50 protein-coding genes (2 of these 50 running past the window's edge) are annotated in these 57,085 nt (G+C 60.7%); 26 read left to right on the top strand and 24 right to left on the bottom strand.

Annotated elements, in window-relative coordinates:
• The 3 genes from QWI18_RS21415 to QWI18_RS21405 form a co-directional block, all read left to right on the top strand.
• Positions 1–265, top strand: the 3' end of a protein-coding gene (locus tag QWI18_RS21415; protein WP_369319786.1) for an OmpA family protein. The gene continues 437 nt to the left of window position 1, outside the view; 265 of the gene's 702 nt are visible here — the last part of the coding sequence; its start codon lies off the left edge, out of view; the stop codon is at positions 263–265.
• A gap of 601 nt (positions 266–866) precedes the next feature.
• On the top strand, positions 867–1,142 hold the full coding sequence (locus QWI18_RS21410) for a DUF1145 domain-containing protein (protein WP_369319785.1): 276 nt from the start codon (positions 867–869) through the stop codon (positions 1,140–1,142).
• Positions 1,135–1,908 carry a collagen-like protein gene (locus tag QWI18_RS21405; protein ID WP_369319784.1) on the top strand — a complete coding sequence of 258 codons (774 nt, stop codon included), beginning with the start codon at positions 1,135–1,137 and terminating at the stop codon, positions 1,906–1,908. Before QWI18_RS21410 ends, QWI18_RS21405 begins: the two co-directional genes overlap by 8 nt.
• A gap of 97 nt (positions 1,909–2,005) precedes the next feature.
• Here the strand turns inward: QWI18_RS21405 and QWI18_RS21400 are convergent, their stop codons facing one another.
• Positions 2,006–2,470 carry a CopD family protein gene (locus QWI18_RS21400; protein WP_369319783.1) on the bottom strand — a complete coding sequence of 155 codons (465 nt, stop codon included), beginning with the start codon at positions 2,468–2,470 and terminating at the stop codon, positions 2,006–2,008.
• 129 nt (positions 2,471–2,599) lie between these two features.
• Here QWI18_RS21400 and dinG point away from each other — a divergent pair, with 129 nt between their 5' ends.
• The 6 genes from dinG to QWI18_RS21370 all read left to right on the top strand — a co-directional run bounded on the left by dinG (position 2,600) and on the right by QWI18_RS21370 (position 11,075).
• Positions 2,600–4,744, top strand: a complete 2,145-nt coding sequence (dinG, locus tag QWI18_RS21395; RefSeq protein ID WP_065992603.1) for an ATP-dependent DNA helicase DinG — start codon at positions 2,600–2,602, stop codon at positions 4,742–4,744.
• A gap of 109 nt (positions 4,745–4,853) precedes the next feature.
• On the top strand, positions 4,854–7,232 hold the full coding sequence (locus tag QWI18_RS21390; RefSeq protein WP_369319782.1) for a beta-agarase: 2,379 nt from the start codon (positions 4,854–4,856) through the stop codon (positions 7,230–7,232).
• A 76-nt stretch (positions 7,233–7,308) separates the two neighbouring features.
• Entirely contained in the window at positions 7,309–8,457 is a 1,149-nt protein-coding gene (locus tag QWI18_RS21385) for a serine hydrolase domain-containing protein (protein ID WP_369319781.1), read from the top strand.
• Positions 8,458–8,607: 150 nt separating this feature from the next.
• Complete coding sequence (locus tag QWI18_RS21380) at positions 8,608–9,714, top strand: OmpA family protein (RefSeq protein ID WP_192135091.1); 1,107 nt, start codon at positions 8,608–8,610, stop codon at positions 9,712–9,714.
• A 48-nt stretch (positions 9,715–9,762) separates the two neighbouring features.
• Positions 9,763–10,410, top strand: coding sequence for a pyridoxamine 5'-phosphate oxidase (gene pdxH, locus QWI18_RS21375; protein ID WP_369319780.1), 648 nt, complete (start codon positions 9,763–9,765; stop codon positions 10,408–10,410).
• 200 nt (positions 10,411–10,610) lie between these two features.
• Positions 10,611–11,075: a glycine zipper 2TM domain-containing protein gene (locus QWI18_RS21370; protein WP_037012225.1), complete on the top strand. Its 465-nt coding sequence runs from the start codon at positions 10,611–10,613 to the stop codon at positions 11,073–11,075.
• 127 nt (positions 11,076–11,202) lie between these two features.
• Here QWI18_RS21370 and QWI18_RS21365 read toward each other — a convergent pair whose 3' ends face one another.
• From QWI18_RS21365 to QWI18_RS21355, 3 genes are all read right to left on the bottom strand, one after another.
• Positions 11,203–12,816, bottom strand: coding sequence for an NAD(P)/FAD-dependent oxidoreductase (locus QWI18_RS21365; RefSeq protein ID WP_369319779.1), 1,614 nt, complete (start codon positions 12,814–12,816; stop codon positions 11,203–11,205).
• Between the two features lie 113 nt (positions 12,817–12,929).
• Positions 12,930–13,610, bottom strand: a complete 681-nt coding sequence (locus tag QWI18_RS21360; RefSeq protein WP_065992615.1) for a hypothetical protein — start codon at positions 13,608–13,610, stop codon at positions 12,930–12,932.
• Positions 13,611–13,672: 62 nt separating this feature from the next.
• Positions 13,673–14,272, bottom strand: a complete 600-nt coding sequence (locus tag QWI18_RS21355) for a short chain dehydrogenase (protein ID WP_369319778.1) — start codon at positions 14,270–14,272, stop codon at positions 13,673–13,675.
• A 104-nt stretch (positions 14,273–14,376) separates the two neighbouring features.
• Between QWI18_RS21355 and QWI18_RS21350 the strand changes: the two genes are divergently transcribed.
• Positions 14,377–15,285 (top strand): LysR family transcriptional regulator, encoded by a 909-nt coding sequence (locus QWI18_RS21350; protein WP_369319777.1) that lies wholly within the window; start codon positions 14,377–14,379, stop codon positions 15,283–15,285.
• A 542-nt stretch (positions 15,286–15,827) separates the two neighbouring features.
• Here the strand turns inward: QWI18_RS21350 and QWI18_RS21345 are convergent.
• The 5 genes from QWI18_RS21345 to QWI18_RS21325 all read right to left on the bottom strand — a co-directional run bounded on the left by QWI18_RS21345 (position 15,828) and on the right by QWI18_RS21325 (position 20,825).
• Complete coding sequence (locus QWI18_RS21345; protein ID WP_065992624.1) at positions 15,828–16,529, bottom strand: ABC transporter ATP-binding protein; 702 nt, start codon at positions 16,527–16,529, stop codon at positions 15,828–15,830.
• On the bottom strand, positions 16,530–17,297 hold the full coding sequence (livG, locus tag QWI18_RS21340; RefSeq protein ID WP_065992627.1) for a high-affinity branched-chain amino acid ABC transporter ATP-binding protein LivG: 768 nt from the start codon (positions 17,295–17,297) through the stop codon (positions 16,530–16,532).
• A complete protein-coding gene (locus QWI18_RS21335; protein ID WP_065992632.1) occupies positions 17,297–18,559 on the bottom strand; it encodes a high-affinity branched-chain amino acid ABC transporter permease LivM in 1,263 nt (420 codons plus the stop codon). The genes livG and QWI18_RS21335 overlap by 1 nt, the downstream gene beginning before the upstream one ends.
• Entirely contained in the window at positions 18,556–19,482 is a 927-nt protein-coding gene (gene livH, locus QWI18_RS21330) for a high-affinity branched-chain amino acid ABC transporter permease LivH (protein WP_065992637.1), read from the bottom strand. Before livH ends, QWI18_RS21335 begins: the two co-directional genes overlap by 4 nt.
• A 215-nt stretch (positions 19,483–19,697) precedes the next feature.
• Positions 19,698–20,825, bottom strand: a complete 1,128-nt coding sequence (locus QWI18_RS21325; RefSeq protein WP_065992639.1) for a branched-chain amino acid ABC transporter substrate-binding protein — start codon at positions 20,823–20,825, stop codon at positions 19,698–19,700.
• Between the two features lie 327 nt (positions 20,826–21,152).
• On the opposite strand from QWI18_RS21325, the gene QWI18_RS21320 reads away from it, so the two are divergent.
• Entirely contained in the window at positions 21,153–21,452 is a 300-nt protein-coding gene (locus tag QWI18_RS21320) for a DUF2288 domain-containing protein (RefSeq protein ID WP_369319776.1), read from the top strand.
• 283 nt (positions 21,453–21,735) lie between these two features.
• The gene (locus tag QWI18_RS21315) at positions 21,736–23,091 is read left to right on the top strand and encodes a spinster family MFS transporter (RefSeq protein WP_369319775.1); all 1,356 of its coding nucleotides are present in this window, start codon (positions 21,736–21,738) and stop codon (positions 23,089–23,091) included.
• Positions 23,092–23,182: 91 nt separating this feature from the next.
• On the opposite strand, the gene rapA is transcribed toward QWI18_RS21315, so the two are convergent.
• Positions 23,183–26,029: an RNA polymerase-associated protein RapA gene (rapA, locus tag QWI18_RS21310; RefSeq protein ID WP_369319774.1), complete on the bottom strand. Its 2,847-nt coding sequence runs from the start codon at positions 26,027–26,029 to the stop codon at positions 23,183–23,185.
• A 205-nt stretch (positions 26,030–26,234) separates the two neighbouring features.
• On the opposite strand from rapA, the gene QWI18_RS21305 reads away from it, so the two are divergent.
• The 3 genes from QWI18_RS21305 (at position 26,235) to ccoM (ending at position 27,059) form a co-directional block, all read left to right on the top strand.
• The gene (locus tag QWI18_RS21305; protein ID WP_065992645.1) at positions 26,235–26,582 is read left to right on the top strand and encodes an aspartate-semialdehyde dehydrogenase; all 348 of its coding nucleotides are present in this window, start codon (positions 26,235–26,237) and stop codon (positions 26,580–26,582) included.
• 66 nt (positions 26,583–26,648) lie between these two features.
• A complete protein-coding gene (locus tag QWI18_RS21300; RefSeq protein WP_167355831.1) occupies positions 26,649–26,810 on the top strand; it encodes a hypothetical protein in 162 nt (53 codons plus the stop codon).
• A gap of 132 nt (positions 26,811–26,942) precedes the next feature.
• The gene (gene ccoM, locus QWI18_RS21295; protein WP_296310393.1) at positions 26,943–27,059 is read left to right on the top strand and encodes a cytochrome c oxidase subunit CcoM; all 117 of its coding nucleotides are present in this window, start codon (positions 26,943–26,945) and stop codon (positions 27,057–27,059) included.
• Between the two features lie 111 nt (positions 27,060–27,170).
• Here the strand turns inward: ccoM and QWI18_RS21290 are convergent, their stop codons facing one another.
• Complete coding sequence (locus tag QWI18_RS21290) at positions 27,171–27,641, bottom strand: MaoC family dehydratase (protein WP_065992646.1); 471 nt, start codon at positions 27,639–27,641, stop codon at positions 27,171–27,173.
• Positions 27,642–27,680: 39 nt separating this feature from the next.
• A complete protein-coding gene (locus QWI18_RS21285) occupies positions 27,681–28,625 on the bottom strand; it encodes a lysophospholipase (RefSeq protein ID WP_369319773.1) in 945 nt (314 codons plus the stop codon).
• A gap of 226 nt (positions 28,626–28,851) precedes the next feature.
• Between QWI18_RS21285 and fadD2 the strand changes: the two genes are divergently transcribed.
• The 4 genes from fadD2 to QWI18_RS21265 all read left to right on the top strand — a co-directional run bounded on the left by fadD2 (position 28,852) and on the right by QWI18_RS21265 (position 38,604).
• Complete coding sequence (gene fadD2 / locus QWI18_RS21280) at positions 28,852–30,540, top strand: long-chain-fatty-acid--CoA ligase FadD2 (RefSeq protein ID WP_369319772.1); 1,689 nt, start codon at positions 28,852–28,854, stop codon at positions 30,538–30,540.
• A gap of 356 nt (positions 30,541–30,896) precedes the next feature.
• Positions 30,897–32,594: a long-chain-fatty-acid--CoA ligase FadD1 gene (gene fadD1 / locus QWI18_RS21275; RefSeq protein WP_369319771.1), complete on the top strand. Its 1,698-nt coding sequence runs from the start codon at positions 30,897–30,899 to the stop codon at positions 32,592–32,594.
• Between the two features lie 739 nt (positions 32,595–33,333).
• Entirely contained in the window at positions 33,334–37,245 is a 3,912-nt protein-coding gene (hrpA, locus tag QWI18_RS21270) for an ATP-dependent RNA helicase HrpA (protein ID WP_369319770.1), read from the top strand.
• A gap of 228 nt (positions 37,246–37,473) precedes the next feature.
• Positions 37,474–38,604 (top strand): beta-ketoacyl-ACP synthase III, encoded by a 1,131-nt coding sequence (locus tag QWI18_RS21265; protein WP_369319769.1) that lies wholly within the window; start codon positions 37,474–37,476, stop codon positions 38,602–38,604.
• 345 nt (positions 38,605–38,949) lie between these two features.
• On the opposite strand, the gene QWI18_RS21260 is transcribed toward QWI18_RS21265, so the two are convergent.
• A complete protein-coding gene (locus QWI18_RS21260) occupies positions 38,950–40,269 on the bottom strand; it encodes a putative porin (protein WP_065992663.1) in 1,320 nt (439 codons plus the stop codon).
• A 279-nt stretch (positions 40,270–40,548) separates the two neighbouring features.
• Here QWI18_RS21260 and QWI18_RS21255 point away from each other — a divergent pair, with 279 nt between their 5' ends.
• Positions 40,549–41,673: a GNAT family N-acetyltransferase gene (locus QWI18_RS21255; protein WP_369319768.1), complete on the top strand. Its 1,125-nt coding sequence runs from the start codon at positions 40,549–40,551 to the stop codon at positions 41,671–41,673.
• A 73-nt stretch (positions 41,674–41,746) separates the two neighbouring features.
• Here the strand turns inward: QWI18_RS21255 and QWI18_RS21250 are convergent, their stop codons facing one another.
• From QWI18_RS21250 to QWI18_RS21240, 3 genes are all read right to left on the bottom strand, one after another.
• Complete coding sequence (locus QWI18_RS21250) at positions 41,747–43,579, bottom strand: ABC transporter ATP-binding protein (protein WP_369319767.1); 1,833 nt, start codon at positions 43,577–43,579, stop codon at positions 41,747–41,749.
• A gap of 189 nt (positions 43,580–43,768) precedes the next feature.
• Positions 43,769–44,326 (bottom strand): peptidylprolyl isomerase, encoded by a 558-nt coding sequence (locus QWI18_RS21245; protein ID WP_065992670.1) that lies wholly within the window; start codon positions 44,324–44,326, stop codon positions 43,769–43,771.
• 260 nt (positions 44,327–44,586) lie between these two features.
• Entirely contained in the window at positions 44,587–45,513 is a 927-nt protein-coding gene (locus tag QWI18_RS21240) for a LysR family transcriptional regulator (RefSeq protein WP_192134020.1), read from the bottom strand.
• A 50-nt stretch (positions 45,514–45,563) separates the two neighbouring features.
• On the opposite strand from QWI18_RS21240, the gene QWI18_RS21235 reads away from it, so the two are divergent.
• The 3 genes from QWI18_RS21235 to QWI18_RS21225 all read left to right on the top strand — a co-directional run bounded on the left by QWI18_RS21235 (position 45,564) and on the right by QWI18_RS21225 (position 47,522).
• Positions 45,564–45,878, top strand: coding sequence for a 3-phosphoglycerate kinase (locus QWI18_RS21235; protein ID WP_192134018.1), 315 nt, complete (start codon positions 45,564–45,566; stop codon positions 45,876–45,878).
• Between the two features lie 388 nt (positions 45,879–46,266).
• Complete coding sequence (locus QWI18_RS21230; RefSeq protein ID WP_369319766.1) at positions 46,267–47,133, top strand: carboxylate/amino acid/amine transporter; 867 nt, start codon at positions 46,267–46,269, stop codon at positions 47,131–47,133.
• Between the two features lie 152 nt (positions 47,134–47,285).
• On the top strand, positions 47,286–47,522 hold the full coding sequence (locus QWI18_RS21225) for a hypothetical protein (RefSeq protein ID WP_192134014.1): 237 nt from the start codon (positions 47,286–47,288) through the stop codon (positions 47,520–47,522).
• Positions 47,523–47,617: 95 nt separating this feature from the next.
• On the opposite strand, the gene QWI18_RS21220 is transcribed toward QWI18_RS21225, so the two are convergent.
• From QWI18_RS21220 to QWI18_RS21210, 3 genes are all read right to left on the bottom strand, one after another.
• Positions 47,618–48,895 carry a PrpF domain-containing protein gene (locus QWI18_RS21220; protein WP_369319765.1) on the bottom strand — a complete coding sequence of 426 codons (1,278 nt, stop codon included), beginning with the start codon at positions 48,893–48,895 and terminating at the stop codon, positions 47,618–47,620.
• Positions 48,896–48,969: 74 nt separating this feature from the next.
• A complete protein-coding gene (locus QWI18_RS21215) occupies positions 48,970–49,701 on the bottom strand; it encodes a hypothetical protein (RefSeq protein WP_296307593.1) in 732 nt (243 codons plus the stop codon).
• Positions 49,702–49,742: 41 nt separating this feature from the next.
• The gene (locus tag QWI18_RS21210) at positions 49,743–51,086 is read right to left on the bottom strand and encodes a mechanosensitive ion channel family protein (RefSeq protein ID WP_369319764.1); all 1,344 of its coding nucleotides are present in this window, start codon (positions 51,084–51,086) and stop codon (positions 49,743–49,745) included.
• A 180-nt stretch (positions 51,087–51,266) separates the two neighbouring features.
• Here QWI18_RS21210 and QWI18_RS21205 point away from each other — a divergent pair, with 180 nt between their 5' ends.
• Positions 51,267–52,619 carry a DEAD/DEAH box helicase gene (locus QWI18_RS21205; protein WP_369319763.1) on the top strand — a complete coding sequence of 451 codons (1,353 nt, stop codon included), beginning with the start codon at positions 51,267–51,269 and terminating at the stop codon, positions 52,617–52,619.
• A 125-nt stretch (positions 52,620–52,744) separates the two neighbouring features.
• Complete coding sequence (locus QWI18_RS21200) at positions 52,745–53,068, top strand: hypothetical protein (RefSeq protein WP_065992690.1); 324 nt, start codon at positions 52,745–52,747, stop codon at positions 53,066–53,068.
• A gap of 17 nt (positions 53,069–53,085) precedes the next feature.
• Here QWI18_RS21200 and QWI18_RS21195 read toward each other — a convergent pair whose 3' ends face one another.
• The 4 genes from QWI18_RS21195 to QWI18_RS21180 all read right to left on the bottom strand — a co-directional run bounded on the left by QWI18_RS21195 (position 53,086) and on the right by QWI18_RS21180 (position 55,787).
• Positions 53,086–53,958 carry a DUF6279 family lipoprotein gene (locus tag QWI18_RS21195; protein WP_369319762.1) on the bottom strand — a complete coding sequence of 291 codons (873 nt, stop codon included), beginning with the start codon at positions 53,956–53,958 and terminating at the stop codon, positions 53,086–53,088.
• 63 nt (positions 53,959–54,021) lie between these two features.
• On the bottom strand, positions 54,022–54,765 hold the full coding sequence (locus QWI18_RS21190; RefSeq protein WP_083233260.1) for a TorF family putative porin: 744 nt from the start codon (positions 54,763–54,765) through the stop codon (positions 54,022–54,024).
• A gap of 161 nt (positions 54,766–54,926) precedes the next feature.
• The gene (locus tag QWI18_RS21185) at positions 54,927–55,412 is read right to left on the bottom strand and encodes a hypothetical protein (RefSeq protein ID WP_065992694.1); all 486 of its coding nucleotides are present in this window, start codon (positions 55,410–55,412) and stop codon (positions 54,927–54,929) included.
• Between the two features lie 195 nt (positions 55,413–55,607).
• The gene (locus QWI18_RS21180; RefSeq protein WP_037012170.1) at positions 55,608–55,787 is read right to left on the bottom strand and encodes a hypothetical protein; all 180 of its coding nucleotides are present in this window, start codon (positions 55,785–55,787) and stop codon (positions 55,608–55,610) included.
• Between the two features lie 370 nt (positions 55,788–56,157).
• On the opposite strand from QWI18_RS21180, the gene QWI18_RS21175 reads away from it, so the two are divergent.
• Positions 56,158–56,994: a S1 RNA-binding domain-containing protein gene (locus QWI18_RS21175; RefSeq protein ID WP_192134002.1), complete on the top strand. Its 837-nt coding sequence runs from the start codon at positions 56,158–56,160 to the stop codon at positions 56,992–56,994.
• A 62-nt stretch (positions 56,995–57,056) separates the two neighbouring features.
• Here QWI18_RS21175 and QWI18_RS21170 read toward each other — a convergent pair whose 3' ends face one another.
• Positions 57,057–57,085, bottom strand: partial view of a hypothetical protein gene (locus QWI18_RS21170; protein ID WP_065992698.1) — the final stretch only. Its footprint extends 352 nt past the window's final position; only the last 29 of its 381 coding nucleotides appear in the window; the start codon falls outside the window, past its right edge — the gene reads right to left on this strand; it ends in the stop codon at positions 57,057–57,059.

Raw genomic sequence — 57,085 nt, 5'->3', positions numbered from 1 at the left:
GGTTGCGACCAAACTCAAAACCGAAGCGCCGAACGTGCAACTCCACGTCAGCGGCCACACCGACAGCGTGGGCAGCGACGCCTACAACCAGAAACTGTCGCAAAAACGTGCGCAATCGGTGACCGACTACCTCGTCAGCGCCGGCATCCCGCGTGCCTCGTTCGTGTCCGTCGAAGGTGCCGGCGAAGCCCGCCCAGTGGCCGACAACAAAACCGCCGACGGCCGAGCGCTCAACCGCCGCGTCGAGATCAAAATCAACCGTTGAGACAAGGTTGACGCCATAAAGAAAGCCCCGGTCTGCAAGCCGGGGCTTTTCTATTGGCGGGATTTGAATTCATGTTCAAAAAAATCAGCGCTCAAACCGGCCCCTTCCCGGCTAAAGCCGGTCCTACATGGGACGACATCGGTCCCACGGACTGCACGCGCTGCTTTTCGTAGGACCGGCTTCAGCCGGGAAGCCTTTGCCTTTGCCGTTGCCGTTGCCGTTGCCGTTGCTTTGATCTTCATACACAAAAAGCCCAAACACCGCCAAACGCGACTTGGGTGCAGGCTGAACGCAGACGACGCGGAGTGGGCCGAGCGGCATGGATGCCGCGAGAGCGCCGTCAGGACATGGATGTCCGTTCGGCGCGGGCCCACGGAGCGTCGTCGGAGTGAGGGAATCCCGACGAAGGAGGGACCCAGCCAGGAGCAGGCACCCTTGGTTACTTGGGGTGCTTTTCCAAGTAACTCGCCGAAGGCGAAACCGTCCTGCCGTTAGGCAGGACCTAAATAAGCCCAAGCTGCCTCTGGCATAGTCCCGCGCCTCCCCGTACTGTGCGCAAACCGTTTTCACCGCACAAAACCAAAAACAGCAGAGGCACCACATGAGTGTGATTTGGGGAACAGGGAAAGTACTGACAACAGCATTCTGGCTACTGATAATCACCAGCCTGACCATCGCCATGCCACACCCCTTCGACCTGTTGTTCAAAGTGGCCGGCGGCCTCTTGCTGCTCACCCACCTCATCGAACTGATCAGCTACAACGCCAGCCTGCGCGGCCGCCCCCATCCCTGGCGCGATCGCCTCAAGATTCTGCTCTTCGGCCTATTCCACCTGAACACATTCAAACGCCCACTGGCGGAGGTACACCATGCGTAACGCGATGCTGATGACGGCAGGCCTGCTGTCCGCCCTGAGCAGCCCCTGGATCATGGCCCAGACCATCTCCGTCGAAACCCACTCGCTCATGCGCCTGCCCTCCAAAACCAGCGTATTGCAACTGGATCGACTGGAAGTCGCCGACTACGGCACCCTGCTGATCCCGGCCGGCCTCACCGAAGTCAAAGTCGGCCAACTTGTCATGGGCCATGAATCACGCATCGCCATCGTCCCGAGCGCCGAGGCATTCAGCCTGCAAGTCAAACAGGGCGACCTCGGCGGCGGCGCGGAAATCACCGCGCGGGGCGCCCCGGGCACCTTCGAAAAACCGCCGACCCCAGGCCGCAACCTCAACCTGCGGATCGAACAACTCAACGCCGACCAACTCTACATCGACGCCCGCGGCGGCGCAGGCTCGCCCGGTTACATCGGCCTCGATGGCGGCAACGGCATCGATCCGGGCTGCACGTGGGGTTCCGCCAGTCGCGGGATCGACGGCGACAATGGCGGCAACGGCCGTGACGGCGCGCCCGGTGCACTCGTTCGTCTAGAGCTGCCAGCGACCTTCGGCAATGAGCGCATCAAGGTCAACGTCCAGGGCGGTGCCGGTGGTATCGGCGGCGACGGCGGTCGCGGCGGCAAAGGCGGCGCGTCCAAAGGCTGCGTGGTCTATCGCGCTGACGGCGCCAAGTCCGGCAAGAACGGCGACAAGGGTCAGTCCGGTGCAGCAGGGCCGGCGGGCGCTATCGTGGTTCGCAACTTATAAGCGTTGTGGGAGTGAGCTTGCTCACGAAGACGGTATCTAAACCGCTGAATGCCTGGCGGGTGTACCAGTCTTTCGGGAGCAGGTTCTTCCCCACACATCAGAACATTGGCCTGATGGCAGCGATCGCCACAACGGCCACCCCTACCATCAGATTGATCCCCACCAGACGCCGAATGCCGGTCATCGCGGCCGCGCCATCCGCCCATTGTTCGGCGAGCACAGCCTTGCGCAACTGCGGCAGGTTCAGCGTCGAAACGCGCAGAAACAACGCCACCATCACCACATACAGGCCCATCATCACCTGCACATAGCGGGGCGCAGTCTGAAAGCCGCTGAAGTTGATGTTGATCATGCCGATGCCGGTCACCGGCAGCATGATCACCGCGCACCAGACCCACACGAAGAAACGCGGCAACACCTGCAGCCACAGCTTCAACCGGGCCGGGCCTTCAAGGGCGGCGATGACCGCCGGTCGAAGAATCATCCAGGCGAAAAACATTCCTCCTACCCACACAATCGCTGCCAGCACATGCAAGGCGTAGACAAAGGCTACAGGTGACATCGAGAACTCCGATCTGCGCAGAAAGAATTAGCGCGGTATGATAGCCGCCCGCTGCGACTACTGAAGATATATCCAGCGGTTTTCGTGTTTTCATTCAGCACCCGTGACGCCGAGCCAACGACCCAGCCCATGATCAGCACCGAACTCAAATCCCAGATTCAGGGCGCCTACTCGCGTTTCCTCGAAGCCAAGAGCCTCAAGCCTCGTTACGGCCAGCGCCTGATGATCGCTGAAGTGGCGAAGGTGCTGGGCGACGTCGACACCGACGAGGAAGGCCGCCGTTCGGGTGATCCCGCCGTGGTGGCGGTCGAGGCGGGGACGGGCACCGGCAAAACCGTTGCCTACGCCATCGCAGCCATTCCGACTGCCAAGGCTGCCGGCAAGCGCCTGGTCATCGCCACCGCGACGGTCGCGCTGCAGGAACAGATCGTCTACAAAGACCTGCCCGACCTGATGCGCAACAGCGGCTTGAACTTCACGTTCGCGCTGGCCAAGGGCCGTGGCCGCTACATGTGCCTGTCCAAGCTCGACATGCTGCTGCAGGAAGGCGACGCCCAGAGCGCGACCGCACAGCTGTTCGAAGAAGAAGGCTTCAAGATCGAAGTGGATGAAGCCAGCCAGAAGCTCTTCACCACCATGATCGAAAAACTCGCCGGCAACAAATGGGACGGCGATCGCGACAGCTGGCCCCAGGAACTGGCCGACCAGGACTGGGCGCGCCTGACCACCGATCACAGTCAGTGCACCAACCGCCATTGCCCGAACTTCCAGCAGTGCGCTTTTTATAAAGCTCGCGAGGGCATGGGAAAAGTCGACGTCATCGTCACCAACCACGACATGGTCCTCGCTGACCTGGCGCTGGGCGGCGGTGCAGTCCTGCCCGATCCTCGCGACACCCTGTATGTGTTCGACGAAGGCCATCACCTGCCAGACAAGGCGATCGGTCACTTCGCTCATTTCAGTCGCCTGCGCTCCACCGCCGACTGGCTGGAGCAAACCGCCAAGAACCTCACCAAATTGCTGGCCCAGCACCCGCTGCCGGGCGATCTGGGCAAGCTGATCGAGCAGGTGCCCGAGCTGGCGCGGGAGATCAAGACCCAGCAGCAGTTCATGTTCACGGCCTGCGAGCAGCTTGCCGACTTCAAGCAAGGCGAAGACATGGAAGGCCGCGAGCGTCCGCGGCATCGCTTCGTCGGCGGCGTGGTCCCCGAACACATGCGCGAGATGGGCATCGAGCTGAAAAAAGGCTTCGCCCGGCTCGACGACCTGTTCACGCGCCTGACCGAGCTGCTTAAAGAAGGCATGGACGGCGAGGTCAACATCGGCATCGCCAGCCATCAGGCGGAAGAGTGGTACCCGCTGTTCGGCAGCTTGTTGGCCCGCGCCCACGGCAACTGGGAATTGTGGACCGCCTTCACTGCTGAAGATCCGGAAAACAGCCCGCCCATGGCGCGCTGGCTGACCCTCGCCGACAGCGGCTCGCTGTTCGACATCGAGGTCAACGCAAGCCCGATCCTGGCGGCCGAAATGTTGCGCCGCAACCTGTGGAACGTTGCCTACGGCGCGCTGGTGACCTCGGCCACCCTGACCGCGCTGGGCAAGTTCGACCGTTTTCGCATGCGTGCCGGGCTGCCGAAGGACGCCGTCACCGCGGTGGTGCCGAGCCCCTTCCACCATGCCGACGCAGGCGTGCTGCGCGTGCCAGACCTCAAAGCCGACCCTCGCAACGCGGCCGAACATACGGCCGCCATCATCCGCGAACTGCCGAATCTGGTCGAAGGCTCCAAAGGCACGCTGGTGCTGTTCTCATCGCGCAAGCAGATGCAGGAAGTGTTCGACGGGCTGGAGCGGGACTGGCGCAAGCGGGTGTTCATCCAGGGCAATCTGTCCAAACAGGAAACCCTCAACAAGCACAAGGCGCGGGTCGACGGTGGCGATGAAAGCGTCCTGTTCGGTCTGGCCAGCTTCGCTGAAGGGGTCGACCTCCCGGGCGCCTACTGTGAGCACGTAGTGATCGCCAAGATTCCCTTCGCCGTGCCGGATGATCCGGTTGAAGCTGCGCTCGCCGAATGGATCGAAGCCCGGGGTGGCAATCCGTTCATGGAGATCGCCGTTCCCGATGCCTCGTTGCGCCTGATCCAGGCCTGCGGTCGTCTGCTGCGCACCGAACAGGATCGCGGCATCATCACGCTGCTGGATCGCCGGGTCGTGACCCAGCGCTACGGCAAAGCCATCCTCAACGCACTGCCGCCATTCCGGCGCGAAATTTCCTGAACCCGTGTTGCAAATGAAACACGGATGACCGGGTCTTAGATTCGGTCCGCCCTGATGCGCGCAACCCCTCGTGCTCCGGGCCTCAGATGATCAAGGAGCTTCAGATCACATGATTCGCCGTTCACTGTCCGCCATCCTTGCCACGCTGTGCGCGGGCATGGCCCACGCCGCGCCTGACGTTCAGCAGACGCTGTTCAATTTCGTCCGGCCCGCCGACGTGGTGAAGGTCACCACCCAGGATGCCGGGTTTCCCCAGGCCAACGCCGAACAGACGGCCGAAGGCGAAGTGCTGCGCCGAGTCGTTTTCAATCCGGTCGCCAAACCCAGTCTGCGACTGACCCCGCAGACCGGCGTCTGGGACTGGAGCCACGACAGCGCCATGACCTTGCGCCTGCAGAGCGCGATGGACTGGGCATTGACGGTGTACGTGCAGATCGAAAGCCGCGACGGCAGAGTCCTCACCAGCCGCATCGACCTGCCTGCCGGCCCGGCGCAAACCCTGGTGCTGCCGCTCAAGGCCAGTTCGCCGCTGACCCAGGGCATGCGCGCCGGTCCGCCGATGCCGTGGGTTTACGAGGGACAGCGCGTGTTGCTGGCCAGCACCCAAGGTGACCTGAACAGCGCTGAGGTTTCATCGGTCACCGTGTCGTTGTCTCAGCCCAACGTTGCCCAGTCCGTCTTGATCGAGAAGTTCGGCGTGCAAGAGGGCGATGCCTTGCTAACCGCTGCCTACGGCAACCTGGTTGACGGTTACGGGCAGTTCACCCGAGGCAAGTGGCCGGAGAAGGTCACCAGCGACGAGCAGCTCAAGACACTGGCGGGCAAGGAACAGCAACAGTTGCAGAGCTGGCTGAAAGACCGGCCGGCTCACGACAAATACGGCGGCTTGCTCAACGGACCGGCGTTCGAAGCGAAGGGCTTTTTCCGCACCGAGAAGCGCGACGAGCGCTGGTATCTGGTGACGCCAGAGGGCCATCCTTTCTACTCCCTGGGCGTGAATGCCATCTCCGCTGACGACAGCCAGACCTACGTCGAGGGTCGGGAAACCATGTTCACCGGCCTGCCCGGCAGCGACGATCCACTCGCCGCGTTCTACGGCAAGGGCGACGACAACCGCGAGACGGGTGCCAACCGCAACCGGCAGTTCGATCAGGGCCGCTGGTTCGACTTCTATGGTGCAAATCTGCAGCGCACCTACGGCGCGCCGAAGTGCGTTGAAGTCTCCAAGCCTGTTGATCCGGCGGACGACGAAGACGAAGCGCCAGCCAACACTGCAGCCACTCCAGCAGCAACGACCGCGTCAACTGGCGACAACGCTGACGGTCAGACCTTGCCAGCGCCTCAGCCTGAAAAAACCGCCACATCTGCGCCTGCAGTCGAATGCAAGCCGGTGATCGTCGACCGCAAGCGCTGGGTTGATCACACCCTGCAACGTTTGCAGGCCTGGGGTTTCAACACCGTCGGCAACTGGAGCGAGCCCGCGCTGCAAAACCTCGAAAGCAGCAAGAAGGAACGCGTGCCCTACACACTGCCGCTGTCAATCGTTGGCGACTACGTCAGTATCAGCACCGGCTTGGATTGGTGGGGCGGCATGCCTGATCCGTTCGATCCGCGTTTTGCCATGGCCACCGAGCGGGCCGTCGCCATCGCTGCTCGCGACCATCGTGATGACCCGTACCTGATCGGCTACTTCGCCGATAACGAATTGGCCTGGGCTGCGCCGGGCAACGCTCCGAGGGATCGCTACGCATTGGCCTACGGCACGCTGAAGCTGACCACCGATGTGCCGGCCAAGCGTGCCTTCCTCAAGCAGTTGCGCGACAAGTACCGCAACGAAGAGGGGTTGTCCAAGGCGTGGGGTATTCACCTGGCAGCGTGGGAGCTGATGGAAGACCCGGGCTTCGAGCCGCCGCTGCCCAGCGCAGAGCACCCGGAGATCGAAAACGACTTCAGGTATTTCCAGCGTGTGTTCGCCGAGACCTATTTCAAAACCATATCCGACGCGCTCAAGTGGCATGCGCCGAACCATCTCCTGCTCGGCGGGCGCTTTGGCGTCACCAGCCCTGAGGCGGTCGAAGCCTGCGCCAAGTTCTGCGACGTGCTGAGTTTCAACTTCTATACGCTCAAACCCCAGGACGGCGTGGACTTTGCAAAACTGCACGTCCTCGACAAGCCTGTGCTGGTCAGTGAGTTTCACTTTGGCTCCCGTGATCGCGGGCCGTTCTGGGGCGGGGTGCTCGAAGTGCCGCGTGAAGAAGATCGCGGCCCGGCGTATGCCAATTTCCTGAAGAGCGCGCTGGCCGAGCCTTCCATTGTCGGTGTGCACTGGTTCCAGTACCTGGATCAGCCTGTCACCGGCCGATTGCTGGACGGTGAAAACGGCCATCTCGGACTGGTAGGTATCACCGACGTGCCGTACTCGGGCTTCGTCGAGGCGGTGCGCAAGGCCAACGGACAGGTCGTGGACGTGATCGGCAAGCGCCCTTAACCGGGCGGTTCCCAAAGCGCCCAATCGCTGGAACAATGTGCGCCATTTTTTTGCAGCCCGACCGGAGAGCCAGACCGTGCAGATTCAAGGCCATTTCGAGCTTCAGTTTGAGGCCGTTCGCGAGGCATTCGCCGCGCTGTTCGACGATCCGCAGGAGCGTGGCGCTGCGCTGTGCGTGCAGATCGGCGGGGAGACGGTTCTGGATCTCTGGGCGGGCACGGCAGACAAGGATGGCGGCGAAGTCTGGCACAGCGACACCCTCGCCAATCTCTTCTCCTGCACCAAAACGTTTACTGCCGTCACGGCGTTGCAGCTGGTGGGCGAGGGCAAGCTGAATCTCGATGAGCCCGTGGCGCGTCTCTGGCCCGAGTTCGCCGCCAACGGCAAACAATCCATCACGCTGCGCCAGTTGCTCTGCCATCAGGCCGGGCTTCCGGCGATCCGTGAAATATTGCCGGCCGAAGCGCTTTATGACTGGCAGGCCATGACGAGCGTATTGGCTGCCGAGGAACCCTGGTGGACGCCGGGGCAGGGCCACGGTTATGCCGCCATTACTTATGGCTGGCTGGTGGGCGAGATGATTCGTCGTGCTGACGGGCGCGGTCCGGGCGAGTCCATCGCTGCGCGTATTTCGCGGCCCTTGGGCCTGGATTTCCATGTCGGGCTGGCCGATGAAGAATTTCATCGTGTCGCCCACATTGCCAGGGGCAAGGGCAATGTAGGTGATGAGTCCGCGCAGCGCCTGTTGCAGACCACGATGCGCGAGCCTGCTTCCATGACGGCGCGGGCGTTCACCAACCCGCCGTCGATCATGACCAGCACCAACAAGCCGGAATGGCGGCGCATGCAGCAACCTGCCGCCAATGGCCATGGCAACGCACGCAGTCTGGCCGGTTTTTACAGCGGCTTGCTGGATGGCAGTCTGCTGGACGGCGACCTGCTCAACGAACTGACCCGTGAGCACAGCATTGGGCAGGACAAGACGCTGCTCACCCAGACCCGCTTCGGTCTGGGCTGCATGCTCGATCAACCGACGGTGCCTAACGCCACGTTCGGGCTGGGCGCCAAGGCATTTGGCCATCCCGGCGCAGGCGGCTCGGTCGGCTTCGCTGATCCCGAGCGCGATGTGGCGTTTGGGTTTGTGACCAACACCCTCGGTCCCTACGTGCTCATGGATCCGCGCGCGCAGCAACTGGTGCGCGTGCTTGGTGAGTGTTTGCAATAACTATCGCCGTTAAGTGCTTGTTCTACCGACTGTCAGTTAAATCTGGATAACGGAGCCGTAGGGCGGTTTCTTTTTCCAAAACAGTCTTTATGCGTGTTATATGAGCGCTGCTTCGTTCATTTTCTGATCAATTATTCATGTGGGTCACCCATGTCAGCTAACAAAAGCCTCGCATTCGCCATCTGCCTCGCCGTCACCGGCTGTGCGCAAACCCCTCAGGATCAGTCGGCCAGCAATGACCACTGGTGGTCGTTCGGTTCAGGCAAGGGCGCCGATGCCGCTCCTGCAACCCCGGCGCCAAGCCCGGCGGCTGCACAAGTGGCCAAAGCTCAGACCGAAACCGGTACGCGCTGGTACTGGCCGTTCGGCTCTGACCATGGCGAAACCGAGAAGAAACCGGAAGTCGCCGCCACTCAACCGGCTGCAGCCCCGGCCGTTGCCCAGGCCGGCGACGCCAACAAGTGGTGGTGGCCGTTCGGTGCAACCGACGCCAAAAAAGACGCCGCACCTGCTGTTCCCAAAGTCGACCCGAAAGTGACCCAGGCCTGGCTGGATCTGAACGAGCCGAAAGTCCGCGAAGCGATCAAGGACAGCCAGTTCCAGCTGGAGCGCCGTGACGACATCCTCGTGGTGACCGCGCCGGTCGACAGCACCTTCAATCCGAAGCGCCCGGAAATGCTCCTGCCGACCAATCTCGGCCCGATCAGCCGCATGGCCAAGATCGTTGAAGTCGACCCGCGCGCCGCCGTTCTGGTGCTGGGCCACAGCGATGTCGCCAGCGATTCCGATCTCAAGATCAGCCAGCAGCGCGCACAGTCGGTCGCGGCGATTTTCCGCCTCAGCGGCCTGCAGCGTAACCGTCTGAGCCTGCGTGGCATGGGCGCCGATATGCCCCGGGCAGCCAGCGATAGCGTGCCGGGTCGCGCACTCAACCGTCGTGTGGAAATCATCCTCACCCCGCAAGACACCATGGTTGCCCAGATGGCCAAGTACAACTTGCCGCCAGCACCGACCCTGCTGGCCGTGCAAACTGCCAACGCGCCGGCCCCTGCACCCGTTGCTGCACCGACCAAGGCCGCGGCGCCTGCCAAGTCGGCTGCACCGGTGAAGAAAGCTGCGGCGACCAAGGCTTCCGCAGCCAAAGCGCCTGCGGCCAAAAAAGCACCTGTGAAGAAAGCTGCACCGGCGAAAGCCAAGGCAGCGCCTGCGAAAGCTGCGGCCAAAAAACCTGCGCCGGATGCTCAAGCCGGCAACTGAGGTTAATATCGGGGTTCTGTTCACGGATCTCGATTAAGGAAGGCAGTGATGAGCCAGCGTCTGGCCGATATGCGTCGTAACTACGCCCGCGAAGGGTTGACCGAAGCCCAGTCTCCGGAAGAACCCTTCGCACTGTTTCATCGCTGGTTCAACGAAGCGGTCGAAACCGAGCAGGCGCCGGTCGAGGCCAACGCCATGACGCTGGCGACCGTCGACGCCGACGGCCGCCCGCACTGTCGGGTCTTGCTGCTCAAAGGTCTTGACGCTCAGGGATTCACGTTCTTTTCGAACTACGAGAGCGCCAAAGGCCAGCAGTTGAATGCACGTCCTTTTGCCGCCATGACGTTTTTCTGGCCCACTCTGGAACGTCAGGTGCGCGTTGAAGGCCGCGTGGCCAAGGTCAGCCACGAAGAATCCGACGCCTATTTTCAGGTACGCCCCCTCGGCAGCCGCCTCGGTGCCTGGGCATCGCCGCAAAGCCGGGTAATTGCCGACCGTGAAGAACTCGAAGGCTTGCTCAAAGCCACCGAGGCGCGTTTCATGGACGCCCAGCCTGACTGTCCCGATCACTGGGGCGGCTATCGTCTGGTGCCCGATCGCATCGAATTCTGGCAGGGGCGTCCAAGCCGCCTGCACGACCGCCTGAACTATCGTTTAGTTGAAGATGAGTGGCAGCGCGAGCGCCTCGCGCCCTGATTGCCGGTCTTTGAACACCCGGCTTCAGCGCCTCTGTCACACTTTTCTTTGAATCAATTTCCGGCGCTGTCGTCCACTGAGGTAGACGTCGGGGTGTTGCTGTATCACGCCTGAATAAACGTAAATTATCGGTACAGGGCCGTGACATCGATTGGCGTCGCAGAGTCTAATGGCTACCTGTTCCTATGGAGATAACTGTTATGCGCAAGTCTGTTTTGTTGGTTGCTTCGTTCACCGCCATGGCGCTGACGCTGGGCGGCTGTACTTCAAGCCTCACCGGCGACTCGTACTCGCGCGATGAAGCTCGTCAGGTGCAGACCGTACGCCTGGGTACCATCGAATCGCTGCGTCCGGTGAAGATTGAAGGCACCAAAACTCCGATCGGCGCGGGTGCCGGTGCCATCGTCGGTGGCGTGGGCGGCAGTGCCATCGGTGGCGGTCGCGGCAGCATCGTGACGGCCGTGATCGGTGCGGTCGCCGGTGGTCTGCTGGGCTCCGCGGCGGAAGGCGGCCTGACCCGTGCTCAAGGCGTCGAGATCACCGTGCGTGAAGACGACGGCACCATGCGCGCTTATGTGCAGGAAGTTCAGGAAAACGAGATCTTCCGTGTGGGTGAACGTGTTCGCATCATGACCGTCAACGGTACCAGTCGCGTCAGCCACTAAACGCCGATGCACGTCCTGAAGCGCTGCATGGCTCGAAGCGGAGTCTAATGCCCGCTCATGAAAACGCCCCGATCATTCGGGGCGTTTTGCATTTCAGTACGCGCTGGCGGGGAGGGTAGTGCTGGGCTTAGCCAGCAATGCCCAATATGTCGCGGGCCAGTGCTTCGGCGATGCGGATCCCGTCGACACCGGCCGACAGGATGCCGCCGGCATAGCCTGCGCCTTCGCCCGCCGGGAACAGACCCTTGACGTTCAGGCTTTGCAGGTCTTCGCCACGGGTGATGCGCAGGGGCGAGGAGGTGCGCGTTTCGATGCCGGTGAGGATCGCGTCGTGCTGCGAGAATCCTCTGATCTGCTTCTCGAACGCGGGCAGCGCCTCACGAATGGCTTCGATGGCGAAGGCGGGTAGCGCGTCGGCAAGGTCGGTCAGCTTTACGCCCGGCTTGTAGGAAGGTTCAACGGTGCCCAGCGCCGTTGACGCTTTCCCCGCGATGAAATCACCCACCAGCTGCGCCGGGGCTTCGTAGGTTTCGCCGCCCATGAGGTAGGCGTGGGACTCCAGACGCTCCTGCAGTTCGATGCCGGCCAGCGGGCTGCCCGGATAATCCTGCTCGGGCGTGATGCCCACGACAATGCCGGAGTTGGCGTTGCGCTCGTTGCGCGAGTACTGGCTCATGCCGTTGGTGACGACACGGTTGGGCTCCGAGGTTGCTGCCACTACGGTGCCGCCGGGGCACATGCAGAAGCTGTACACCGAACGGCCGTTCTTGGCGTGGTGCACCAGCTTGTAATCGGCAGCGCCAAGCTTCGGGTGACCGGCGTGCTTGCCCAGTCGCGCGCGGTCGATCAAACCCTGAGGGTGCTCGATGCGGAAGCCGACCGAAAACGGCTTGGCCTCCATGAACACGCCGCGGCCGTGGAGCATGCGGAAGGTGTCCCGGGCGCTATGGCCCAGCGCCAGAATCACGTGCCGGGAGTCGATGCGCTCGCCGCTGTCGAGCACAATGCCCTGCATCTGGCCGTCTTCGATCAGCACATCGGTGACGCGCTGCTGGAAACGCACTTCGCCGCCCAGCGCTTCGATCTGATGACGCATGTTCTCGACGACGCCGGTCAACCGGAAGGTACCGATGTGCGGCTTGCTGACGTAGAGAATTTCTTCCGGCGCGCCGGCTTTGACGAACTCGTGCAAGACCTTGCGGCCAATGAATTTAGGGTCTTTGATCTGGCTATAGAGCTTGCCGTCAGAAAACGTTCCCGCGCCGCCCTCGCCGAACTGCACGTTGGACTCCGGGTTGAGCACGTTCTTGCGCCATAGGCCCCACGTGTCCTTGGTGCGCTGACGAACTTCCGTGCCGCGCTCCAGAATGATCGGCTTGAAGCCCATCTGCGCCAGCAACAGGCCGGCGAAGATCCCGCACGGGCCGAAGCCGACAACCAGCGGACGCTGGTTCAGCTCGGCAGGGGCGTGGCCGACCATCTTGTAACTCACGTCCGGGGCCGGACCGATGTGTTTGTCGTGGCTCATGCGCTGAAGCAGGGCGGCTTCGTCGCGCACCTGAAAGTCGACGGTGTAAATGAACTGCAACTCAGTGGATTTCTTGCGCGCATCGTAGCTGCGCTTGAACAGGGTGAAATCCAAAAGCTCGTCGCTGCCGATGGCCAGGCGCTGCAGAAGTGCGGGGCGCAGTTCGTCGTCCGCATGGTCCAGCGGCAGTTTGAATTCGGTGATTCGTAACATTGAAAGATCCGGTTTCGGGCCGCAGGATCGGCCCGGCAGCACTACAAGAGCGCGCGATTATAAGCCACATTGGGCAGGGAGCGGTGGCCCGAGCGACGACATCCGCCACTCCATCAATCGTTACGCATCGCGCCAAAGTACGCGCAACCGCGCTGAACCTGGCCATTGACCCGCAGTTCGGCGGTCAGGTGCTGGACCGAGCCGTTCGACGGGTCCACACAGCGCAGCGGCGCGACGTAGAGCTCGACGTGTTGATTGTTGGCGTCGGTGATCAGGTTGAAGCGGCCCTCGGGCATCTGCTCTTCCATGTAGGGCACAGCGAACGGCTCTTTGCCTTCGCGCTCAAGCACCAGACCCTTGCCGCTGGCGTTCAGGTTCCATTTCGGACCGTTGCCGCTGGCATGAATGGTCAGGCGCTTGAAGTTGGGGTCCTCGCAGGCACCGCTCGGGCGCTCGACGCGGTAGAGCTGATAAATGTCAGCCTGACCGTCACTGCCCTGGGCCTTGCTCGCGACGAAGTTGCCGCGAACATCGGCGAACGCTTTGCCGTTCTTGTCCACCACCGAAGCGGCTTCCTGCAGGACGCCGGTGTTGCCCTTGTCGGTCACTGCATAGCGGCGCTGTTCATTGCACGGAGCGAAGAACAGTTTGCCGCCGTCACCGCTGAGGGTGCCCTGCATGCGGATCATGCCGGCCGTCGACACCTTGCTGTCATTCGACGACAGGGGCATCAACTGGCAGCCGGCAAACAGGGGCAACAAGGCAAACATCAGGGCGGAACGAGCAGCGGACATGGGACGGTCTCCAGACAAGTGCCGCCACGTTACTCAGCCTGCTCGCTCATCACAAGGGGTGATTAACCGACGCGATACGTCTGTCCGGTTTGTAGCCCTTCGACACTTTTTGCATACGCCAGTGCGACATCTGCTGCCGGAACAGGCTTGAAGCCGCGGAAGTATGGCGCGTAGCTGTCCATGGCTGCGACCAGCACGTTGGGGCTGACCGAGTTGACGCGCATGCCGCGCGGCATCTCGATGGCGGCGGCGCGCACGAAGGCGTCGATGGCACCGTTGACCAGGCTGGCAGACGCCCCGGTGCGAATCGGCTCGATGCTGGTGATGCCGGTGGTGAAGGTGAAGGACGCGCCGTCGTTGGCGAATTCCCGGCCGATCAGCAACAGATTGACCTGACCCATCAGCTTGTCGCGCAGGCCCAGGGCGAAGGAATCGCCCGTCATTTCGCCGAGCGGCGCGAAGGTGACATTGCCGGCCGCGCAAATCAATGCGTCGAAAGGGCCCGTCCGTTCGAATAGTTTGCGGATCGAGTCGCTGTCACTAATATCGACGTGCTCGTCTGCGCCGGTTCTGCCGATGCGAACGACCTCGTGGCGTGGCGCCAACTCTTTCTCGATCGCCGAGCCGATGGTGCCGCTGGCGCCAATCAATAGAATTTTCATGATGCGGTTTCCCCTGGTATGGATCAGGCGCTCAGTGTGAGTCGCCATTTCCCACGGATACAGGGGCTAAACGGCAATCCCGGTTTGTCAGAAAGGAAACAATCATGAGCGAAATGGACGACCTGGCCGCGTTCGCGATGCTGGTGGAGGCCAACAGCTTCACCCTGGCCGCGCAATGGCTGGACACCAGTACCAGCCAACTGTCCAAGCGCATCAGCAAACTGGAAAAAAACTTCGGCGTGACGCTGCTCCATCGCACCACCCGCAGCCTGACCCTGACCTCGGCGGGCGCCATTCTCCTGCCCGAGGCCCGCGCACTGCTGGCCCAGCGCGACCGCGTCCGCGACGCCATGGCCTACCTGAGCGAAAGCCTGATCGGCACCGTGCGCCTGACCGTGCCGGTGTCATTGGGGGAAACTTTTTTCGAAGGCCTGCTCAGCGAATTCGCCCACAACTACCCCGATGTGCAGGTTGGGCTAGACCTCAACAACCACTTCCGCGACATGCGCCGTGATGGCTTTGATCTGGGCATACGCTCCAGCGTGGGCATTGACGAACGCCTGGTGGCCAAGCCGTTGCTGTCGCTACAGGAACTGACCTGCGCCAGCCCGGACTACCTTGCTAAACATGGCACCCCGCAAACGCCGGAAGAACTGCGCGTGCACCGATGCCTGCTCAACAGCCACCACAGCGGCCGTGAGTCGTGGGCTTACCACCAGAAACACGAACTGACCCGCGTCAACGTCCGCGGCACCTTCGCCAGCAACCACTACGGCCTCCTGAAAAAAGCCGCCCTCGTCGGCGCCGGCATCGCCCGCCTGCCGTCCTATATGGTGCATGAGGAACTGAAAGCCGGGCGGCTGCACTGGCTGCTGCGCGATTACCAGACGCCGGTTTCATCGCTGTACCTGGTCCATCCCTTTGAGGGACGACTGCCGAGAAGGGTGAAGGTCATGGCTGACTACCTGACCGAATGGTTCGAGCGCAGCACTGCGGTGCTGGAAACGCTCTGACGGCGCGAAAACTGGCTTCGCTGTTTGGGCGACAACAGAGCTGACGCAGAGCGTCAAGGGATGCATTAACGATCATCAACAGGTCGAGCGCGGGGCGATCAGGCAGGTTTTAACATTCAAAATTGATGGTGCAACCACTGGCCTCTTCCCGGCTAAAGCCAGTCCTACAACAGCACCAGCGTACACCCCGCAGAACCAGCGGCGATCCCCGTAGGACCGGCTTCAGCCGGGAAGCCTTTGATCTGCTTTAAAAGCGCTTTTGATCTTCAAACACAAGATGCCCAGACACCACCAAACGCGACTTGGGTGCAGGCTGAACGGAGGTTTCGCGCAGTGGGCCGAGCCGCATGGATGCGGCGAGAGCGCCGTCAGGACAGGGATGTCCGTTCGGCGCGGGCCCACGGAGCGAGACCGGAGTGAAGGAACCCGACGAAGTCGGGCCCAACCGAGAGCAGGCACTTTTGGTTACTTTTAGTGCTTTTTAAAAGTAACTCGCCGAAGGCGAAACAGTCTGCCCCCAGGCAGACGCCCTTGATCCTGCTTTACCCGCCTAAATAAGCATCCCGCACTTTCGGATCGACCAACAACTCCGCCCCCGACCCCTGCATCACCACCCGGCCATTCTCCAGAACATACGCACGATCAGCGATCTTCAACGCCTGATTCGCATTCTGCTCCACCAGAAACACCGTCACCCCATCCCGCCGCAACTGCTCAACAATCTCGAAAATCTGCTGAATAATAATCGGCGCCAGACCCAGCGAAGGCTCATCCAGCAACAACAACTTCGGCTTACTCATCAACGCACGCCCGATCGCCAGCATCTGCTGCTCGCCGCCCGACATCGTCCCGCCGCGCTGATTGAACCGCTCCTTCAAGCGCGGAAACAACTCAAGCACCTTATCCATCTGCACCTGATAATCGGCCTTGTCCGTAAAGAACCCGCCCATCGACAGATTCTCCTCCACCGTCAGACGCGCAAACACCCGACGGCCCTCCGGCACCACCGCAATACTCTTGCGCATGATCACCGACGACTCCAGACCCACCAGCTCCTCACCCATATAACGGATGCTGCCACTGTGTGCGCGCGGCGAACCGCACAGCGTCATCAACAGCGTCGACTTGCCCGCGCCATTGGCGCCGATCAGCGTGACAATCTCGCCCTGCTGCACATCGATGCTGACACCGTGCAAGGCCTGGATCTTGCCGTAGAACGTGGAAACGTTATCGAACTGCAGCATTTACGCTTCCCCCAGATAGGCTTTGATCACTTCAGGATTGTCACGGATCTGCTCGGGTGTACCATCGGCCAGCGGCGTGCCCTGATTGATCACCACGATATGGTCGGAAATACTCATGACCAGCTTCATGTCGTGCTCGATCAACAACACCGTCGCGTTGTGCTCGTTGCGCAACACGCCGATCAGCGCTTTCAGGTCTTCGGTTTCTTTCGGGTTCAGACCGGCTGCCGGCTCGTCGAGCATCAGAATGCGCGGGCGCGTCATCATGCAGCGGGCGATTTCCAGGCGGCGTTGCTGACCGTAGGCCAGCGTACCGGCAGGACGGTTGGCGAACTCCTTCAGATCGACCGCTTCCAGCCAATGCTCGGCATATTCCATCGCCTCGCGCTCGCTTTTGCGATACGCCGGGGTCTTGAACAGGCCGGAGAGGAAATTCGTGTTGAGATGGCGGTGCTGGGCCACCAGCAGGTTTTCCACCGCCGTCATTTCCTTGAACAGGCGCACATTCTGGAACGTTCGCACCACGCCTTTACGGGCGATTTCATGGCCAGCCAGGCCCTGGATCGGCTCGCCGTCCAGCAGAATCGTCCCGGAGGAGGGTTTGTAGAAGCCTGTCAGGCAGTTGAACACGGTGGTTTTGCCGGCGCCGTTCGGGCCGATCATCGACACCACCTGTTTCTCGTGGACGGTCAGACCGACGCCGTTGACGGCCAGGAGACCGCCGAAGCGCATGCACAAGCCGGACGCTTGCAGAAGTGGACGGCTCATCAGCGCTCCCCCTTGAGTTTCATGACGGGACGCTGCATCGGCAGGAAGCCCTGGGGACGCCAGATCATCATCAGCACCATTAAGGCGCCGAAGCCGAGCATCCGGTATTCGCTGAATTCGCGAAGCAGTTCAGGCAACAGAATCATCACGACGGCGGCGAGAATCACCCCCAGCTGCGAGCCCATGCCGCCCAGGACCACGATGGCGAGGATGATCGCCGACTCCAGAAAGGTGAACGACTCCGGCGTGATCAGACCCTGACGCGCGGCGAAGAAACTGCCGGCGAAACCGGCGAATGCAGCGCCGAGGGTGAAGGCCGACAGCTTGATGATGGTCGGATTCAGACCCAGCGCGCGGCAGGCGATTTCGTCTTCACGCAAGGCTTCCCAGGCGCGGCCGATGGGCATGCGGAGCAACCGGTTGATCACGAACAGCGCCAACAGCGCCAGCAGCAGGGCGATCAGGTAGAGGAAGATCACCTTGTTGATAGAGTTGTATTGCAGGCCGAAGTATTCGTGGAACGTCTGCATGCCTTCTGCTGCCTTGCGCTCGAACGACAGGCCGAACAGCGTTGGCTTTTCGATGTTGCTGATGCCGTTCGGGCCGCCGGTGATGTCGGTCAGGTTACGCAGGAACAGGCGAATGATTTCACCAAAACCCAGCGTCACGATGGCCAGATAGTCACCTCGCAGCCGCAGGACCGGGAAGCCCAGCAGGAAGCCGAAAGTCGCCGACGCCAACCCCGCCAGTGGCAGACAGATCCAGAAGCCGAAGCCGAAATAGTGCTGCAGCAGGGCGTAGGTGTACGCGCCCACGGCGTAAAAGCCGACGTAGCCGAGGTCAAGCAGACCGGCCAGACCGACAACGATGTTCAGGCCCAGGCCGAGCATCACGTAGATCAGGATCAGGGTCGCGATGTCCACTGCGCCGCGCGAACCGAAGAACGGCCACACCAGCGCCGCGATTACCAGCGCGCCGAGGAACCAGCGCTGGGTCGAAGGCAGGGTCAGAAAGTTGCTGGTCTTGTCGGACATCAGCTGTTTCTGCGGACGCGAACGCCACATGGCGCTGATCTGTTCGTTGAACAGCACGCGCAGGAACATCAGAAACGCGGCGGCGAAAATCACCAGCACGGTGGTGGTGCTGGCGCCGACCACCGCGAGATTGATCCCGACGATGTCCAGTTTGAGCCCGAGGATCGGGTAAGCGACGGCCAGCACCAGCACTGCGCTGAAGAGGGCCGATTTGAGATTCCTGGTCATACTTTTTCAACCTCCGGACGGCCGAGCAGGCCGGTTGGCCGGAACAACAACACCAGTACGAGAAGACCGAACGCCACCACATCCTTGTACTGGTCGCCGAAGATGTCGGCGCCAAAGGCTTCGGCGATGCCCAGCACCAGACCGCCGAGCATCGCGCCCGGGATACTGCCGATGCCGCCCAGTACCGCGGCGGTGAAGGCTTTGATGCCGACGAGGAAACCGGCGTTGGGGTTGATCACGCCGTACTGCATGCTCAGCAGGACCGCAGCGACCGCCGCCAAAGCCGCGCCGATGACAAAGGTCAGGGCGATGATGTTGTTGGTGTTTATCCCCAGCAGGTTGGCCATCTTGATGTCTTCGGCGCAGGCACGGCAGGCGCGACCCAGGCGAGAGCGGGAGATGAACCAGGTCAGACCAAGCATGGCCACCAGCGTGACGATGAAGATGAGGATCTGCATGTACGAGATCACCACTTCATGGGTGCTGCCGGGGCCGAAAACGAAGTTGCCGGGAATGAGGTTGGGGATCGATTTGTCTTTCGAGTCCTGCGACAACAGCACGGTGTTCTGCAGGAAAATCGACATGCCGATGGCGGAAATCAAGGGGATGAGGCGGTTGCTGCCGCGCAGCGGGCGATAGGCCACTCGCTCGATGGCGTAACCGTAGGCGCTGGTCACCACAATACTGGCGACGAAGGCTGCGGTAATCAGCAGGGGCAGGCTGTCCAGGCCAAGCATGGTCAAACCGGCCAGGGCGATAAACGCCACATACGACCCGATCATGTACACCTCGCCGTGGGCGAAGTTGATCATGCCGATGATGCCGTAAACCATGGTGTAGCCAATGGCAATCAAGGCGTAAGTGCTGCCAATGGTCAACCCATTAACCAGCTGTTGAAGAAAGTGATAGAGATCTATCGGCATTGCTGAGTGCTCCTAAAAACCTGCCTGGTGTTTCACTGGTGGTGTCTTTTTCCCGCTCGCGCGTCGTGATCTACGTCCGCGTCCGGCACGAGCCCAGTGGTTCACTGGTGCGGTTTCAAGATGTTCAGGGATCGGAATTCTTATGAAATTCGCTGCCCAGCTAAAACAAAGCCCACTGCGGTTGCAGTGGGCTTCGGGTAAGCATGAAGGCTGCGTTATTTCACAGGGGCTTCAGTCTTGGTGCCATCTTTGTGCCAGGTGTAAACGACGAATTTGAAGTCTTTCAGGTCACCCTTGGCGTCGAACGACAGATCGCCGGTAGGGGTCTTGAACGTACCGGCGTGGATGGCCGCTGCCACTTTGGCGGTGTCTTCGGACTTGGCGGTCTTGATCGCGTCGGCAATTACCTCAACAGCGGCGTAGGCCGGGAACACGAACGGACCGCTCGGGTCTTCTTTCTTCGCCTTGAACGCGGCGACCAGCTCATTGTTGGCCGGGTCCTGATCGAAGGATTTCGGCAGGGTGACCAGCAGACCTTCGGACGCGTCCTGAGCGATCTGCGAGATGGACGCGTTGCCCACGCCTTCCGGACCCATGAAGCCGGCTTTCAGGCCTTTTTCCTGTGCCTGACGCAGGATCAGACCCAGTTCAGGGTGGTAGCCGCCGTAGTAGACGAAGTCGACGTTGGCTTGCTTCATCTTGGCGATCAGCGAGGAGAAGTCCTTGTCGCCGGCATTGATGCCTTCGAACAGCGCGACTTTCACGCCGTCTTTTTCCAGGGTCTGCTTGACGGCGGTGGCGATGCCTTCACCGTACTGCTGTTTGTCGTGGATGACCGCAACGATCTTCGGCTTGACCTGCTTGGAAATGTACTCGCCAGCGGCCGGGCCCTGGGCGCTGTCCAGGCCGATGGTGCGGAAGATCATTTTGTAACCGCGGGCGGTGATTTCCGGGCTGGTGGCTGCCGGGGTCACCATGATGATGCCTTCGTCTTCGTAGATGTCCGAAGCTGGCTGAGTGGAGCTGGAGCAGAGGTGACCGACCACGAACTTGACGCCGTCGTTGACCACTTTGTTGGCGATGGCGACCGCTTGTTTCGGGTCACAGGCATCATCGTAATCAACCGCTTCAAGCTTCTTGCCGTCGACGCCGCCTTTGGCGTTGATCTGGTCGATGGCCATCTTGGCGCCGCTGAACTGCATGTCGCCGTATTGGGCCACAGCACCGGTTTTCGGGCCGGCGATGCCGATCTTGATGGTGTCAGCTGCGAACGAGTGACTGGCAACCCCCGCCAGAACCAGTGCGGCAAACAGCTTGGAAATCTGATTAATACCCTTAGTCATGATGCTCCACTCTTGCGTTGTAGTTTTTATAATCCTGACGGCCGAAGCGGCAGGACCGGATTGAATCTCCAGGCCGCACCCCCAGCAACTGTACCGGAACAGTTTAGAGCGCCGGTCGAGCGCTTGAATAGCTGGCTGCGGGGGACAAAACCTGCGGATGTCGCTTAATCGACAGAAAGATACACAATCAGGCTGGTGGTTTCGCCTTGTCGGACGACGAACCGATTGGCCTGCGCGAACTTCTCTGCAATCAATCACTTGAATCCGGGTTTGTCGGTATGAAAGGCGGCGCTATGATTGCGCCGATTTCCAATACGGTGAAAACCCATGACGCAAGAACCTAGCACCCTCTATGCCAAACTGCTTGGCGAAACCGCTTCGATTACCTGGAAAGAATTGCAACCGTTCTTTGCGAAGGGTGCCCTGTTGTGGGTCGAGCCGACGCTGGATTTGATCGCCGTGGCGCAGGCATTTGCCGAGAACAGCGAGGCGCAAGTGGCGGCATGGGTTGCGAGTGGAGAAGTCGGCAAGGTCTCTGAATCAAAGGCTCTGGATCTTTTGGGGCGCGATCCGACGCTGTGGGCTGTGGTCGTTGCACCCTGGGTGCTGATCCACGAAAGGGCGTGACGCGCTTATGTGCTCAAAAAGGGTGCGTCCAATGATGGCGAAGTGGGTAGGGCGGTAACTCCCCGTGTGTCCCCGGTAGCGAAATCGCTCACCTGACTGCTCACATAATCGGGCGCCTCGCGTCCTGCAGAGTCGGGATTGCTGCGTGATCGGGGCGGGTCTTACATGGGCCGGTATCAGCGGGGCGAATGTTCACAGACAGAGTGCCAAGGGGTGACTAGATTTCAGGCACACCGGAAACGTCAGCCGGGACAGCCTCCTCTAACAAGAAAGAGATCGCCCCATGGACCACTCAACTCAGGCAAGGAACGCTTGGCGCGTTCTGTTTTTGCTGTTTCTGGCCAACCTGTTTAATTTCTTCGACCGCACGATTCCCGCGATCATCATCGAGCCCATCCGCAAGGAATGGTCGCTGAGCGACTTTCAACTCGGCATCATCGGCACCGCCTTCACGCTGGTTTACGCCGTGGCCGGCCTGCCGTTGGGCCGCATGGCTGACAACGGTTCGCGGCGCAAGTTGATGGGTTGGGGCCTGGCGGTGTGGAGTGGGCTGACGGCGGTGAACGGTCTGGTCGGCAGCTTCTGGGGGTTTCTGCTGGTGCGCATGGGCGTGGGCATCGGCGAGGCCAGCTATGCACCTGCGGCCAACTCGTTGATCGGCGACCTGTTCCCGGCCCACCGCCGGGCCCGTGCCATGGGGATTTTCATGCTCGGCCTGCCACTCGGGCTGCTGCTGGCATTCTTCACCATCGGCGCGATGGTCCAGGCGTTCGGCAGTTGGCGCGCGCCGTTCTTCATCGCCGCGGTGCCGGGGCTGGTGCTGGCGGTGTTCATGTTCTTCATTCGCGAACCGGCCCGGGGCGCCGCTGAAAGCGTGGCCATTTCCCAGGATAAAATCGACCGACCCATCCGCCGGGTGCTCTCGATTCCTACGTTTCGCTGGCTGGTGCTCGCCGGTCTGGCGTTCAACTTCGCCACCTACGCGTGCAACTCGTTCATGGTGCCTATGTTGCAGCGCTACTTTTTGCTGCCTTTGCAGGAAGCGGCAATGGCGACCGGCATGATCGTCGGCGTGACCGGGCTCGTTGGCCTGACGGTCGGCGGCTGGGTGGCGGACAAGCTGCACCAGCGCTGGAGCAACGGCCGTCTGATGTTTGCCGCCCTGAGCATGGTGGTCGCGACGCTGTGTACCGGTTATGCGCTGCACGCCGGGCGCATAGAGATCGGCGTGTTCGTCGGGGTGTTCAGCCTCGGCTGGCTGTTCTCTTATAACTTCTACACCTGCGTTTACACCGCCATTCAGGACGTGGTGCAGCCCCGGCTCCGCGCCACGGCCATGGCGCTGTTTTTTGCCGGTCTGTATCTGCTGGGCGGCGGGTTGGGGCCGGTGGTGGTAGGGCTGCTGTCGGACCACTTCGCCCACTCGGCCATGTACGCCGCGCAGGTCGAACAGATGACCGAACCGTTCAAGGCGGTGGGGCTGCACGATGCGATGTATCTGATACCGGTGGCGTTGTTTTTCGTGTTGGTGTTTCTGGTGAAGGCGTCGACGTGTTTCAGCGCCGATGCGCAGCGGATGCGCGATGGGATGGTGGCGGATGAGCCGGTAGGGCGGGGGGTGAAGCCGTCGGTGGCTTAAGCGAAAAGGGGACAGATTTATTTACGGTGAAGCGCTGTAAATAAATCAGTCCCCTTTTACGGTCCCCTTTTACGGCCCGAGTCTTGTTGGTTTAGCCGGCGACAAGCACCCGAATGGCTTCGAGGCGCAGCGCGGCTTTTTCCAGCATGGCCAGGCCTTGCTCACGTTGCTCACGCAGCGCCGTCAGTTCGCTGTCGCGGACCGTCGGGTTGACCGCTTGCAGGGCCGTCAGACGCGCCAGTTCTTCTTCGGTGTCTGCGGCCAGACGTCGCTGTGCTTCCGCCACACGTTCAGCGTGCTTGGGCGCGATCTTGCTTTCGGCGGCGTTGATCTGCGGGTTCAGCACGTCACGCTGGGCCTGGATGAACTTGTTGGCGCTGGCCCGGGGCACGCTTTCCAGCTGACCGTTCAGGGTGGTGAAAGACACACGGCCCGACAGGTCGTTGCCGTTGCCATCCAGCAGGCAACGCAATGCAGCCGGCGGCAGGTAGCGGCCCAACTGCAGCGAACGCGGCGCGACCACTTCACTGACGTAGAGCAACTCCAGCAGCACGGTGCCGGGTTTCAGCGCCTTGTTCTTGATCAATGCCACCGCGGTGTTGCCCATCGAGCCGGACAGCACCAGATCCATGCCGCCCTGCACCATCGGGTGTTCCCAGGTAATGAACTGCATGTCTTCGCGAGCCAGCGCCTGATTACGGTCGTAGGTGATGGTCACACCTTCGTCGTCGCCCAGCGGGAAGCTGGCGTCGAGCATCTTCTCGCTCGGCCGCAGAATCAACGCGTTCTCCGAATGGTCCTCGCTGTCGATGCCGAACGCGTCGAACAGGGTTTCCATGTAGATCGGCAGGGTGAACTGATCGTCCTGCTCAAGGATGGCTTCCACCAGCGCTTCGCCTTCGCCCGCGCCGCCGGAATTGAGCTCCAGCAGGCGGTCGCGGCCGGTGTGCAGTTCACTCTCCAGACGCTCGCGCTCAGTACGGGCTTCGTTCACCAGGGCCTGCCAGTCATCCTCGTCACCGCCATCGAGCTGCGGTAACAGGCGCGGGCCGAACGTATGCTGCAGCGCATTGCCGGTCGGGCAGGTGTTGAGGAAAGCGTTGAGCGCTTCGTGATACCACTGGAACAGCCGCTCTTGCGGGCTGGTTTCCAGATACGGCACGTGCAGCTCGATGATGTGCTTCTGGCCGATCCGGTCCAGACGACCGATACGCTGCTCCAGCAGATCCGGGTGCGCGGGCAGATCGAACAGCACCAGATGATGGGAGAACTGGAAGTTGCGGCCTTCACTGCCGATTTCCGAACAGATCAGCACTTGGGCGCCGAACTCTTCGTCGGCGAAGTAGGCCGCCGCGCGGTCACGCTCGAGGATATTCATGCCTTCGTGGAAGACTGTCGCCGGGATGCCGGAGCGCACGCGCAGCGCGTCTTCCAGATCCATCGCGGTTTCGGCGTGGGCGCAGATGACCAGCACCTTCACGCGCTTGAGCATTTTCAGCGTGTCGATCAGCCATTCAACCCGCGGATCGAAGCGCCACCAGCGTTCTTCTTCACTGCTCTCGCCAATCGCCTGGAAGCTGACTTCCGGGTACAGGTCGGCGTGTTCGCCAATTGGCAGCTCGAGGTATTCGGCCGGGCAGGGCAGGGGGTACGGGTGCAGTTTGCGCTCCGGGAACCCTTGCACGGCGGCGCGGGTGTTGCGGAACAGCACGCGGCCTGTGCCGTGACGGTCAAGCAGTTCACGGATTAGACGGGCACTGGCTTCGGCATCGCCGGCGGCAACAGCGGTCAGCAGTGCCTCGGCTTCGGCGCCGAGGAAACCACGGATGGTCTCGTTGGCCTTGGGCGACAGCGTGCCTTTGTCCAGCAGCTCCTGAACGGCCTCGGCCACCGGGCGATAGTTTTCGCTCTCGGCGCGGAAGGCGTGCAGGTCATGAAAACGGTTCGGGTCCAGCAGGCGCAGACGGGCAAAGTGGCTGTCCTGACCGAGCTGCTCAGGGGTTGCCGTCAGCAGCAGAACCCCGGGAATCACTTCGGCCAGCTGCTCGACCAATGAGTATTCGCGGCTGGCCTTTTCTTCGTGCCAGACCAGGTGATGAGCCTCATCGACCACCAGCAGGTCCCAGCCCGCCGCAAACAAAGCGTCCTGGGCCTTCTCGTCTTCAACCAGCCATTCCAGTGACACCAGCGCCAGTTGCGTGTCTTCGAACGGATTGCTGGCATCGCTTTCGATGAAGCGTTCGGCATCAAACAGCGCGACCTGCAGGTTGAAGCGGCGGCGCATTTCGACCAGCCACTGGTGCTGCAGGTTTTCCGGCACCAGGATCAGCACCCGGTTGGCGCGGCCCGACAGCAACTGGCGGCGGATGACCAGACCGGCTTCGATGGTTTTACCCAGACCCACTTCGTCCGCCAGCAAGACCCGCGGCGCGATACGGTCAGCGACTTCACGAGCGATGTGCAACTGGTGCGCGATTGGTTGTGCGCGCACGCCGCCCAGGCCCCACAGCGAGGATTGCAGCTGGCGGCTGGTGTGTTCGAGGGTGTGATAGCGCAGGGAGAACCACGGGAGTGGGTCGATCTGCCCGGCAAACAGGCGGTCGGTGGCCAGGCGGAACTGGATGAAGTTCGACAGCTGGGTTTCCGGCAGGGTCACCGGCTGGTTTTGCGCGTTGAGGCCGTGGTAGACCAGCAGGCCGTCGACGTCGTCGACTTCGCGGACGGTCATCTTCCAGTTTTCGAAGTGGGTGATGGTGTCACCCGGCGAGAAGCGCACCCGCGTCAGCGGCGCATTGCGCAAAGCATACTGGCGCGTGTCGCCAGTGGCCGGATAGAGCACGGTCAACAAGCGGCCGTCCTGTGCCAGAACGGTGCCCAAACCCAGCTCGGCTTCGCTGTCGCTAATCCAGCGTTGCCCCGGTTGATACTGCTGCGACATGCTGCCTGACTCCCGCCTTGAAAAAGCCGACTATGTTAACGGAACAAGGCGCCCAGGCCAAAGCCACATTGTAAAAACCCCCGGATATAGTGGGGGGCGTGGCTGAACGGGCACTTGCTGCGAAAAACATAGTCGAAACTCGCGCTTGAATCGGCTCAAGTCGACGAAACGGCAGCCGACAGCTTGATAACAGGAGACCATTACCATGCTGCCACCGCTGATCCCATTGAGCGCGGCCCCCGTGACTTCGCAGCTGGACCCGGTCAAACCCACCCCGGACATCCCGCCGGTAACGCCGATTCAAAAGAGTTCGAGCGAAACCAATATCGACATGGGCGAACGTGACCGCGAGCAGGCCGAATTGCTGCTGCGCGAAGAACAACGCCGCCATCAACGCCGCCGCAGCGACCGGCGCGTGGCTGACCGTCACCCCGATCTGCAAGAAGGCCCGGCCATTCCCGGGGATTTCCTCAATGCCGACGACACTGTGCCGGTGGTCCCGATCATCGACGACGAGCCACGCCAGGGCCTGTGGGTCGACCTGAAGGTCTGAGGCGCTGGTCAGCGCCGCTGCGATTGCGCATTATTGGCGGCAACAGGTATTCACGAGCGATACGCCATGAGCGATGACGACAAACTGGTAGACCTGAGTGCCGAACGCGCCAAGCGTGTTCACGACCTCAATGACAAACGGCTGAACGAAGTCCGAAGCGCGTTCGAACAGGCCATGCCGCTGGGCAAGGGCAAGAAGAAAGCCAAGAGCAAACCGAAAAAACGCTGACCCCGCCTCCCGTTCGTCCCCCGCCTGCCGGCTGCTGTTTGCGATTCACGCCGGCATTGACCTGAGTCAATTTCTCCCGCTACCCCTCTGGTTACTCTGCGCCTGTCAAAGGCTGAAGCAGAGGGCACGCGCATGTTTCTCGACCACGCAGTGATAGCCGGCGTCATGGCGGTGGGGCTGATGATGGTGATTTATTCAAGCGTCGGACTGTTCATCTGGAAAGACTCACCCCGGCGCGGCAGACGCTGAGTTTTCCATACAAAGAGCACGCAAGGCATTTTGGGCAACTTCGGTTGCCCATTTTTTTTGCGCGGTGGTTGTGCGTGCTGATTGCTGCGCCGGGAGGATGCTGGCGGCGGCTCAACCCACGGTGATGGGCGGCAGATCGGCCAGGGTCACGGTCTGCAGCTTGCGTGGCGCAAGGATCTCGGCCTCGCCATCCACCACCAGTTCATCGTTCTGATTGAACACGCGAGTGGCGATGCGCACGCGGAATTTCGGCAGTTTCTCGAGTATTTCCAGGCGCACGGTCAGGGTGTCGCCGATCTTCACCGGCTTCTGGAAGGTCATCTGCTGACCCAGGTAAATAGTGCCCGGGCCAGGCAGTTCACAGGCCACTGCCGCGCTGATCAATGCGCCGCTGAACATGCCGTGGGCGATGCGATCCTTGAACATGCTCTTGGCCGCGAACTCAGCGTCCAGGTGCACCGGGTTGCGGTCGCCGGACATCTCGGCGAACAGCTGGATGTGACGCTCCTCGACGGTTTTGCTGTAGCTGGCGGTCTGGCCGACTTCAAGGGATTCGTACGGCGTGTTGGTGACTTGGGTCATGGGGTGTCCTGTGACAGTTGGGAAAGATGAACCACCGGGTCATTCGCTGCGGCGCGGCCTTGGCTGCTGCAGCGCCTGTTCAAGCCAGGCAAGCAGGTCATGGGTGACCTCTTCACGATTGATCTCCAGGAAAATCTCGTGACGCGCCTGCGGGTAGACCTTCAGCGTAACAAACGGGTGGTCGGTGCCGCTCAGAGCGTCGGCCAGATGCGTGAGACGCTTGCCATCGCTCACCGGATCACATTGGCCACCGATAATCAGGATGGGCAGTCCGCAATCGATCTGCGCCAGGTTCGAACGCTTGCTGATCTGTTGCAGGCCGCCAAGCAGGTCCATCCACAACTGATTGGTGCAGCGAAAGCCACACATCGGGTCATGGCTGTACGCGTCGACCTCGGCCGGGTCGCGGTTGAGCCAGTCATAGCAGGTGCGTACGGGCTTGAATCGTTTGTTGAACGAGCCGAACGACAGGTGCTCGATCAACGCGCTGCGACCCGCCGGCCCTTGGCGCCAGCGTTCAAAACGAGCAACCAGCGCCGCCGAGCGGTAGAATGCGACCGGATGGTAATTCGAGCCGCTGAGAATCGCCCCTTGCACACTGGCGCTGTGGTGCAGCAAATACCCCTGGGCGATGTAACTGCCCATGCTGTGACCGAGCAGGAACACCGGCACGCCCGGATGGCGCACCGCAATCGACGCTTTCAGCGTGGCGAGGTCGCCGACCACTTTGTTCCAGCCGTCCTGATCGGCGAAATGACCCACAGTGCCATGGGAGGCCGAATGGCCGTGGCCACGCTGATCGGCGGCATACAAGGCGAAGCCTGCCCGCATCAGTGCCCCGCCGAGTCTGTCATAGCGCCCGCCGTGCTCAGCCATCCCGTGGGAAAGCATGACCACCGCCCGGGCATTGCCCATCGGCCTCCAGGTCCGCACATAGAGACGACTGTGATCTTGAGCGTCCAGCCAAAAAGCTTCGTGTTCCATCGCGTTTTCCTGGCCCCTGTAAAAAGTTGTCTCAAAAAACGCAGTGGCGAGCGCTTTGCTTGAGTGTATAGCGGTAGCCGGATGGCAGGCTGGTTACCCGCAAGATTCACACCGGTGATGACGTGGCGACGACTATTTGCCTTCTATGCCATAGCTGCTAACGTCCGGCAAACGCCCGTTTAAATACCACGGGGCCAGTACACTCAGGTAAGAGGATAAAAACAACATGCAACCTGAATTCTGGAACGACAAGCGGCCCGCTGGCGTTCTTTCTGAGGTGGACCTGCAGGCGTACACATCGGTGATCGAAGTGTTCGAGCGCAGTTGCCGCCAGTACGCCGATCGGCCGGCCTACAGCAACATGGGTGTCACCCTGAGTTACGCAGAGCTTGAGCGCCAATCGGCGGCGTTCGCCGGTTACCTGCAACAGCAGACTGACCTCAAACCCGGCGACCGCATCGCCGTGCAGATGCCCAACCTGATCCAGTACCCCATCGCCGTATTTGGCGCCATGCGGGCCGGCCTGATCGTCGTCAACACCAATCCGCTGTACACCGCCCGGGAGATGCGCCACCAGTTCAAGGATTCCGGCGCCCGCGCACTGGTCTATCTCAACGTCTTCGGCAAGAACGTGCAGGAAGTGCTCGCGGACACCGATATTCAGTACCTCATCGAAGTGAAGATGGGCGACATGCAGTCGGCGGCCAAAGGCTGGCTGATCAACACCGTGGTCGAAAAGGTCAAGAAGCTGGTGCCCGCGTACCACTTGCCCCAGGCCATCCCGTTCAAACGTGTGCTCAAGCTGGGCAAGGGCGATCGTCTGCAACGGGTGCCAATGGCGCTGGATGACGTCGCTGTGCTGCAGTACACCGGCGGCACCACCGGTTCGCCGAAAGGCGCGATGCTGACCCACGGCAATCTGGTCGCCAACATGCAGCAGGTCTATGCCTGCATGCAGCAGCACGGGCCCGACGGGCGGCCGATCTTCAAGCAGGGCAGCGAGATCATGGTGGCGCCGCTGCCGCTTTATCACATCTATGCGTTCACCTGTAATTGCATGTGCATGATGGTCAGCGGCAATCACAACCTGCTGATCACCAACCCGCGGGACATCAGCGGCTTCATCAAAGAGCTGAAGAAGTGGAAGTTCTCGGCGATGCTTGGCCTCAACACGCTGTTCGTGGCGCTGATGGACCATCCCGAATTCAAGAATCTGGATTTCTCGACGTTGCGCCTGACCAATTCCGGCGGTACCGCGCTGGTCAAAGCCACCGCCGAGCGCTGGCTGCAATTGACCGGCTGTCCGATCGTCGAGGGCTACGGCCTGACCGAAACCTCTCCCGTCGCCACCGCCAACCCCTATGGCACTCAGTCCAGGCTGGGGACGGTGGGTATGCCGGTGCCGGGCACCACGGCGAAGGTCATCAGCGACGACGGTGCCGAGCTGCCTGTGGGTGAGCGCGGCGAGCTGTGCCTCAAGGGGCCGCAGATCATGCTCGGTTACTGGAACAAGCCAGAGGCCACCGCCGAAGTGCTGGACAGCGAAGGCTGGCTGAAAACCGGGGATATCGCGGTGATCGATCCGGACGGGTTCATTCGTATCGTGGACCGCAAGAAGGACCTGATCATCGTTTCGGGCTTCAACGTCTACCCGAACGAGATCGAGGACGTGGTCTCGCGGCATCCGAAAGTCGCGAACTGTGCGGTGATCGGCGTTCCGGACGACCGTTCGGGCGAAGCTGTGAAGCTGTTCGTGGTGCCGAGGGATGCCACGCTGACCAGCGAGGAGTTGAAGGCATACTGCAAGGAGAACTTCACCGGCTACAAGATTCCCAAGCAGATCGTGCTGCGTGAGTCGTTGCCGATGACGCCTGTGGGGAAAATCCTGCGGCGCGAGCTGCGGGATATCGCCTGATCGGGCATCGCTTCCTTCCCCTGAGCTTTACCCGCACAAAACGGCGTGATGATCACGCCGTTTTTTTGCCCGGTGTTTGGCTTCAGGGTTTGAGGGGGCCGCATAAATGAACATCACCGTAGGATATTTCCGACATTTAGGTTCATTGCTCTAAACGTGACCGTGGCCTATTCAAGAGTCAGGTATGTGACTGGAGAGCCCGCTTTTGGCTCTAGGCGGCCTTTGGCAAAGCTGATACGCTCGCCCCGCTTTTTGTGCCAACGGTCAACAAAAAGCGGTTACTACAATATTCCAAACACAAGAAATCATCGCATCAAGCGGTGTGTAGAAACGCTGTTGCTGAGGAGTCGGCTTTTATGCTCGAAAACTTCTGGAAGGATAAATATCCGACAGGTATCGCTGCCGATATCGATCCGGATCAGTATCCGAACGTACAGGCCGTATTGAAACAGTCCTGCGAGCGTTTCGCCAACAAACCTGCGTTCAGCAACCTGGGCAAGACCCTCACCTACGGCGAAATGTACGCGCTGTCCGGTGCCTTTGCGGCGTATCTGCAACAGCACACCGACCTGCAACCGGGCGATCGCATCGCCGTGCAGTTGCCCAACGTGCTGCAGTACCCGGTCGCGGTGTTCGGTGCCATTCGTGCCGGGCTCATCGTGGTCAACACCAACCCGCTGTACACCGCGCGGGAAATGGAACACCAATTCAACGACTCCGGCGCCAAGGCGCTGGTTTGCCTGGCGAACATGGCGCACCTGGCCGAGAAGGTCGTGCCCAAGACCGGCGTCAAGCACATCATCGTCACCGAAGTCGCCGACCTGCTGCCGCCGCTCAAGCGCCTGCTGGTCAACAGCGTCATCAAGTACGTGAAGAAGATGGTTCCGCCGTTTCACCTGCCCAAGGCGGTCAAATTCAACGACGTGCTGGCCAAGGGGCACGGTCAGCCGGTGCGGGATGTTTCGCCGACCGGCGACGATGTCGCGGTGCTGCAATACACCGGCGGCACCACCGGCGTGGCCAAGGGCGCGATGCTCACCCACCGCAACCTGATCGCCAACATGCTGCAATGCCGGGCGCTGATGGCGGCCAACCTCAATGAAGGCACGGAGATTCTGATCACGCCGTTGCCGCTGTACCACATCTATGCGTTCACCTTTCACTGCATGGCGATGATGCTGAGCGGCAACCACAACGTGCTGATCAGCAACCCCCGTGATTTGTCGGCGATGGTGAAAGAGCTGTCGAAGTGGAAGTTTTCCGGCTTCGTCGGGCTCAACACGCTGTTCGTCGCGCTGTGCAATAACGCCGACTTCCGCCACCTGGATTTCTCCTCGCTCAAGCTCACCCTGTCGGGCGGCATGGCTCTGCAAACCGCGGCAGCCGAGCGCTGGAAAGAGGTCACCGGCTGCTCGATCTGCGAAGGTTACGGCATGACCGAGACCAGCCCGGTGGCGTCGGTCAACCCGTTCCAGAAGATCCAGATGGGCACCATCGGCATTCCCGTGCCTTCGACCCTGTGCAAGACCATTAATGACGCTGGCGAAGAGCTGCCGGTCGGCGAAGTGGGCGAGTTGTGCATCAAGGGTCCGCAGGTGATGAAAGGCTACTGGCAAAATCAGGCGGCCACCGACGAGATGCTCGATACCGACGGTTGGTTGAAGACCGGTGACATCGCAATCATCCAGCCGGATGGCTACATGCGAATCGTTGATCGCAAGAAAGACATGATTCTGGTCTCCGGCTTCAACGTGTACCCGAACGAACTGGAAGACGTGCTGGCGACCCTGCCCGGCGTCCTGCAGTGCGCGGCCATCGGTATCCCGGACGAGAAATCCGGCGAGGCGATCAAGCTGTTCGTGGTGTGCAAACCGGGCACGACCCTGAGCAAGGATCAAGTCATGGAGCACATGCGTGCCAACGTCACGGCTTATAAAGTGCCGCGTAGCGTGGAATTCCGCGACGCCCTGCCGACCACCAACGTCGGCAAGATCCTGCGCCGCGAACTGCGTGACGAAGAACTGAAAAAGCTGGCGCTTAAGAAGCCCGCCTGAGTCAGCCCTGACACCAACAGACCCCGCCAGCGTGGTCGGCCTAATGGCCTCGGGTTTCGCCTTCGGCGAGTTACTTGGAAAAGCCCCAAGTAACCAAGGGCTTTTGCTCTTGGTTGGGCCCCGACTTCGTCGGGGTTCCTTCACTCCGGTCCCGCTCCGTGGGCCCGCGCCGAACGGACATCCATGTCCTGACGGCGCTCTCGCCGCATCCATGCGGCTCGGCCCACTCCGCGAGACCTACGTTCAGCCTGCACCAAGGTCGCGATAGGTGTCGTCTGGACTTTCTCCGCATGAAGATCAAAAGCAGATCACAAGCTTCCCGGCTAAAGCCGGTCCCACAGACCTGCTGCGCATCCACTGTAGGACTGGCTTTAGCCGGGAAGAGGCCGGTGTGATCGCCACGTATTTCACTGAATGCACGCGCTGCTTTTAGTGGGACTGGCTTTAGCCGGGAAGAGGCCGGTGTGATCGCCACATATTTTACTGGATGCACGCGCTGCTCTTAGTGGGACTGGCTTCAGCCGGGAAGAGGCCCGCATGACCGCCATCAATTTTTTGGCATACACCCTCCATGTGGGAGCCGTCACGACCTCGTGGGAGCGACCGGGGTGGCGCTCCACATTGCGCGCGAGGACTTACACCCTGCCCGTGAATGCCTTTGCGCCACAGACCTGCCTCCACCCCACCAAATCTGCGACAATCCGCGCCCTGCATTCAGATAGAAAGATTCCGCGCCCTGATGACCGACGATTCGACCTCCATCGACCAACTCTTCAAGAACCTCGACCACGCGATGATCAGCGATCGTCATCGCTTGCGCCGGCAATTGCATGAGCTGCGCAAGAAACCGGACGAGACGAAACTGGCGCAGTGGGTCGAGCGCGTGCAGGCATCGTGCGCCCGTGTGCTGAGTCGCGCGCAAAGCGTGCCGACCCTGCGCTACGACGAAAACCTGCCGATCGCCGCCAAGCGCGACGAGATCAAGAAAGCGATCCTTGAACATCAGGTGTTGATCATCGCCGGCGAAACCGGCTCGGGCAAAACCACGCAGCTGCCGAAAATCTGTCTGGAAATCGGCCGCGGTCAGCACGGCCTGATCGGCCACACCCAGCCGCGTCGCATCGCAGCACGGAGCGTCGGCAGCCGGGTCGCCGAAGAAATCGGCACGCCGCTGGGCGGGTTGGTGGGTTATCAGGTGCGCTTCGAAGATCAGAGCGACGAAAACACCCTGATCAAGCTGATGACCGACGGCATCCTGCTCGCCGAAACCCAGCACGACCGCTTTCTTGAGCGCTACGACACGATCATCGTCGACGAAGCCCACGAACGCAGCCTGAACATCGACTTCCTGCTCGGTTATCTCAAAACCCTGCTGCCCCGTCGCCCGGACCTAAAGGTCATCATCACCTCGGCGACCATCGACCTCGAACGCTTCTCGGAGCATTTCGACAAGGCGCCGGTCATCGAAGTCTCGGGCCGGACCTTCCCGGTAGAGACCTGGTACCGGCCGATGACCGCCCAGCAGGACGAAGAGGGCAACAGCATCGAGGAAGACCTGACCGTCGATCAGGCGATTCTCGCTACGCTGGACGAACTGGCCGCCTTTGAACGCAGCGAGCGCAAGTCCCCCGGCGATGTGCTGGTGTTTCTGCCCGGCGAGCGGGAAATCCGTGACGCCGCCGAGATGCTGCGCAAGGCGCAACTCAAGCACACCGAAATCCTGCCGCTGTACGCGCGCCTGTCGCCGGCCGAGCAGCAACGAATTTTCCAGTCTCACCCGGGCCGTCGCGTGGTGCTGGCGACCAACGTCGCCGAAACCTCGCTGACCGTGCCGGGCATCCGCTACGTCATCGACACCGGCACCGCGCGCATCAGCCGCTACAGCTACCGCGCCAAAGTGCAGCGCCTGCCCATCGAAGCGATTTCCCAGGCCAGCGCCAACCAGCGCAAGGGCCGTTGCGGTCGGGTCGAGCCGGGCCTTTGCGTGCGGCTGTACAGCGAAGAAGATTTTCTGTCGCGGCCTGAATTCACCGACCCGGAGATTCTGCGCACCAACCTGGCGGCGGTGATCCTGCAGATGCTCCACCTGCGGCTGGGCCAGATCACCGATTTCCCGTTCATCGAGCCGCCGGACGGCAAAGCCATCAGCGACGGCTTCAACCTGTTGCAGGAGCTGTCGGCGGTCGACCGCGAGAACAACCTGACGCCGATGGGCCGGCAACTGGCGCGCCTGCCGGTGGACCCGCGCATGGGCCGCATGTTGCTCGAAGCGGCGAAGCAGGGCAGCCTGCAGGAAGTGTTGATTGTCGCCAGCGCCATGTCGATTCAGGACCCCCGCGAGCGTCCGCCGGAGCGTCAGCAGGCCGCCGACCAAGCCCACGCGCAGTGGAAAGATCAGGACTCCGACTTCGCCGGGCTGGTCAATCTATGGCGCGGTTTCGAAGAACAGCGCCAGGCCCTGACCGCCAGCCCTCTGCGTAACTGGTGCCGCCGTAATTTCCTCAATTACTTGCGCCTGCGCGAGTGGCGTGACTCCCATCGTCAATTGAGCCTGATCTGCCGCGACCTGCAACTGACGGTCAATAAAGAGCCGGCCGATTTCCCGAAATTTCACAAGGCGGTGCTCTCGGGCCTGCTCAGCCAGATCGGTCAGAAGACTGAAGATGGCGACTACATGGGCGCGCGCCAGCGGCGTTTCTGGGTGCATCCGTCTTCGGGGCTGGGCCGCAAGCGCCCGCAATGGATCATGGCCGCCGAGCTGGTCGAGACCACCAAGCTGTATGCACGCATGGTGGCGAAGATCGAACCGGACTGGATCGAACCCCTCGCCGGGCACCTGATCAAGAAAAACCACTTCGAACCCCATTGGGAAAAGAAGCGCGGCCAGGTTGTGGCTTTCGAGCAGATCACCCTGTTCGGCCTTATCGTGGTTGGGCGTCGGCCGGTGCATTTCGGGCCGATCGATCCGATGGTGTCTCGCGAGTTCTTCATTCGCGAAGGGCTGGTGCGCGGTGAAATCCAGTCCCGGGCCAAATGCCTCTCAGCCAATGCCAAATTGCTGGAGCAGCTCGACGAACTGGAAGCCAAGGCGCGTCGCCGAGACATCCTGGCCGACGAAGAAACCCTGTATCGGTATTACGACGAACGCTTGCCGGCGGAGATTCACCAGACCGCGACGTTCGACGCCTGGTACCGGATGGAGAGCCAGAAGAACCCGCAGTTGCTGATCATGCGCGAGGAAGATGTGCTCGCCCGTGAAGCCAGCGAAGTCACGGCCAATCAGTACCCGGACACTTTGCGCCTGGGCGAACTGACCCTGTCGCTGACCTATCACTTCGAGCCCAACCACCCGCGTGACGGCGTGACCCTGCGGGTGCCGGCGCCGCTGTTGCTGTCGTTACCGGCCGAGCGCCTGGAGTGGTTGGTGCCAGGGCTGCTGGAAACCAAATGCGTGGCGCTGGTGCGCAACCTGCCCAAGGCGCTGCGCAAGAATTTCGTGCCGGTGCCGGACTTCGTCAAAGCCGCGTTGCAGCGGATGGTCTTCGCCGAAGGCTCGCTGCCCCAGTCGTTGGGCCGCGAGCTGTTGCGCATGACCGGCGTGCGGGTGACCGACGAAGCCTGGGCCGAAGCGGCGCAGCAGGTGGAAAGCCACCTGAAAATGAACCTTGAAGTGGTCGATGCCAACGGCAAGTTCCTCGGTGAAGGCCGTGAGCTGGATGAGCTGACCGCCCGTTTCGCCGAGGCCGGACAGGCTGCACTCGCAGTGCCGCACTCGGCGAAAGGTCAGCAGCCGGTCGAGGCCAAGGGCTTCGCAAAGGTGGCCGAGAAGACTCAGCAGAAGATCGCCGGGCTGTCGATGACGGTGTATCCGGCGCTGGTGGAAGAGGGCGGCGCGGTTAAAGAAGGGCGTTTCTCGACTCAGGCCGAGGCCGAATACCAGCACCGCCGAGCCCTGCAACGGCTGTTGTTGCAGCAACTGGCAGAGCCGGCCAAGTTTTTGCGCAGCAAGTTGCCGGGACAGACCGAGCTGGCCTTGCTGTACCGCGACTTGGGTCGGGTCGATGCATTGATCGAAGACATCCTGCTGGCGAGTCTCGACAGCTGCATTCTTGAGGGCGAAACGACGTTGCCCCGAGACGGCGCCGGCCTCCTGTCCCTGGCCGAGCGCAAGCGTGGCGGTCTGACCGAACATGCGGAGCGGCTGGCAAGGCTGACGCTGGAGATTCTCAAGCTGTGGCATGGCCTGCAGAAGCGCTTCAAGGGCAAGATCGATCTGGCCCAGGCCGTGGCGCTGAACGACATCAAAGGTCAGCTGAGCAAGCTGGTCTATCCCGGTTTCATCCGCGAGACGCCGGCGGTGTGGCTCAAGGAACTGCCGCGTTACCTCAAGGCCATCGAAATGCGCCTCGAGAAACTCGGCAGCCAGGCGCAGAAGGACAGGGTCTGGAGCATCGAACTGGGCAATCTCTGGGCGCAGTACCAGGCCCGCGCCGACAAACACGCCCAGGAAGGCAAGCGCGATCCGGAGCTGGTGGTGTATCGCTGGTGGCTGGAGGAATACCGCGTGTCGCTGTTCGCGCAGCAACTGGGCACCAAAGTGCCGATCTCGGACAAGCGCCTGAACAAGCAGTGGACTCAGGTCGAGGGGTGATCCCTTCGGCCCGCAGTGCCGATTACATTACCCGATAGCGCGAAATGGCGGCCGTTATGGCAAACTTCGCGGCTAAACTTCATAGCGTCATAAAACATCCGTCGTCCGCCAAGCGGGTTGCTGCCCCGTTGCATTGGGACCTTCGTCCCAGATCGCCAACGCCCCCGCTTGTGCTGGCTGTTCAGCTGCTGCCGTCAATGAGCTGCTTTTATCTCGAGAGGAACGACCGTGTACGAAGTCGTGATCAGTGGCACCGGGCTTTTCACCCCCGCCAACAGTATTTCCAACGATGAGCTGGTGCAGTCTTTCAACACCTACGTTGCCCAGTTCAACGCCGAAAATGCCGCCGCGATCGACGCGGGAGAGGTTCAGGCGCTGACGGAATCCAACGCGGCGTTCATCGAAAAAGCCAGCGGCATCAAAAGCCGTTACGTGATGGACAAGGACGGCATTCTCGACCCCCAGCGCATGAAGCCGCGCCTGCCCGAGCGCTCCAATGACGAGTGGTCGATCCTCTGCGAGATGGGCGTTGCCGCAGCCAAACAGGCCCTGGAGCGTGCCGGCAAGACCGCGGCCGACATCGACGGCGTGATCGTCGCCTGTTCCAACCTACAGCGCGCGTATCCGGCGATCTCCATCGAAATCCAGGCGGCGCTGGGCGTTGAGGGCTTCGGCTTTGACATGAACGTGGCGTGCTCCTCGGCCACGTTCGGCATCCAGACCGCATGCAACAGCGTCAAGCTGGGCCAGGCCCGCGCGTTGTTGGTCATCAGCCCTGAGATCTGCACCGCTCACCTTAATTTCCGCGACCGTGACAGCCACTTCATCTTCGGTGATGCGGCCACGGCGGTGGTGGTCGAGCGTGCTGACCTGGCAACCTCCCAGCACCAGTTCGACATCGTTGGCACCAAGCTGCTGACGACGTTCTCCAATAACATCCGCAACAACTTCGGTTTCCTCAACCGCACGGCGGAAGAGGGCCAAGGCAAGCAGGACAAGCAGGACAAGCTGTTCGTGCAGGAAGGCCGCAAGGTGTTCCGCGACGTCTGCCCGATGGTCGCCGAACTGGTGGCGGCGCACCTGGACGAGAACCAGTTGAACGTCAGCGACGTGCAACGGTTCTGGCTGCATCAGGCCAACCTGAGCATGAACCACCTGATCGTGAAGAAACTGCTGGGCCGCGACGCCACTGTCGAAGAAGCGCCGGTGATCCTCGATCGCTACGCCAACACCAGCTCCGCAGGTTCGGTGATCGCGTTTCACGAACACCAGGACGACCTGCCAAGCGGCGCGCTGGGCGTACTCAGTTCGTTCGGCGCGGGGTATTCGATTGGTAGCGTGATCTTGCGCAAGAAGTGATGCGCACGGCATGACAGGGGTTGATGACGTAGGAGCGTGGCTTGTCCCGCGATCTGGCGCGCAGCGGCAGCAACACAATGAATGCGGTGTGTCAGCAAGAATGGCGTGGCGAGGTTTAACGACTGCTGCGCAGCCGATCGCGGGACAAGCCACGCTCCTACAGAGTTCGGCGTATGGCATCGCAACAAAAAAGCCCGGCGTTGCTCTGTCGGAACGGATGATGGGGATCCGACAGGGCAACGGCGGGCTTGAGTTTTTTAGCAGCTTCAAACGGCAGCAGCACGCCGCTTGAGGCTTTTTGCTTTTAACGTGTCGCTTGCAGCTTGCAGCTTGCAGCTCGCTTTCTTAAAACTTCGCCAGTACGTCCAGCTGCAGCGTGTTGGCATCCTGATCACGCGGCAGCGCAGAGGTCGCGAAGTCCGCTTTGGTCAGGAAGTACGTCGCGCCGACGGCGAAGTTCTTGTCGATGTCGTAGGAAATGGCCAGCTTGTGACCGCGCGAACCGGTAGTGCCGTTGGCGAAATCGGAGTCGGTGAAAGCACCCACCACAGCGTTACGCTGCGTGTCGCGGTAGTTGTAGTCCAGACCGAAACCGAACACCTTGGTTTTTACACCCGCCAGCCAGGCGGTGTCTTCGTCGCTGTTGGTGGCGCTGTTGACCACGTACTGACCGTACAGGCCGACCGGTACGACAAAGCCGGTCAGGTCCAGTTGACCGAAGCCTTCGTACAGGCGGAAGTCAGTGGTGTTGTTGCCGTTGATGCTCAAGCCACAGAACGTTGTGCTGGTGCTGGCAGCCGCCGGATTACAGTCGTTGGAGTTTTCGTAATTGTAGACCGAACCGCCGACAGTCATCTTCACGTTGTCGGTGATGGCGACCCGCGTACCCAACTGAGCCGCGTTCAGGCGCAGGTCGTTCTTGAACTGCGTACCTTCGCCGCTGATGTTGTCCTTGAGGGTGTAGGTACCGGCGCTGCCGAACAGCTCGAAGCCCTTGTTGATCGGCAGGCTGTAAGTGGCGGCCAGACCTTCAGGGTTGATGTCGTTGTCCCAGATCACGTCGCCTTCGCTGACCCATGGCTGAGCCATCTTGCCGCCGATGACGTGCAGGTTCTGGATTGCGGTCGGGTGGTAGTCGATGAAGCCCTGATCCAGCCACAGGTCTTTCTTGGTGAAGTAGTCGTTCTGGTCAACGTTGGTGGAGTTGGCCTTGTTGTCACCACCGGTGGCGATACGGATGCCGGTGCTGACTTGCGGGTTGATCTCGCTGTAGGCGCCGAGACGCACACGGATACGCTGCCGGTTTTTGTCCTGGCTGTTGTTCTGGTCGTCGATCTTGACCGTCTCTTGCCGAACGCGAACGTCACCTTTGAATTGAGTCTTCGCTGCCCATGCCACTTTCTGCTCGAAGGCAGACAGTTCGGAAGACTTGGCCGTGGTGGCGGCGGCGATCTGGTCGGACGTGGCTTTCTGAGCCTGTTGCTGAGCCAACTGGTCTTTGGTCAGCTCGGTTTGCAGTTCGGCATACTGGGCAGGTGAAATCGAGCCGTTGGCCTTGAGCATGTCGAGCAGTTTCGCGTCGACTGCGGCGCTGGCCGGAACGCTCATGGCCAGCAGCACACCACCACACAGGGCTGCCGCAGTTTTCGTGGAAGCAAGACGCATATCAATCTCCGTAACTGAGAAGGGATGACCGGATCATCCAGGGATCAGCCGACCAAAGGCGGGCGGAAGAAAATTGGCGTTCTTAGAACCTCTGGCTCTAAAAACTGGCGCCAGTATTGCCAGCGTTTATGACGATACGGTGGCGAAGTGATGTCGTGTGGGTGACATGTGAAAATTTCGTTGGAGCTGCGGGCTAGAGCGGTGCCGCGAGTAATTTCATGTGCAGAACAGATGAATAGGTGATACTGCGCCCACGTTGGCGCGACCTGGAGTGGTGGGATGTCGTTACACCGATTGGATAAGCTTTCTGACCTTGCGCCTGAACAGTGGGACGCCCTGATACCTGGCGATTCACCGTTTTTGCGCCATGCCTTTCTCAGTTCGCTGGAAGACAGCGGCAGCCTCGGGCCGCGTTCCGGCTGGCGCGCCGAGCACTTGCTGCACTACGAGGGTGAGCGACTCATCGCTGCGCTGCCGGCGTACCGCAAGTGGCACTCTTATGGCGAGTACGTGTTCGATCACGCCTGGGCGGACGCTTGCCGTCGCGCCGGTCTGGCCTATTACCCCAAGCTGCTGGTGGCGGTGCCGTTCAGTCCGGTAAGCGGGCCCCGGCTGTTGGCGAAGACCCCCGAAGATGGCCGTGAACTGCTCGCTTGCCTGCCGGGGTATGCCCAGGGCGAGGAGCTGTCCAGCGTTCACGTCAACTTCACCGACCCGGTCGCCGATGCGTTGCTCGCCGAACAACCCGGCTGGCTGCAGCGCATTGGCTGTCAGTACCACTGGCAGAACCGCGGCTATCGGGATTTTCAGGATTTTCTCGACGCCTTGAGCTCACGCAAGCGTAAGCAAATGCGCAAGGAGCGCGAGCAAGTGGCGGGGCAGGGTTTTGACTTCGACTGGCTCGAAGGGCATGAACTGAGCGAGGCGCATTGGGATTTCGTCTACGCCTGCTATTCCAATACCTACGAAGTGCGTGGGCAAACGCCTTACCTAACGCGGGAGTTCTTCAGTCTGGTTGCCGAGCGCATGCCCGACGCGATTCGTGTGGTGCTGGCGCGGCAGGGTTCGCGCCCGGTGGCGATGGCGTTCAGCCTGGTCGGCGGCGACAGTTTTTACGGTCGCTACTGGGGCTGTTTGGCCGAGTTCGATCGATTGCACTTCGAGACGTGTTTCTATCAGGGCATGGATTACGCGATCGCCCACGGCTTCAAGCGCTTCGACGCGGGCGCCCAAGGGGAGCACAAATTGATCCGCGGCTTCGAGCCGGCCATCACCCACTCATGGCATTACCTGGCGCACCCGGGATTGCGCGAGGCGGTGGCGGATTTTCTGACCCAGGAACGGGCGGGGATTCTGGCGTACGCCGAAGAAGCGCGCGGGGCGTTGCCGTATCGGCAGGTGTAGTTGAATCGCGGGTGTCAGCGTAGCGGAGACAATGGGAGCGACTGGGTCGCTCCCATTGAGTGACGGCGACAGGTCAATCCACCCCGACGAACCCACCCGTCTGATGCGCCCACAGCCGCGCATACAAGCCTTTGTGGGCCAGCAGCTCGCCATGGGTCCCGCTTTCCGCAATCACGCCGTTTTCCAGGACGATCAGGCGATCCATCCGCGCGATGGTCGACAGCCGGTGGGCAATCGCAATCACCGTCTTGCCCTGCATCAGCGTCTCCAGACTCTCCTGAATCGCCGCTTCCACTTCCGAATCCAGCGCTGACGTCGCTTCGTCCATGATCAGGATCGGCGCGTCCTTGAGCAGCACGCGGGTGATGGCGATACGCTGACGCTGACCACCGGACAGTTTCACGCCGCGCTCGCCCACATGGGCGTCCAGCCCGGTGCGGCCTTCGGAGTCCGTGAGCAGCGGGATGAACTCGTCGGCGCGGGCCTTGCGCATCGCTTCCCACAGTTCGGCGTCGGTCGCATCCGGTTTTCCGTACAGCAAGTTATCGCGGATGGAGCGGTGCAGCAGCGACGTGTCCTGGGTGATCATGCCGATGTGCGAACGCAGGCTTTCCTGAGCGACGTGGGAAATATCCTGATCGTCAATCAGGATCCGCCCGCCTTGGACGTCGTACAAACGCAGCAGCAGATTCACCAGGGTCGATTTACCAGCGCCGGATGGCCCGATCAACCCGATTTTCTCGCCCGGCTTGATGTCCAGGTTCAGGCCGTGAATCACGCCCTTGCCCTTGCCGTACTGGAAGTTGAGGTCTTCGAATTTCACCTCGCCACGGCTGACCGCCAGCTTCGGTGCAGCGTCCCGGTCGGTGATGCCCACCGGCTGCGCGATGCTCTGCAGACCGTCCTGCACCATGCCGATGTTTTCGAAAATGCCGTTGACGACCCACATGATCCAGCCGGACATATTGACGATCCGAATCGCCAGACCGGTCGCCAGCGCAATCGCCCCCACGGATATCAACGACTGGGTCCACAGCCACAAGGCCAGGCCTGTGGTCGTCACAATCAGAATGCCGTTGAGGCTGGTGATCACGGTGTCCATTTCAGTGATCACGCGACCTGCCAGTTGGGTCTTTTCTGTTTGTTCGCTGATGGCCTCGCGGGCGTACTGCTGCTCCGAGTTGGTGTGCGCGAACAGCTTGAGTGTGGCGATGTTGGTGTAGCCATCGACGATGCGGCCCATCAGCTTGGAGCGCGCATCGGAGGAAATGACCGAGCGAGCCTTCACCCGAGGCACGAAGTACCACAGCGCCAGAATGAACGCGAAGATCCAGCTCAGCAGCGGAATCATCAGGCGCCAGTCGGCTTCGGCGAACAGCACCAGCGCGCTGATCGAATAGATCAGCACGTGCCACAACGCGTCCACCGACTGCACCGCCGAGTCGCGCAGCGCGTTGCCGGTCTGGACGATGCGTTGGGCGATGCGCCCGGCGAAGTCGTTCTGGAAGAAATTCAGGCTCTGCTTGAGCACGTAACTGTGGTTCTGCCAGTTGATCATGCTGGTCATGCCGGGGCTGATGGTCTGATGCACCAGCAGGTCGTGCAAGGCAACGAAGATCGGGCGCAGCACCAGCGCGACGATGACCATCCACGTCAGCTCGAACGCATGTTCGCGGAAGAAATTCGGGTTGGGCGTGCCTTGGGCCAGATCAATGATGCGACTGAGGTAGCTGAACAGCGACACTTCGATCAGCGCGCCGATCAGTCCGACCACCAGCAGCGCGGCAAAGCTGGGCCATACCTGACGCAGGTAATACAGGTAGAACGAGGCGACGGTGTTGGGCGGGGCGGCGGAAGGGGCTTCGCGGAAGATATCGATCAGCTGTTCAAAACGGCGATAGAGCATTGGCAATGACGCCCACGCTTGAGCGGGCTCTCCTTTGGATGGGGATTGGATACAGCGGCTTGAGAGCAGCCCGGAGACAGTCTTCCGATCAGACCACATGGAAACGCGATTGCTCACGCTGAATCAAGGGGCCTTGTCCTTAAAATGCAAAAGCCGGGCAGGCGCCCGGCTTTTACGCTTGCGACAGGCTTAGTTCACGCGCTTGGCCGTCTTGATCAGGATCGGGTCAAGGGGCACGTTCTGCATGCCGCCCTTGTTGCCGGCTTGCGCATTGACGATCTGGTCAACGACGTCCATGCCCTTGACGACTTTGCCGAATACCGCGTAGCCATAGTCACGGGCGCCGTGGTCGAGCATCGCGTTGTCCTTCACGTTGATGAAGAACTGGCTGGTGGCCGAATTCACGTCCGAGGTCCGCGCCATGGCGACGGTGCCGCGCACGTTGTGCAGGCCGTTATCGGCTTCGTTCTTGATCGGGTCGTTGGTCGGCTTCTGTTGCATCTGCGCCGTGAACCCGCCGCCCTGAGCCATGAAGCCCGGGATCACACGGTGGAAAATGGTGTTGTTGTAGAAGCTGCTGTCGACGTACTTGAGGAAGTTCTGGGTGCTGACGGGCGCCTTGTCCTGGTTCAGCTCGATTTCCACATCGCCGAAGCTGGTGGTCAGCACAACGTGAGGCGCCGGAGCGGCCATCAAATTGCCGGCGAACAACACGGCAGCGGCGGAGAGGGCGATTTTCTTCAGCATGGGCAGAGTCCTGAAATTGATGTCGACTGCGAAAAAACAGGACGTAAGGGAAGCACGTTTGCCGGGATTTGGACAGTGGGCGTGTGGCGCGCCCTGTTTTAGTGGGACCGGCTTTAGCCGGGAAGGGGCCAGTGTGAACACCCTCAAATTTGCGGTGTGACCCCCGATGCATTCCCCAGAGACTGAGGGGACTGGACTGAGGGGACTGATTTATTTACAGCGCTTCACCGTAAATTAATCTGTCCCCGGATAGAGCCTATTCAAAGCATCTGCTGCGGCGCCGGGAAGGGCACATCCAGCGGTGCGGTATCAAAACTCTGAATCAGCTCAATCAGAATCTGCGTCGCAGGCCCGAGCGGTTTGTCTTTGCTGGAATACAGATAAAACGTCGGATGCCGACTGCCGCCTTTATCCAGCGGCAGAATCTTCAGCACCCCCTCCTGAATCTCCCGCTCAATGATATGCCGTGGCAGCCAGGCAAAGCCCAAACCGCTGCTGACGAACGCAGCCGCAGTGGCCAGGCTTCCGACCGTCCAGCGCTGTTCGGCGCCGAGCCAGCCGACGTCCCGCGGTTGATTGCGCCCGGAGTCACGAATCACCACCTGCAGCTGGCTTTCGAGGTCCTGGAAATTCAGCTCACGTTGCAACTGATGCAACGGGTGCCCGGGATGGGCGACGGCGACGAACTCCACCTTGCTCATCTCATTGCCCAGATACCCCGGAATACTGAACCCGCTGATGGCGAGATCGGCGACACCTTCCAGCAACACCTCCTCCACTCCCGACAGCACTTCCTCACGCAGCCGCACCCGACATCCGCGGCTCTGCGGCATGAAGGCTGTCAGCGCCCGCACCAGTCGCGCGTTCGGGTAGGCGGCGTCTACCACCACACGCACCTCGGCCTCCCAGCCCTGTTCCATGTGGTGGGCGAGGTCTTCCAGTTGGCTGGCGTTCTTCACCAACTGCCGCGAGCGCCGCAGCAATACCTCACCGGCCTCGGTCAGCACGGCTTTGCGGCCGTCGATGCGCAACAGCGGAACGCCAAGCTGGTCCTGCATTCTGGCGACGGTGTAGCTCACCGACGACTGCGAGCGGTGCAGCGCTTCGGCGGCCTGAGCAAAGCCGCCATGGTCGACAACGGCTTGCAGCGTGCGCCATTGATCAAGGGTCACGCGGGGCGCTTTCATCTCTCGCTCCTGTTGTCCTAAGCTGGCGGTCCCTGAATGGAGACTGCCCCATGAAAAGAATCTGTTGTGTGCTGCTGGCGATGCTGCCGCTGAGCGCGTTCGCCTACCCGATCGACGTCGAGAAAGACATCAGGGGCGTGCAGGTCGACTACAACAGTCATGACGTCGCCTACGACATCGGCAATATCACCCTGAATAACTTTGGCGACGTCCCCGCCAAGTGCAGCGTGGTCTTCCGTAACGGGCCGGAAGCCCCACGCACGCGCCGGGTCCAGGTCGCGCCGAAGAGCAGCACCGAAGTGACCGCCAAGTTCACCCGCGACATCGTCAAGCTGCGCATCTCCCTGAGCTGCGAGCCTCTGTAACCCACGTCTCAGCGACGACCGAGCGTACTTCGGCTTCGGCGATAAAACAAATTCTTAGATGGGTTCGGGTCGATAGTCGGCTTCTTTGATCGAGACGCCGGCCGCTGACAGGGCAGGGTGATGAGCGCTCACGTGCTGGAGTGACATCCAACACGTCTCTTAATCGTCCGTTAATCCCGCCGCCCGATGATGCTCGCGTTCATCGACACTCCATTGGCACTCGTTCGCTCCTGAGTGCATTGCCCGATCGACCCGCAGGACTGCGCCGGGTTGATCGGGATTTTCTTTTAGGGTTAGGCATCGCCGCAAACGGTGGCCCAGCCGACCTGTTCAATAGACACGCCGTGGCCAACCCGCTAAGGTCGCCGCCTTCAAAAAAGGGGCAACCATGGGCTATCTACTTTTCGTGACGCTGATTCAGGCGTTTTCCTTCAGCCTGATCGGCGTTTATCTGGCCGGGCACGTCGACAGCTACTTCGCTGTTCTGCTGCGGGTTGTCCTGGCCGGATTAGTGTTCATCCCGCTGACGCGCTGGCGTCGAGTCGAGCCGTCATTCATGCGCGGCATGCTGTTGATCGGCGCGCTTCAGTTCGGCGTCACCTACGTCTGCCTGTACCTGAGCTTTCGCGTGCTGACGGTCCCCGAAGTGCTGCTGTTTACCATCCTGACGCCGCTCCACGTCACGCTGATCGAGGACGCCCTCAATCGGCGCTTCAATCCGTGGGGCCTGCTGGCGGCGTTGGTCGCGGTGCTCGGCGCGGTGATCATCCGTTACGACCGGGTCGATCCGAATTTCCTCGGCGGCTTCCTGTTGCTGCAGGTAGCAAACTTCACTTACGCGGCGGGCCAGGTGCTCTACAAACACCTGGTCGCCCGCCACCCCAGCGATATGCCGCACTACCGCCGCTTCGGTTATTTCTACCTCGGCGCCCTGGCTGTGGCGTTGCCGGCGTTTCTGCTGTTCAGCAATCCGCAGCATCTGCCGGATGCGCCTCAACGGTGGGTGGTACTGCTGTTCCTCGGCCTGTGTTCCACCGCGCTCGGCATGTACTGGTGGAACAAAGGTGCGTGCCTGGTCAACGGCGCCACACTGGCGGTGATGAATAACCTGCATGTGCCGGTGGGGCTGCTGATCAATCTATTGATCTGGGGGCAGAATGAGGACTTGGGCAAGCTGTTTTTAGGCGGGCTGGTGATTGTTTCATCGGCGTGGATCAGTCGCCGCGGTGTTGTTCAACGCCGGGCTGTTCTCTGAAACAGCCGGGTTAGACGCCCGCGTTACCGACATCAGCGAGGGTGATGTTAGATATCTTCATGGGTGGTTTTTCATGTTGGGATCAACCGAATAGATTGGCCCCAACGAAACGACTTAAACCACTTACCAGCAATTACGCGGAGATCTACATCATGAAAAAGTCCATCGCCTTTAGTTTCGCCTTGTCCATCCTGGCTACGGGTTCTGCATTCGCCAGCTCAGAGCACATTAACCAACGCGCCATCGTCGACGCGTCCAGCGCTACCGTTCTGGACAGCAAAGTCGCCAGCAAAGAGGCGGTCAAGCCTTTCGCCACTCAGACTTCCGGCACCGTGACCGTTGCTGACAACCGCAAAGAGTTCGGTTCCAGCTACCAGCGTGATCGTTAATGCCTTGGGTGTTATAAAACTCAAAATAAAAGCCCGGCAATTGCCGGGCTTTTTGTTGGTTAGTTAATTGAGTGGGAATTAAATGTATCTCGGATTCAAGTTCCGTTAAACAAACTGGCAGTCGGCACATCATTGGATGGCATACGCTCGGTCAGCGCGCTGGCGAGCTCGGCAGAGGCCCGGTAAAGCGGTACATATCCTCGCATGAGGATCTGTGCACTCCGACGGTAGGCCGCGCTGCTTATGTTGATTTCGCCGCCTTGCAGCGCAGCCACCACCGTAGCGTCCAAACGCCCAGCGGGGTTTTCGATACTGACCTCCACATCTGCGAGCTCAGTGCTTAAGGGAGCAATTCCCGTCGCCAACCGGTGCGCGGTAGTGCCTGGTATCAAGCAGGCTGCCGCCAGACAGCAACCGCCCGATACGGCCATCGATGCATGCCCGGTCTGGGGGGTGAAGTAACGAACCGCGATATTTCCCCCATTGCGAGGAGCGCCAACGATGCACACTTTCGGAATGGTTTCGCTGCGCTCGATTTCGGCACGACTCATCAATTCGCCGTCCCTGCGGCGCAGACGCATTTTCAAGCCAGCTTCAATCCAGACCTCCCGCAGCGCTCCCATGAAGGGCAGGTCGGCTTCAAGCTCGGCGATGGATTCTTGGCCCGTTTTGCCGAAGCTGCTTGCCTGAGCGATGACCATTGGTACCGCCACATCGACGCACGACACCTCATGCCCTGCAATGACATCCATCACCGCGCCAGTGGGTAGCAGCGCCCCGGTCTTGTTGCCGACAGGCGACTGCAGGAACAGATCGACGCTAGGAAAGGCGCCCGTCACTCCAGGAATTTCAGCGGTGGCGAAACGGCCATGTTCATCGCATTTCATTCGCGCGATGGTCAGCACGCCCGTGTTGGTGTTCTTTATCTCGATTTCGCAGGTCTGACCCCGTGGCAGTTGGCACAAACCGGCATCGATCGCCCACAAGGGCAGGGCGCTGGACATGTTCCCGCAGTTGACGCTCCAATCGATACCCGCATGGTCGCCGGCCAGTTGCGCGAGCGTACTGATCAGGCGTACCCCGCTCGCTGTCTGCTCGGCCCCCATCAGGAACACCTTGTTGCTGGTCGCGGGTCCACGCCCGAGCCCCGTTATCTGGCGGTTGCCTCTTTCGGTACCGGCCTGCGGGACGCCCATCAAATGTCGCAGGAGTTCAGCGCGCAGGGACTCGTCCTGCGGCAGAAGCGCCTCCCAGACCACGATGCCGGTCGACGTCCCGCCACGCATGTAATGTACGGGTATTTCCAGGACGCCTGAATGACGCCGAAGGGTTAATCCAGATGCAGCCAGAGAAAATGCTTCGTCGGTAAACACAAGGATCTCCATACGGTAGTGACGTGGTGCTGGCCCACTTCCGAGTGGCTCTCAAATGAGCGCCTCCGGGGTGGTCACGGATCTGGGGCGCAGCGCCAACCCCCGGGCGGATTAAACGTGCCCACTGAAGACAACACAGCTTCATCTGCGAAGATACCTGCGGCATAAGGATCCACTGAAGCTGGCAACAGAACCTCGCCTATGTTCGCGGGTAGTGTCGAGCACTCGATTTTCCATGGCGCTTCACCCGCTCGATGCTGGCCGAACGAGAGCTCGCAAGCCAACAGGGAGACGCTTTGTTCGCGGCTTGCGGATCGGCTGAGCAACTCTCTTAAATCGGTACCCAATGGCAGTGGCTCCGGACGGCTCGCGGCGAACAGAAAGTAGTCCCCCGCCAGCAGCAAACAGCCCTGACGCGCCGGGTCATCTATCCCCTGCAACCATTGCCCACGGCATGCGCCAATTGAACGAGGCAGCCGATCCCATATTTCGTAGTAGCTGTTATCCAGCGCTGTTTCGGTGAGGCAATCGCTGGTTTCAAAGTGCATGCGCCCAATGTCTTCATCACCGTTGACCGGCTGATAATCCATCTTGCGATGCCATTGGCAAATGTCGGCGTCGACCTGCGTCACGCCGGCGAAGCCTTGCTGTTCGCTCAACGTCAGGTGCTCAGCATCTCTGAGGTCTTCAAGCGCCAAAGCGGGCAGCGGATTATTGGGGATTCGCAGGTCCGCGAACAGTCGCGGTGTCTGCAGCCAATACACCGCCGTTTCGCTGTCCGTGTGCCCTGAGCGACGCTGGATCAACCGCCGCTTCCATACCCCGAGGTAAGCGTTGGGGACTTGATTCATAAATGTTCCGACCCAAGCAGAGGAGTTTTCACGGGAGTTGCCGGTTCAGGCTTGGACGCCATTGGTAATTGCACACTCTCATTCGACGACATCTTCGCCAACCCCATCCGCAAATCCGCCCCACTGGGCTGTTGATAAACCCCCAGCCCAAACTCCGGCAGCACCGCCAGCAGATAATCGAAAATATCCCCCTGAATCCGCTCGTAGTCGCCCCAACTGGTGGTGCGGGTGAAGCAGTAGATTTCCAGCGGCACACCCTGCGCCGTGGTTTCCATCTGGCGGACCATGCAGGTCATGTCCGGGTGGATGTCGGCGTGGCTTTTCAAATACGCCAGCGCGTAGGCGCGAAACGTGCCGATGTTGGTGATGCGGCGGCGATTGGCTGACATTTCGGCGACGTTGCCTTGCGCCTCGTTCCACGCCCTGAGCTCGGCTTTTTTGCGGCCCATGTAATCCGTCAGCAAGCGAACCTGTGTCAGCTTCTGTTCTTCTTCATCGGAGACGAACCGCACGCCGCTGGCGTCGATGAACAGGCTGCGCTTGATCCTGCGCCCGCCGGACTGCTGCATGCCGCGCCAGTTCTTGAACGACTCGGACATCAGGCGCCAGGTGGGGATCGAGACGATGGTCTTGTCGAAATTCTGCACTTTCACGGTGTGCAGGGTGATGTCCACCACGTCGCCATCAGCGCCGACCTGTGGCATTTCGATCCAGTCGCCGACGCGCAGCATGTCGTTGCTGGTCAGCTGCACGCTGGCAACGAAGGACAGCAGGGTGTCTTTATAGACCAGCAGAATCACCGCCGACATTGCGCCAAGTCCGGAAAGCAGCAACAACGGCGATCGGTCGATCAACGTGGCGACGATGATGATCCCGGCGAAGACGTACAGGATCATTTTCGTCAGCTGCACGTAGCCCTTGATCGAGCGGGTGCGGGCGTGTTCGGTTCGCGCGTAGATGTCCAGCAACGCGTTGAGCAGCGCGCCGACGGTGAGCATGAGGAAGAGGATGGTGAACGCCAGCGCGATATTGCCGAGCACATGATTGGCGGGATTGCTGAGGTTCGGGACTAGGTTGAGCCCGAATTGAATGACCACCGAGGGCGTGACCTGGGCCAGTCGATGGAAGACTTTGTTATGCAGAAAGTCATTGAGCCAGAACAGCGATGGCTGACGGCTCAGGGCTTTCATGGCGTAGAGGATCACCCACCGCGCCAGCCGCCCGAGGGCGAAAGCAGCGACGAGCAGTAACAGCAATCCGGTGATCGTGCGCAGCATTGGCTGGTTTTCCAGCAGCGTCCAGATTTCCTGGGCGCGTAGCCAAAGCGAGTGGGTGTCCATGGGCGCTGGATCTCCTGATCAGAAATGGGGGGCGCGATTAGAGCATTGATAGGGAAGCGAGGGCAGGGTAGGCCAAATCCGGTAACAAAATAGGCCCTTTGAGCTAAAGAGACTCGGCGAATCCGGCTTAAACCGGTACCCTATGCGACTGTTTTTTTGTATTACGCCGAGGTAACACCCGTGTTCTCCCAATTCGCCCTGCACGAACGCCTGCTAAAAGCCGTGGCCGAACTCAATTTCGTCGAGCCTACGCCTGTGCAAACAGCGGCCATTCCGCTGGCGCTGGAAGGACACGATCTACGGGTGACGGCGCAGACCGGCAGCGGCAAGACTGCCGCGTTCGTATTACCGATGCTCAATCGCCTGATGGGCCCGGCCAAGGTTCGCGTCGACATCCGCGCCGTGATCCTGCTGCCGACCCGCGAGCTGGCCCAGCAGACGCTCAAGGAAGTGGAGTGTTTCTCCCAGTTCACCTTCATCAAGGCCGGTCTGATCACCGGGGGCGAAGACTTCAAAGTCCAGGCCGCGATGCTGCGCAAGGTCCCGGACATCCTGATCGGCACGCCGGGCCGCCTGTTGGAGCAACTCAACGCCGGCAACCTCGACCTCAAGCAGGTTGAGTTGCTGGTTCTCGACGAAGCCGACCGCATGCTCGACATGGGCTTTGCCGAAGACGTCGAGCGTCTGGCCGGCGAGTGTGCCAATCGTGAGCAGACCATGCTGTTCTCGGCCACCACCGGTGGTTCGGGCCTGCGCGAGATGATCGGCAAAGTCCTGAAAGACCCGCAGCATCTGCAGGTCAACAGTGTCAGCGAACTGGCTCCGGGCACTCGTCAGCAGATCATCACCGCCGACCACAACGTACACAAAGAGCAGGTCCTCAACTGGCTGCTGGCCAACGAGACCTACCAGAAAGCCATCATCTTCACCAACACGCGCGCCATGGCCGACCGCATCTACGGTCGTCTCGTGGCGCTCGAGTACAAGGCGTTCGTGCTGCACGGCGACAAAGACCAGAAGGATCGCAAGCTGGCGATCGATCGTCTGAAGCAGGGCGGCGTGAAGATCCTGGTGGCGACCGATGTCGCGGCCCGTGGGCTGGACGTCGACGGCCTGGACATGGTCATCAACTTCGACATGCCGCGCACCGGCGACGACTACGTTCACCGCATTGGCCGCACTGGCCGTGCCGGCGGCGAAGGGCTGGCGATCTCGCTGATCACCCACGGTGACTGGAACCTGATGTCCAGCATCGAGCGCTACCTGAAGCAGAAGTTCGAGCGCCGCACGATCAAGGAAGTCAAAGGCACCTACACCGGGCCGAAGAAGGTCAAGGCATCGGGCAAGGCTGTCGGCGTGAAGAAGAAAAAAACCGATGGCAAAGGTGACAAGAAGGGCGACAAAAAGAAAGCCGTCGCCAAGGGCCCGACCAAACGCAAGTCGGTAAATCGTCCGAAGGCCGAGCCTTTGGTCAGCCAGGACGGGATGGCGCCGCTGAAAAAGCGCGTCACGCGTCCGCCAGTCGCTGAATAACCTCCTTCTGCCTCCCGGCCAGCCCGCTGAACGGCTGGCCCTCCGCTGGGTCACAACCACTGAGCATCAAGCCCGATGACCGGACGTCACGGGTATTGCCCTGTTGGCCCACTGGAGGTTGAAACATGTCTAAACGATACGACTGGGACCTGATCGAGCGTCTGCTGCACCACGTACAAAACAGCGTAGCAATCGAGGATGCATCAGAAACGCATGCCGCAGAATTGAGAGCGCTGTTGCTCGAACGTGGATTCATTGCCGCCCACACCAGCGGTGCAGGCGGGAATGGCGAAGGCGCCAGCCTTACCCCACGAGGCGCAAGCCTGCTGGCGATGATCGACAGCAGCATTCCGGGCAATGACCATCCGCGTCAGGTCTTGAACGATCAGGCCGATGCGCTGGATGAGGCGACCTTTGATGAGGTGGCCTCCAAGGCGCAAATCGCCTGATGCTGAAAGCGTCCTGATCAGGACGCTTTTTTCATGCTCTTGTAGCAACTCAAATCCGTGAAGTCCTTGCGCACGTCGGCGATCTTCGCCAGCAACTTCTGCCGTTGATCAGCCGTACTTTGCGCCATCAGGTCCGCAATCAGAGAAATCGCTGCCTGCTCGGTATGGTCATAGGCTGCTCGGTATTCGGGCGTCCAGAAGGTCTGACGGTCTTGCAGCAGGCTGGCAATTTTCTGATCGAAATCCCCGGTCTTGCGCTGTTTGACCGCCGCCAGCAGCTGCGACTGCCAGTGCGCGCGGTTGTCGATCCACAGCCGGTTCTGCTCGCCCAGCGAGGTCGACCATTGCATCACCCGCGCCTGCTGCGCGGCATTCAGTTTGCCCATCCACGGCGTCAGACGTTTCTCCATGCGCTGAGCGCGTTCACTGATCTGCTTGTCCAGCGGCTGGTCGACGAACTCATCCTCATGCTTGCGCAGGTCCTTGGCGAACGCCGCCTGCATTTCGCCCACTTGCTGATCGTCCAGCTGACGCAGCAGCTCGACCGCCGAGGGCGTGATTTCTTTGGAGAGGGTAGCGATGGCCTGCCGCGCTTCGGCGGTGCGTGCTTTGAGCTGCTCTTGATTGACCTGGTTGTTTTCGACCATCCCTTGCAGACGGTCCAGCCAGTCGAGGTAACCGGGAATCTGGGTGGTGCAGTGCCAGCTCAAGTGCTCTTTCAAGCGCTCATCGAGCCAGTCCTTCTGCGACGCATTCATGTCCAGGTAGTCGTTGAGCGACCAGGGGATGATGAAGTCCAGATGTCGATACGTCAGACCAATCTGACTGCACCCCGCCAGCAGCGTCAGGCTCAGCCACAGCGAAATAAAGGTCTTCAACACAATGCCCATGACAGCTCCTTGCCGGTTCGTCTCCCCGTTATAGAGCAAGTCAGGTCACAGCGGTTCAACCCATCAGAAAAACGAGCGGACGACCTTCAGCGTGACGGTGCTTTCGCACTGCGTGTTGTGCCCGCTGTAGGCGCTGCAATCGGCGCCTGTCAGGCTCGAACCGCTGTACATCAGGTTCATGTCCATGCCCAGCACCGGGCGCGATACGTTGAAGGACCAGTCGCTGTAGGCATTGACCACACCGCCACCGTCGATGATCGTGGGTGAGTCGAGCTGGTGGTTGCCGTACTGCATGCGCAGGTCCAGGCCCAGCGGAATCATGTCGCCGAGGTCGAGGAACAGGGTGCTGTCCTGGCGACCGGCGTCAGTGCTGAAGGCGGTGCCGATACGGCTGTCGAAAATGCGGAAGCCGGCGTACAGCTCGTGGCTGTCGAGCTGATCGGTGTTCGGGTAGCTGTAGCGAATCACGCCAAGCTCATAACCGAGGGTTTTGTCGAAGGGCTTCTTGAACCCCATGTAGGAGTCGACTTCCAGCGAGGTATCGGGCGCGAGCCCGGTGCTGGGGGACCATTGCCCGAAGTAGAAGCCGCTTTCGTGGGTCAGGTCGAGTCCGCCATGGAATTTGGAATCGGCACCGCTTGGCGTCACCAAGCCCTGGGCCATCGTGCGGCTGGGGGTGGTGCCGAGCTTGAGGCTGAAGTCGCCCAGCTCCCGCTCGATGACCTGAGCGCTGGCGGCGTGATGCATGAAGGCGGCGCAGGCAAACACCGCACCGGTCCAACGGTTGAAACAGCGAGCATAAGGCATGCTTCACTCCTTTCAGGTTTCGGAGGAGTGGGTCGAAGGTATCTATGCTGACGGCGAATGGCCCGACAAGAACCGCGATCTAGAGCGTCGCAAGGATACCGCCGATTGGCGATATCTCGCGACCATTGGTCGATTCGATGCAGATGGGCTGAACGTTGCGATCAGTTCGCGGTGGAAATCAGCTGGTTGACGACGATCAACGCCTGGGGGAAAGAAGGATAACCGCTGGTGGCGACATCCAGTTTTTCGTACCTGGCGCGATAGGCGCGGGCCTTGTCCTGATCCTCCGTTCCGGCCCGTTGCGCCTGCAGGGCGATGGCCAGCGGGTAGTTGCGGTCGGCGGAGTCATCGAGCTTGGCATCAACCTGTTTCGGGCTGGCGTTCTGACGCAAGAGCAGGATCGCTTGATAAAACTCCGCCTCGCCGGACGTGTCTTCGCGCGCCGCCCGTTCCAGCAGGGCGCTGGCGAGCTCGTCGTTTTCAGCGCGGCGCTCGTTGATCAGCAGCTTGGCCTGGAGCATGTCGTTCTGGTACAGCAGATAGTCGGCGCGGCATGGGCTGCCCGCCACCGAGGTGTCACATCCGTGGGTCGCACAACCGGTCAGCCCGAGGCTTAGCAGGGCGCCGATGATCATCCGTTTGTTCATATCGGTTTCCGCAGAGACTTCAGCAGTTCAGGGCATCGTCCGTTCTGTTGCCATATCATGCGCGGCGCCATTGACAGGCAGCTCGGTGCGTCATGTGACAAGAGAGTAAAGCAGAGCTTTGTGCAGCGAGGAGCGATGGACCTGGCGCCTTGTGATCAAAGCGCCTGGATGTCGACCGCGGAGGCGGGAGAAAATTTACTTTTTGCCGAGGGAGATCTGCTTGGATGGGCCGAAGGTCTGGCCGCTGACACCTTTGGCGATCTGCTGGATCTCGCCACCGGATTTCAAGAAAGCTGCAATTTGCGCGTTGATCGAATCGCTGGTCTCAACGGCAGGAGCTGGCTTGGCTTTCGAGTTGGATGCTTTTACACGCATGGCTGCAATTGACCTATATAAATTTAATACGGCCGGCCATCCTATCGGAATTGGCCGGAAATTGCTTGGGTATTATCCGATGAGGGGAGGGCTGTTGCTCGGGCGGTGGTGCAGACATATTCTTCGACATTAGCCGCTAACTGACTGTTTTAATTGCGATGTTCAATCGGGCGTTCCGTGGTGTTCGACCAGCCTTCATGGCTGCTGCCAGATTCAACGACCTGACGAATGGCTTGAGCCCGGCACCGTCTGCGCGGTGACGTTCATCAACCCCTTGATTTTCAAAGCAGGCAGCCGACGCCAGAGGCCGATCCGGAACGCCCGCCGGAATTCGGGTAGAATGCCGCCCACGTAACGAGGGTATCTGCACATGGCTTTAGTCGGGCGCTACAACAGTTTGCAAGTGGTGAAACACACCAACTTCGGTTTATATCTGGACGGGGCACAAGATGGCGAAATTCTGCTGCCCAATCGATATATCCCCAAAGATATTCCCAGCGAAGATGAAGACTGGCTCAACGTCTTTATTTATCTGGACAGCGATGACAAGTTAATCGCGACCACGGAAAAACCCAAGGTTCAGGTGGGTGAATTTGCCAGCCTCAAAGTGGTTGAAGTCAACAGCATCGGCATCTTTCTGGATTGGGGGCTGCCCAAAGATCTGCTGCTGCCGTACTCGGAAGAAAAGCAGCCGCTGAAGGCCGGCGATTACTGCGTGGTGCATGTCTACCTCGACAAGCACACGCGCCGCATCACCGCGACCACGCGTCTGGATCGGTATCTGGACAAGGTGCCCGTTAACTATGCTGTCGGGCAGGAAGTGGACTTGCTGGTGGCGGAAGAAACCGCGATGGGTTTCAAGGCGATCATCAACAATAAGCACTGGGGCTTGATTCACAAGAACGAGGTGTTCAAGTTCCTGCGTTCGGGCAAACAGGAAAAAGGCTTCATCAAGGAAGTGCGCAGCGACGGCAACATCAGCCTGAGCCTGCAGCCAGTGGGCGAACAGCTTGCCAGCAGCCTCAACGCGCAGATCCTCGGCAAGTTGCGTGACAACAACGGCGTATTGCCTGTCAGCGACAAGAGCGATCCGCAGGTCATCAGCAACCTGTTCGGCGTCAGCAAGGGCAACTTCAAGAAAGCGATCGGCGCACTGTACAAGCAGGGCCAGATCGTCATTCACGCCGACCGTATCGAATTGGTCTGACGTGATACTCGAGTGCAGCGCCGGGTGATTGGCGCTGCACTCGTCAGATTAACGCGGGTTGATCATTTCTGCACGAAGCTGGCGAAGCTCA

It is taken from the genome of Pseudomonas sp. W2Oct36 (assembly GCF_041060465.1).
GTDB lineage: Bacteria > Pseudomonadota > Gammaproteobacteria > Pseudomonadales > Pseudomonadaceae > Aquipseudomonas > Aquipseudomonas graminis_B.
The sequence above is the reverse complement of the archived record's forward strand: the minus strand, read 5'-3'. Positions and strand labels throughout refer to the sequence as shown.

What these genes read in the sequence shown, in the direction of transcription:
- QWI18_RS21180 (WP_037012170.1), bottom strand. Translation starts at nt 55,787, where the DNA reads ATGCGTGTAAAAGCATCCAACTCGAAAGCCAAGCCAGCTCCTGCCGTT.
- hrpA (WP_369319770.1), top strand. Translation starts at nt 33,334, where the DNA reads ATGACCGACGATTCGACCTCCATCGACCAACTCTTCAAGAACCTCGAC.
- QWI18_RS21355 (WP_369319778.1), bottom strand. Translation starts at nt 14,272, where the DNA reads ATGAAAATTCTATTGATTGGCGCCAGCGGCACCATCGGCTCGGCGATC.
- QWI18_RS21240 (WP_192134020.1), bottom strand. Translation starts at nt 45,513, where the DNA reads ATGAAAGCGCCCCGCGTGACCCTTGATCAATGGCGCACGCTGCAAGCC.
- QWI18_RS21190 (WP_083233260.1), bottom strand. Translation starts at nt 54,765, where the DNA reads ATGCCTTATGCTCGCTGTTTCAACCGTTGGACCGGTGCGGTGTTTGCC.
- fadD2 (WP_369319772.1), top strand. Translation starts at nt 28,852, where the DNA reads ATGCAACCTGAATTCTGGAACGACAAGCGGCCCGCTGGCGTTCTTTCT.
- QWI18_RS21405 (WP_369319784.1), top strand. Translation starts at nt 1,135, where the DNA reads ATGCGTAACGCGATGCTGATGACGGCAGGCCTGCTGTCCGCCCTGAGC.
- QWI18_RS21185 (WP_065992694.1), bottom strand. Translation starts at nt 55,412, where the DNA reads ATGAACAAACGGATGATCATCGGCGCCCTGCTAAGCCTCGGGCTGACC.
- QWI18_RS21305 (WP_065992645.1), top strand. Translation starts at nt 26,235, where the DNA reads ATGCTGCCACCGCTGATCCCATTGAGCGCGGCCCCCGTGACTTCGCAG.
- ccoM (WP_296310393.1), top strand. Translation starts at nt 26,943, where the DNA reads ATGTTTCTCGACCACGCAGTGATAGCCGGCGTCATGGCGGTGGGGCTG.
- QWI18_RS21225 (WP_192134014.1), top strand. Translation starts at nt 47,286, where the DNA reads ATGAAAAAGTCCATCGCCTTTAGTTTCGCCTTGTCCATCCTGGCTACG.
- QWI18_RS21210 (WP_369319764.1), bottom strand. Translation starts at nt 51,086, where the DNA reads ATGGACACCCACTCGCTTTGGCTACGCGCCCAGGAAATCTGGACGCTG.
- QWI18_RS21300 (WP_167355831.1), top strand. Translation starts at nt 26,649, where the DNA reads ATGAGCGATGACGACAAACTGGTAGACCTGAGTGCCGAACGCGCCAAG.
- QWI18_RS21400 (WP_369319783.1), bottom strand. Translation starts at nt 2,470, where the DNA reads ATGTCACCTGTAGCCTTTGTCTACGCCTTGCATGTGCTGGCAGCGATT.
- QWI18_RS21195 (WP_369319762.1), bottom strand. Translation starts at nt 53,958, where the DNA reads ATGGGCATTGTGTTGAAGACCTTTATTTCGCTGTGGCTGAGCCTGACG.
- QWI18_RS21350 (WP_369319777.1), top strand. Translation starts at nt 14,377, where the DNA reads ATGAGCGAAATGGACGACCTGGCCGCGTTCGCGATGCTGGTGGAGGCC.
- QWI18_RS21255 (WP_369319768.1), top strand. Translation starts at nt 40,549, where the DNA reads ATGTCGTTACACCGATTGGATAAGCTTTCTGACCTTGCGCCTGAACAG.
- QWI18_RS21245 (WP_065992670.1), bottom strand. Translation starts at nt 44,326, where the DNA reads ATGCTGAAGAAAATCGCCCTCTCCGCCGCTGCCGTGTTGTTCGCCGGC.
- QWI18_RS21390 (WP_369319782.1), top strand. Translation starts at nt 4,854, where the DNA reads ATGATTCGCCGTTCACTGTCCGCCATCCTTGCCACGCTGTGCGCGGGC.
- QWI18_RS21285 (WP_369319773.1), bottom strand. Translation starts at nt 28,625, where the DNA reads ATGGAACACGAAGCTTTTTGGCTGGACGCTCAAGATCACAGTCGTCTC.
- QWI18_RS21335 (WP_065992632.1), bottom strand. Translation starts at nt 18,559, where the DNA reads ATGACCAGGAATCTCAAATCGGCCCTCTTCAGCGCAGTGCTGGTGCTG.
- QWI18_RS21360 (WP_065992615.1), bottom strand. Translation starts at nt 13,610, where the DNA reads ATGTCCGCTGCTCGTTCCGCCCTGATGTTTGCCTTGTTGCCCCTGTTT.
- QWI18_RS21175 (WP_192134002.1), top strand. Translation starts at nt 56,158, where the DNA reads ATGGCTTTAGTCGGGCGCTACAACAGTTTGCAAGTGGTGAAACACACC.
- QWI18_RS21320 (WP_369319776.1), top strand. Translation starts at nt 21,153, where the DNA reads ATGACGCAAGAACCTAGCACCCTCTATGCCAAACTGCTTGGCGAAACC.
- QWI18_RS21325 (WP_065992639.1), bottom strand. Translation starts at nt 20,825, where the DNA reads ATGACTAAGGGTATTAATCAGATTTCCAAGCTGTTTGCCGCACTGGTT.
- QWI18_RS21370 (WP_037012225.1), top strand. Translation starts at nt 10,611, where the DNA reads ATGCGCAAGTCTGTTTTGTTGGTTGCTTCGTTCACCGCCATGGCGCTG.
- QWI18_RS21410 (WP_369319785.1), top strand. Translation starts at nt 867, where the DNA reads ATGAGTGTGATTTGGGGAACAGGGAAAGTACTGACAACAGCATTCTGG.
- QWI18_RS21365 (WP_369319779.1), bottom strand. Translation starts at nt 12,816, where the DNA reads ATGTTACGAATCACCGAATTCAAACTGCCGCTGGACCATGCGGACGAC.
- QWI18_RS21315 (WP_369319775.1), top strand. Translation starts at nt 21,736, where the DNA reads ATGGACCACTCAACTCAGGCAAGGAACGCTTGGCGCGTTCTGTTTTTG.
- QWI18_RS21380 (WP_192135091.1), top strand. Translation starts at nt 8,608, where the DNA reads ATGTCAGCTAACAAAAGCCTCGCATTCGCCATCTGCCTCGCCGTCACC.
- QWI18_RS21200 (WP_065992690.1), top strand. Translation starts at nt 52,745, where the DNA reads ATGTCTAAACGATACGACTGGGACCTGATCGAGCGTCTGCTGCACCAC.
- QWI18_RS21345 (WP_065992624.1), bottom strand. Translation starts at nt 16,529, where the DNA reads ATGCTGCAGTTCGATAACGTTTCCACGTTCTACGGCAAGATCCAGGCC.
- livG (WP_065992627.1), bottom strand. Translation starts at nt 17,297, where the DNA reads ATGAGCCGTCCACTTCTGCAAGCGTCCGGCTTGTGCATGCGCTTCGGC.
- rapA (WP_369319774.1), bottom strand. Translation starts at nt 26,029, where the DNA reads ATGTCGCAGCAGTATCAACCGGGGCAACGCTGGATTAGCGACAGCGAA.
- dinG (WP_065992603.1), top strand. Translation starts at nt 2,600, where the DNA reads ATGATCAGCACCGAACTCAAATCCCAGATTCAGGGCGCCTACTCGCGT.
- QWI18_RS21230 (WP_369319766.1), top strand. Translation starts at nt 46,267, where the DNA reads ATGGGCTATCTACTTTTCGTGACGCTGATTCAGGCGTTTTCCTTCAGC.
- livH (WP_065992637.1), bottom strand. Translation starts at nt 19,482, where the DNA reads ATGCCGATAGATCTCTATCACTTTCTTCAACAGCTGGTTAATGGGTTG.
- QWI18_RS21290 (WP_065992646.1), bottom strand. Translation starts at nt 27,641, where the DNA reads ATGACCCAAGTCACCAACACGCCGTACGAATCCCTTGAAGTCGGCCAG.
- pdxH (WP_369319780.1), top strand. Translation starts at nt 9,763, where the DNA reads ATGAGCCAGCGTCTGGCCGATATGCGTCGTAACTACGCCCGCGAAGGG.
- QWI18_RS21260 (WP_065992663.1), bottom strand. Translation starts at nt 40,269, where the DNA reads ATGCGTCTTGCTTCCACGAAAACTGCGGCAGCCCTGTGTGGTGGTGTG.
- fadD1 (WP_369319771.1), top strand. Translation starts at nt 30,897, where the DNA reads ATGCTCGAAAACTTCTGGAAGGATAAATATCCGACAGGTATCGCTGCC.
- QWI18_RS21250 (WP_369319767.1), bottom strand. Translation starts at nt 43,579, where the DNA reads ATGCTCTATCGCCGTTTTGAACAGCTGATCGATATCTTCCGCGAAGCC.
- QWI18_RS21235 (WP_192134018.1), top strand. Translation starts at nt 45,564, where the DNA reads ATGAAAAGAATCTGTTGTGTGCTGCTGGCGATGCTGCCGCTGAGCGCG.